31 protein-coding genes and 1 pseudogene are annotated in these 56,229 nt (G+C 68.4%); 8 read left to right on the top strand and 24 right to left on the bottom strand.

The window, feature by feature from the left end; genetic code table 11:
• Positions 1–160 precede the first annotated feature (160 nt).
• From rpoH to ACO6VK_RS05210, 4 genes are all read right to left on the bottom strand, one after another.
• Positions 161–1,036 (bottom strand): RNA polymerase sigma factor RpoH, encoded by an 876-nt coding sequence (rpoH, locus tag ACO6VK_RS05225; RefSeq protein ID WP_017354635.1) that lies wholly within the window; start codon positions 1,034–1,036, stop codon positions 161–163.
• Positions 1,037–1,592: 556 nt separating this feature from the next.
• On the bottom strand, positions 1,593–5,231 hold the full coding sequence (locus ACO6VK_RS05220; protein ID WP_422505875.1) for a hypothetical protein: 3,639 nt from the start codon (positions 5,229–5,231) through the stop codon (positions 1,593–1,595).
• 4 nt (positions 5,232–5,235) lie between these two features.
• Positions 5,236–19,179 (bottom strand): Ig-like domain-containing protein, encoded by a 13,944-nt coding sequence (locus ACO6VK_RS05215; protein ID WP_422505874.1) that lies wholly within the window; start codon positions 19,177–19,179, stop codon positions 5,236–5,238.
• Between the two features lie 144 nt (positions 19,180–19,323).
• A complete protein-coding gene (locus tag ACO6VK_RS05210; protein WP_422505873.1) occupies positions 19,324–21,462 on the bottom strand; it encodes a hypothetical protein in 2,139 nt (712 codons plus the stop codon).
• Between the two features lie 334 nt (positions 21,463–21,796).
• Here ACO6VK_RS05210 and ACO6VK_RS05205 point away from each other — a divergent pair, with 334 nt between their 5' ends.
• Entirely contained in the window at positions 21,797–22,162 is a 366-nt protein-coding gene (locus ACO6VK_RS05205) for a helix-turn-helix domain-containing protein (protein WP_422505872.1), read from the top strand.
• 1 nt (position 22,163) lies between these two features.
• Here the strand turns inward: ACO6VK_RS05205 and ung are convergent, their stop codons facing one another.
• From ung to rhlB, 5 genes are all read right to left on the bottom strand, one after another.
• Positions 22,164–22,880 carry a uracil-DNA glycosylase gene (gene ung / locus ACO6VK_RS05200; RefSeq protein WP_422505871.1) on the bottom strand — a complete coding sequence of 239 codons (717 nt, stop codon included), beginning with the start codon at positions 22,878–22,880 and terminating at the stop codon, positions 22,164–22,166.
• Complete coding sequence (locus ACO6VK_RS05195; protein WP_422505870.1) at positions 22,877–23,719, bottom strand: response regulator; 843 nt, start codon at positions 23,717–23,719, stop codon at positions 22,877–22,879. The genes ung and ACO6VK_RS05195 overlap by 4 nt, the downstream gene beginning before the upstream one ends.
• Positions 23,720–23,726: 7 nt before the next feature.
• Positions 23,727–24,677, bottom strand: coding sequence for a permease-like cell division protein FtsX (ftsX, locus tag ACO6VK_RS05190; RefSeq protein WP_422505869.1), 951 nt, complete (start codon positions 24,675–24,677; stop codon positions 23,727–23,729).
• Positions 24,674–25,360 (bottom strand): cell division ATP-binding protein FtsE, encoded by a 687-nt coding sequence (gene ftsE, locus ACO6VK_RS05185; RefSeq protein WP_422505868.1) that lies wholly within the window; start codon positions 25,358–25,360, stop codon positions 24,674–24,676. Before ftsE ends, ftsX begins: the two co-directional genes overlap by 4 nt.
• 136 nt (positions 25,361–25,496) lie before the next feature.
• Positions 25,497–27,212, bottom strand: coding sequence for an ATP-dependent RNA helicase RhlB (gene rhlB / locus ACO6VK_RS05180; protein ID WP_422505867.1), 1,716 nt, complete (start codon positions 27,210–27,212; stop codon positions 25,497–25,499).
• Between the two features lie 525 nt (positions 27,213–27,737).
• Here rhlB and trxA point away from each other — a divergent pair.
• On the top strand, positions 27,738–28,067 hold the full coding sequence (gene trxA, locus ACO6VK_RS05175) for a thioredoxin TrxA (RefSeq protein WP_136004572.1): 330 nt from the start codon (positions 27,738–27,740) through the stop codon (positions 28,065–28,067).
• Between the two features lie 219 nt (positions 28,068–28,286).
• Entirely contained in the window at positions 28,287–30,068 is a 1,782-nt protein-coding gene (gene rho / locus ACO6VK_RS05170; protein WP_411852383.1) for a transcription termination factor Rho, read from the top strand.
• 201 nt (positions 30,069–30,269) lie between these two features.
• Here the strand turns inward: rho and ACO6VK_RS05165 are convergent, their stop codons facing one another.
• Positions 30,270–30,566 (bottom strand): hypothetical protein, encoded by a 297-nt coding sequence (locus tag ACO6VK_RS05165; protein ID WP_422505866.1) that lies wholly within the window; start codon positions 30,564–30,566, stop codon positions 30,270–30,272.
• Positions 30,567–30,886: 320 nt separating this feature from the next.
• Here ACO6VK_RS05165 and ACO6VK_RS05160 point away from each other — a divergent pair, with 320 nt between their 5' ends.
• The gene (locus ACO6VK_RS05160; protein WP_422505865.1) at positions 30,887–32,566 is read left to right on the top strand and encodes an MASE1 domain-containing protein; all 1,680 of its coding nucleotides are present in this window, start codon (positions 30,887–30,889) and stop codon (positions 32,564–32,566) included.
• A gap of 86 nt (positions 32,567–32,652) precedes the next feature.
• Here the strand turns inward: ACO6VK_RS05160 and ACO6VK_RS05155 are convergent, their stop codons facing one another.
• Both ACO6VK_RS05155 and ACO6VK_RS05150 read right to left on the bottom strand, forming a co-directional pair.
• Entirely contained in the window at positions 32,653–33,720 is a 1,068-nt protein-coding gene (locus ACO6VK_RS05155) for a hypothetical protein (RefSeq protein ID WP_422505864.1), read from the bottom strand.
• Positions 33,721–33,812: 92 nt separating this feature from the next.
• Positions 33,813–36,344 carry a glycoside hydrolase family 3 N-terminal domain-containing protein gene (locus ACO6VK_RS05150; RefSeq protein ID WP_422505863.1) on the bottom strand — a complete coding sequence of 844 codons (2,532 nt, stop codon included), beginning with the start codon at positions 36,342–36,344 and terminating at the stop codon, positions 33,813–33,815.
• A 382-nt stretch (positions 36,345–36,726) separates the two neighbouring features.
• On the opposite strand from ACO6VK_RS05150, the gene ACO6VK_RS05145 reads away from it, so the two are divergent.
• The gene (locus ACO6VK_RS05145; RefSeq protein ID WP_422505862.1) at positions 36,727–37,734 is read left to right on the top strand and encodes a LacI family DNA-binding transcriptional regulator; all 1,008 of its coding nucleotides are present in this window, start codon (positions 36,727–36,729) and stop codon (positions 37,732–37,734) included.
• A gap of 6 nt (positions 37,735–37,740) precedes the next feature.
• On the opposite strand, the gene ACO6VK_RS05140 is transcribed toward ACO6VK_RS05145, so the two are convergent.
• Positions 37,741–39,012 (bottom strand): sugar MFS transporter, encoded by a 1,272-nt coding sequence (locus ACO6VK_RS05140; RefSeq protein ID WP_422505861.1) that lies wholly within the window; start codon positions 39,010–39,012, stop codon positions 37,741–37,743.
• Between the two features lie 422 nt (positions 39,013–39,434).
• On the opposite strand from ACO6VK_RS05140, the gene ACO6VK_RS05135 reads away from it, so the two are divergent.
• The 3 genes from ACO6VK_RS05135 (at position 39,435) to ACO6VK_RS05125 (ending at position 45,224) form a co-directional block, all read left to right on the top strand.
• Positions 39,435–42,440, top strand: a complete 3,006-nt coding sequence (locus ACO6VK_RS05135; protein ID WP_422505860.1) for a TonB-dependent receptor — start codon at positions 39,435–39,437, stop codon at positions 42,438–42,440.
• A gap of 19 nt (positions 42,441–42,459) precedes the next feature.
• Positions 42,460–43,476, top strand: a complete 1,017-nt coding sequence (locus ACO6VK_RS05130; RefSeq protein WP_422505859.1) for a cupin-like domain-containing protein — start codon at positions 42,460–42,462, stop codon at positions 43,474–43,476.
• Positions 43,477–43,646: 170 nt separating this feature from the next.
• On the top strand, positions 43,647–45,224 hold the full coding sequence (locus ACO6VK_RS05125) for a sensor domain-containing diguanylate cyclase (RefSeq protein ID WP_422505858.1): 1,578 nt from the start codon (positions 43,647–43,649) through the stop codon (positions 45,222–45,224).
• Between the two features lie 15 nt (positions 45,225–45,239).
• On the opposite strand, the gene ACO6VK_RS05120 is transcribed toward ACO6VK_RS05125, so the two are convergent.
• From ACO6VK_RS05120 to ACO6VK_RS05070, 11 genes and pseudogenes are all read right to left on the bottom strand, one after another.
• Positions 45,240–46,133, bottom strand: a complete 894-nt coding sequence (locus tag ACO6VK_RS05120; RefSeq protein WP_422505857.1) for a protein tonB — start codon at positions 46,131–46,133, stop codon at positions 45,240–45,242.
• Between the two features lie 100 nt (positions 46,134–46,233).
• On the bottom strand, positions 46,234–47,127 hold the full coding sequence (locus ACO6VK_RS05115; RefSeq protein ID WP_422505856.1) for a hypothetical protein: 894 nt from the start codon (positions 47,125–47,127) through the stop codon (positions 46,234–46,236).
• Between the two features lie 142 nt (positions 47,128–47,269).
• The gene (gene aceK, locus ACO6VK_RS05110) at positions 47,270–48,982 is read right to left on the bottom strand and encodes a bifunctional isocitrate dehydrogenase kinase/phosphatase (protein ID WP_422505855.1); all 1,713 of its coding nucleotides are present in this window, start codon (positions 48,980–48,982) and stop codon (positions 47,270–47,272) included.
• Positions 48,983–49,163: 181 nt separating this feature from the next.
• A complete protein-coding gene (locus ACO6VK_RS05105; RefSeq protein WP_017354579.1) occupies positions 49,164–49,523 on the bottom strand; it encodes a hypothetical protein in 360 nt (119 codons plus the stop codon).
• Between the two features lie 50 nt (positions 49,524–49,573).
• A pseudogene (locus ACO6VK_RS05100) lies at positions 49,574–49,987 on the bottom strand (roadblock/LC7 domain-containing protein); the annotation flags it as partial.
• Complete coding sequence (locus ACO6VK_RS05095; protein WP_422505854.1) at positions 49,980–50,528, bottom strand: GTP-binding protein; 549 nt, start codon at positions 50,526–50,528, stop codon at positions 49,980–49,982. The pseudogene ACO6VK_RS05100 and the gene ACO6VK_RS05095, both read right to left, overlap by 8 nt.
• 2 nt (positions 50,529–50,530) lie before the next feature.
• The gene (locus ACO6VK_RS05090; RefSeq protein ID WP_422505853.1) at positions 50,531–51,481 is read right to left on the bottom strand and encodes a hypothetical protein; all 951 of its coding nucleotides are present in this window, start codon (positions 51,479–51,481) and stop codon (positions 50,531–50,533) included.
• 326 nt (positions 51,482–51,807) lie between these two features.
• Positions 51,808–54,033, bottom strand: a complete 2,226-nt coding sequence (locus ACO6VK_RS05085) for an NADP-dependent isocitrate dehydrogenase (protein ID WP_422505852.1) — start codon at positions 54,031–54,033, stop codon at positions 51,808–51,810.
• 476 nt (positions 54,034–54,509) lie between these two features.
• Positions 54,510–55,070, bottom strand: coding sequence for a hypothetical protein (locus ACO6VK_RS05080; protein WP_422505851.1), 561 nt, complete (start codon positions 55,068–55,070; stop codon positions 54,510–54,512).
• Positions 55,071–55,216: 146 nt separating this feature from the next.
• On the bottom strand, positions 55,217–55,711 hold the full coding sequence (locus ACO6VK_RS05075; protein WP_422505850.1) for a hypothetical protein: 495 nt from the start codon (positions 55,709–55,711) through the stop codon (positions 55,217–55,219).
• Between the two features lie 36 nt (positions 55,712–55,747).
• Positions 55,748–56,041: a LysM peptidoglycan-binding domain-containing protein gene (locus ACO6VK_RS05070; RefSeq protein WP_017354572.1), complete on the bottom strand. Its 294-nt coding sequence runs from the start codon at positions 56,039–56,041 to the stop codon at positions 55,748–55,750.
• Positions 56,042–56,229: the final 188 nt, after the last annotated feature.

Here is a 56,229-nt window from a genome sequence, read left to right as displayed (position 1 = left end):
CCGTAGGCAACATGGATGTTGCCTACGAGCCCCCAAGGATGGGTTCACGGCGTGTCCCGGACAGGGCTGCCCCGCCCCTGCCCTCCAGAACACATAACGCGCCAGCACAAAAAAGCCCGGCATTCGCCGGGCTTTTCAATGCAACGCCAACCATCCCGCGTTAGGCGGTAAACAGCGCTTTCATCTTCTTCAGCGCGTTTGCTTCGACCTGGCGGATACGTTCGGCGGAAACGCCGTACTCGTCGGCCAGCTCCTGCAGCGTCACCTTGCTGTCCGCGTCCAGCCAGCGACGGCGGATGATGTCGCGCGAACGCGCATCCAGCTCGGCCAGGCCTTCGCGCAGCAGCTGCAGCTGGTTGTCTTCGCTGTCGGCGCGCTCGTAGGCCATCGACGGGTCTTCGTCATTGGCCATCAGGTAGGCGGCCGGCGACGGCGGTGCATGATCGTCGTCGTCATCGCTGGACGCGTCGAAACCGATATCGCGACCGGACAGACGCGATTCCATTTCCAGCACTTCGCGCTCGGACACGTTCAGGTCCTTGGCGACGGCGCTGACTTCGGCCGCGTTCATCCAGCCCAGGCGCGTCTTGGACTTGCGCAGGTTGAAGAACAGCTTGCGCTGCGCCTTGGTCGTGGCGACCTTCACGATGCGCCAGTTCTTCAGAATGAACTCGTGCATTTCCGCACGGATCCAGTGCACCGCGAAGGACACCAGGCGAACGCCCATGTCCGGATCGAAGCGCTTCACCGCCTTCATCAGGCCGATGTTGCCTTCCTGGATCAGGTCGCCCAGGGCCAGGCCGTAGCCGTTGTAGCCGCGGGCCACGTGCACCACGAAGCGCAGATGGGAATGGACCAGCTCGCGCGCGGCGTCCAGGTCCTGCTCGTCGCGGAAGCGGCGGGCCAGGTCCTGCTCGTCATCGACCGACAGCACCGGGATCTGGTGCACGGCACCGATGTAGGCGTCCAGCGAACCGAGCGCACTGGGAATCGGGAGATTGTTTGCCACAAGGGCAGTAGACATGTTCTGGCTCATAAGGGGCATCTTAGCAGTCGGAAACTTGGACTGCTAAAGGGGAAAGAAGTTCCAGCGTTCTGTTCATGCAACGATGGCACCGATAACCCGGATAACGTACCGCGAAATGATGACAGTGGCGAGCGGCGCCGGAAATCACGAATATTCCTTTTATTTCAATATCTTGAATTGATGAATAAGGGTGATCGGCGTCGTTTTTGCCTGAACGACCTGACGAACCGTGCCCATTCAGCCGAAAAATGTTGTCCATCGTTCAGCCAACCGCCGACGGCGGCGGCCAGGCAGATCCAGCGAGCGACCAGAGTGGGTCGGTGGCCCAGCCGGGCAGAGCCCGGCATTGCGAAAAGCCGACCCAAGGCGTCACCCACGCTGGCCGGACGACGGGAAGGTTGGCCGGTGGCCCCAGCCGGGCAGAGCCCGGCTCTACGAACCCAACGACGCCGCATCCACGGCCGAAGCCGACAACCGAAGCCGCGATGTCCGGTAGTGCCGAGCTCTGCTCGGCAGGCCAGACAATGACGAAGCCGGATGCTCGGCAGGCCAGACAATGACGAAGCTAGTAGTACCCCGCCATGTTCAGGAAGAACCCCTTCTGGTCGTACTTCAGCTCGGTCATGTCATCGCTGAACTCGGTGAAGTTGTAGCCCACGCCGACCTTGAAGTTCTCGCCCACGCGGCGGTCCACGCCCAGCAGCCAGCCCTTGCGCACGCCGCCGTCGCGCACCTTCAGCCAGCGGTGCTCGGCCAGCCCTTCCCACTGTGCCCACAGCCGGTAGCGCAGCTGCAGGGCGGCGAAGTCGGCGCGGCTGTCCAGCCAGGCGCCTTCGCCACGGCCGGTGCGGTAATCGCCCCAGCGTGACGCCAGTTTCGCCGCCAGTTCCCAACGCACGCCGAGCTGGCGGATGCCTTCCAGCGACAGCACCTGCGACCGCTGGTCGTACAGATTGCCGCCTTCCTGCCCGAGCGAGGCCACGTCGTAGAGATAGGTGAACTTGCTGAAACCGGCCCAGCGCGTGTTGTCGTGCGGGCGCCAGGCCAGCCCCACGTTCGCCTCCACCAGCTTGGCGTCGGCCAGCGCATCGATGCGGTCATCGGTGTCGGCGTAGTTGGCACGCAGCGCAAAGCGCCAGTCCTCGTTGAGCTTGTACAGCAGGCGGTTGGTGGTGACCCACTGTTCGCGCTGCTCGGCGCCACTGTCGCGACGGTACTCCAGCTTGCTGCTCCACTGCGCAACCGCGTCCGTGCGACCGCCGCTGACGCTGTACGCGCGGCGGTCGATGCGGCCCACGGTGGAATCCAGCTCGCCGTCCATGACCGTGAAGCCCAGGTTCCAGCCCTGCGCCGGGTAGAAATCCATGCCGAAGGTATGCACCAGCCCGGCGTTGTCCTGGCGGCGGTCCTTCAGGTACTGGCTCTCGTTGTAGACGTTGACCTGGTTGCTCAGCCGCCAGCGCTGGCCCAGCGTCCAGCCACTCTGCAGACCGGTGTCGAACAGCGGGTCGGTACCGGTGCGGTCGGTGCTGTAACTGTAGCTGCCGTACAGACTGTGGTCGGGCGCCATGCGGTACTCGCCATCCACCTTCGCACCGTGGCCACGGCTGCCACCGCTGACCTCCGCGCCGAGGCTGCTGCGGTCGCCGAACAGGTAGCGCGCGCCGAGCGTGAGCAGGTCGTTCTTCTCGTATGCCCCGCCGTCGTCGTCCAGCGTCACCTGGCCGGTGCCGTACAGCTCCCACGACGAGCCGAAGCGCTGGCGGTAGCCGATCGCGGCGAGCAACGCCGAGACGTCCTGCAGTTCCTGCTCTTCGCGCACGCGGCGCAGTTCGCCGGTGAGCTGGCCGTCGTTGCCCAGCCGCCATTCGGCGGTCAGCTGGCTCTGCTCCAGCGCCAGATCGCCCTGTTCGGTGCGGGTGTGCCGGCCGTACAGGCTGAGATCGTCGGTCAGGTAGCCGAGGAACTCGGCGCCGTATTCCTCGATCGGCTGGCCGGTATCCTGCCGCGCCACCGAGAAGCCGGCGTCCACGTCGCGCCACCACGCGCCCAGGCTCCAGTCCTGGGTGGTCCAGCCCAGCTCGCGCAGGTTGGCGCGTGCCTCCACCGCCGTGGCGGTGCCCGAGCGCCGGCCCTCGTAAGGATTGCGGCGGATGAAGCTCAAGCCACCGTTGTCCGAATAGAACACCGGTGCGGCCGTCGCCTCGGTGCGGGTCTGCTCCACTTTCAGGTAGGTGCCGCGACCGGCCTGCAAGGTGAGGTCGGCGCCCTTGAGGGAGTAGTTCTCGCCGCTGCGGTTCTCGTCCACCCAGGTGCCGCCGATCGCCACGTGGTCGCCGATCCACTGCCGGCCACGTGCGCCGTAGGTGACGTCGTCGCTGCTGAAGCCCAGCGGCACGTACTCGTAGTCCACCAGCAGCAGCTGGTCGTAGCCATCCAGCGGCATGTCGCGGGTGATGCTGCGGACATTCTCGCGGGTGAGCTGCGCCAGCGGCCGGGTCAGGATCAGGCGGCCCTGCAGATTGTCGATCTCGTAGTCCACGCCTTCCTGCAGGGTGGCGCGGGTCTCGGTGCGGCCGGTGGTGCGGTCGCGCACTTCCAGCACCACCTGTTCCGAGCCGGGCAGCACATCGGTGTGGCGCAGGTAGTAGAGGCTGCCGCCGGTGCCGAGGAATTCGCTGTGACCCGGCGCGGACTGCGCCTCGGAGCCGAACAGCTTCAGCTGCGAACGCGCCTCGCCCAGCGGGGTAGCGGCCAGCGAACGCCAGTTCAACGCGCCGCCGTACAGCGAGCGCACGTACTGGCCGTACTCGGTGCCGGTGATGCCGGTGGCGTAGTTGCCCCACAGTGCCTGGCTCTGGTCCCAGTCCATGCGCAGGTACAGCCGGCCCTGGGTATCCACATCGCGGTAGGTGGTGGAGTCGTCGCCGTACACCGGGTAGTACAGGTCCGGATCGAGGCGGCGGAACACGTCCTGCGCATCGGCCTCGCTGAAGTTGCGGAACAGATGCTTCAGTTCACGGTCCTGGGTATCGGCCTGTGCGGTCACCAGGTACTTGCCGCGCAGCTTGCCCTTCAGATAGAACGCCAGGCGCCCTTCGCTGAGGAAACCATCGGTGTCGCGGTCGTCGGCGGCCAGCGGCTGCACGTTGCCGCTGGCGGTGTTGCGCGACAGGGTGACATCGGCGATGGCCACCAGGAACAGGTAGCGGCCGGTGACATCCACGTCGAGCTGGCGCTGCGCGGCGGGCGCATCGCGCGATTCCACGCTGACGTCGTAGCGGTGCTCGCCGACCGGTTCCAGGAACTCGGCCGCGAACTTCTGCTCCAGGTCCACCGGGAAATCCTGGCCGTTGATGCGCACCCGGCTGTTGGGTTCCAGCCCGCGGCCATACAGGCGCACGCGCGAGCCGTGGATCGGGATGTTCTGCAGGCGCAGGGTGCTCTGCCCGTAGATGCTGTTGCTGACCTGCAGATCCTGCGCGCTGTCACCATCCAGGGCCTGGCCCAGGGTCTTCTGCACGTTCTCGCGGGTGAGCTGCAGGCCACGGTCGAAGTCGGCCGGGGTGACCAGCTGGATGCGCTGGACGCGGGTTTCATCGAAGGCACCGCCGGCCCCATAGGCGCGCGCGACATAGATCAGGTCGTCGCCGGTGCGCAGCTTGATCTGCGCCGGCAGCTCACCGTTCCACTCGGCGTCCCCCACGTAGTCGGCCGGCAGTGCGATGCGGGCCAGCGGCGTGACCAGATCGGTATCGGTGCCGCGGTACAGGGTCACTTCCAGCTTCTGGATGAAGGAGGCGTAGTTGTTGTAGCTGTGGAAGCGCAGCGGGCGGGTCACCCGGCCATTCTCGAACGGCACGGTGGCGGCGGCCTGCACGCTCAGGCTGGGCGGCACCATCGTCGGATCTTCGGTGGCCCACACCACGCCGCCGTTGGGCAGCTCGGCCATGAACTGTCCACCGGATGCGGCGACGTCGGGCGTGGTCGCCGGTGTGGCCGGCGCGGCGGCATCATCATCGCGGATACGCAGCAGCAGGTCGTCGCCGTTGCGGCACCCGTCGGCGTCACAGCGGATCGGCGCGACCGGGGGCACCGGCGGCCCCTGCTGGGCCAGCACCGGCAGCGGCGTCAGCAGCGCCACGGCGAGGAAGCGCACCGCGATGCGGCGGGAGATCGGGCTCTGGATCAGGGTCATGTCCATGTGGTCAGCGCCCCTCCCCGGTCGGGCGACCGGCACTGGCTGGGGCTTCGGGGGGATCGTCCAGTCGCAGGTGGTGCAGCACGGCGCCCTCCCCGGTCAGAACCTCCAGCGTGGTGGCGGCCGCCACGCCGGCAGGCAGGCGGGGTGTCAGCGCGGCAGCGAGGGCCTGGGCGCGTTGCCGTGCCAGGCCGTCCTGCCCGCTGGCTGCGGTGAGCTGCACGCGGCCACCGCCGCGCGCCACCAGCGCCTCTGCCGTCGTGTCCAGCAGCGGCGCACGATCGGCCTCCAGGCGGGCGCTGCCGGGTGCGAACACCGCGTCGCCCAGTTCGATGCGCACCGGCCGTGGCGGGGCCGCCGCCGCGCCGGGACCCGCACCGCGCAGCGCACCGTCGGGCATGCGCACGCCGAAATCGAAGCGCACCGGCAACCCGGGCGTGATCCGGCGGACCAGCGGGTTCGGCGTGGTGAAGCGCGCACCGGCCGGCAGCGTGGACGGATCGACCTTGAGGATGAAGTTGCGGCCGCGCGCCTGGCCACCGGGGATGCCGACCAGGTGGTAGCGCCCGAACGCGTCGGTTTCCATCAGCAGGCCTTCCACCGCCGCGATGCGCACGCCGGGAATGCCGCGCTCGCCCGCATCCTGGATGCCATTGCCGTTGCGGTCGTCGAACACGCTGCCGACGATCAGGCTTTCATCCAGCAGTGGATCGCTGGTGACGTCCACGTCGGCCGAGGCGACATTGCCGATCGTGCGGTTCTCCCCGTCGATGGCGGTGATGCGGTTGGTGTGCACGCCCGTGCCGGTACCGGCACCGACGCGCAGGTAGTACACCACCGTGGCACGTTCGCCCGCCGCCACGTCGATGCCGTCGATGCGCAGCGGCTGCACGCCGCTGGTGCGTGCATCGTTGTCGGCGTCGCGCACCGCGAACCCGCCGCGCACGAAGGTGAAGCCCGGCGGCAGCGTATCGAGCAGGGTGGCGCCGTTGGCATCCACCTCACCCACGTTGTCGATGGTGACGGTGTAGCGGACCAGGTCGCCGACCTGCGCGCTGCGCTTGGCCGCGACCTTGGTCAGCCGCAGCACGGCCTGCTGGCCGGCCACGGTGACCGCCACGTTCGCCTCGGCACACTGCGGGGTGGGAATGGACACATCGCAGACCCGGTAGCGGAAGCTGTCGGTGCCGGCGAAGGCCGCAGCCGGGGTGTAGGTGCAACGACCGGCGGCGCACTGTGCGGTGCCGTGCGCGGGCGCGCCCACCACCTGCAGCGAGGCCGGATCGAGCGCGGCGGCGCGGGCGCTGTCATTGGCCAGCACGTCGATGGCGAGCGGGCCGGCGGTGTCGGCGATGACGGCATCGTCGACCAGCGTCAGCACGTTCGGATCGACCGTGACGGTGACCGTGGCCGACGCGCATTCGGTCGGATCGGCCACGTCGCAGACCTGGTAACCGAAGGCCTGCACGCCGGCGAAGTTGGCCTGCGCGGCGAAGCGGATGCGGGCCCGCGGCAGCACCGTGGCCGTGCCATACGGCGGCGGCGCGGTGATGCTGACCGTGACGGTGTCCGGATTGATCGGGGTACCGTTGACGCGATCGTTGCCGAGCACGTCGATCTCGATCACGCCGTCCTGCGGGATCTCCACGCGGTCGTCCTCGGCATCCACACCCGGCTCGCCGGCGATGACGGTGACGGTCACGCTGCCGGTGTCGCACACGGTGGGCTGGTTGCGCAGGCACAGCGTGTAGGACGTGCTGTAGCTGCCCGGGGCGAGCCCCGCCGCCACATCCACCCAGCCATCGGCACTGAAGGTCAGCGCGGTGGTGGCGACCGGCGCGAAGGTGACCTGGGCCGGATCCAGCGATGCGGTGTTGAAGGTGTCGTTGGCGAACACGTTCAACAGGCGCGTGCGGCCGGCCGGGCCGACCGGACCGCCGCTGTCGTCCACCGCGAGCAGCACGCCGACCGGCCCCTGCACCAGCACCGTGGCGATGGCGGTGGTGCAGTTGGTCGGCACGCCGTTCTCGCACAGCTGGTAGGCGAGCTGCACCTGGCCCGGCTGGACGCCGGCGGCCACCATGATCTGGCCCTGGTTGTTCAGCGTGTAGCCCGGCGTACTGCCGGTCAGCGTGGCGATCACGCTGCCCAGCGGCGGCGGGGACACGTTGTTGAAGCTGTCGTTGTCCAGCACCGAGCGGGCGATGGTGCCGCCCACCGACGGATCGACCGGCGTGCCGGTGAAGTCGTCATTGACGGCGAGCACGATGTTGGCTGCGGCGCCAACGATGAAGGTGACGCTGGCGCTGGCGCACAGCGCGCTGTCCGGCGCAGGCAGGCAGGCCTGGTAGGTGAAGGTGACCGGGCCGCTGGTGCCGGCCGGCGCGGTGTAGGTGAAGCTGCCGTCGGCAGCGAACACCAGGCCAGGCGGCGTGGCGCCCTGCACGCTGTAGAGCGTGCCGGCCGGCAGGTTGTCGTTGGTGGCCACGCTGTTGCTCAGCGTCTGCCCGGCCTGCACCGGGAACGCGTCGTTCTGCGGTGCCGGGCTGATCACCAGGATGACGCTGGCGGTATCGCAGTTGCTCGGCGCCGCCGCTTCGCAGATCTGGTAGGTGAGCGTGGTGCGGCCGGACCCCACGCCGCTGGCGACGCTGATCGTGCCATCGGCGTTGAGGGTGATGCCGGCGGGCGCGCCCACCAGCGTCACCACCACATCGGCGGCCGCCGGTGGCGAGACACCGTTGAGGCTGTCGTTGGCCAGCACGCTGGTGGACGAGGTGCCGCCAGGCGCCACGCCGCTGAGCGTGTCGTCGCCGGCCACCAGGGTGCCGGTATTGACGTTGAGGGTGACGGTCGCGGTGCCGCACAGCGTGGCGTTGGGCGCCGGCAGGCAGACCTGGTAGGTGAAGCTCACCGGACCCACCGTGCCAAGCGGCGGCGCATAGGTGAACGTACCGTCGGCGTTGAATGTCAGACCCGCCGGCGGCGTGCCCTGCACCGTCCACACAGAGCCGGCGGGCATGCCGTCGTTGCCGGCCACGGTGCCGCTCAGCGTCTGGCCGGCCTGTACCGCGAAGGCATCGGCCTGCGGTGCGGGCGTGACGACCACGGTGAGGCTGGCGGTATCGCAGTTGGTCGGCGCCGCCGCTTCGCAGATCTGGTACGTGATCGTGGTCGGGCCGGAGACGACGCCGGCGCCAACACCGATCGTGCCGTCGGGGTTGATGGTGTAGCCGGCGGGCGCACCGACCAGGGTCAGCACCACGTTGGCCGGCGCCGGCGGGGTGACACCGTTGAGCGCGTCGTTGGCCAGCACACTGGTGGACGACGTGGTGCCGGGGGCGACCGCGCCCAGCGTGTCATCGCCGGCCACCAGCGTGCCGTTGTTGATGTTGATCGTGGCCGTGGCGGTGGCGCAGCTGGCGGCGTTGGGCGCGGGCAGGCAGACCTGGTAGGTGAGGCTCACCGGGCTGGGCGTGCCGGTGGGCGGGGTGTAGCCCAGCGTGCCATCCGAGGCCAGCGTGAGGCCGGTGGGCGGGGTGCCCTGCACCGTCCACACCGAGCCGGCCGGCATGTTGTCGTTGCTGGCCACACTGGCGGTGAGCGTCTGCCCCACCTGCACCGAGAACGCGTCGTTCTGCGGCGCCGGTGCGACCACCACGGTGGCACTGGCGGTGGCGCAGTTGGACGGGACCGCCGCTTCGCAGACCTGGTAAGTCAGCGTGATCGGGCCCGATACCACGCCGGCGCCAACACCGATCGTGCCGTCGGGGTGGATGGTGTAGCCGGCCGGCGCGCCGACCAGCGACAACACCACATCGGCAGCGGCCGGCGGCGACACACCGTTGAGGCTGTCGTTGGCCAGCACGCTCACGGTGGAGGCGCCGCCCGGGGCGATGCTGCCCACCGCATCGTCCACGGCGCTGAGCACGCCGCCGGCAATGGCCACCGTGACGGTGGCGGTGCCGCAGGTCGCGGCATCCGGCGCCGGCAGGCAGGCCTGGTAGGTGAAGGTCACCGGCCCGGTGGTCCCGGCCGGCGGGGTGTAGGAGAGCGCGCCGTCGGCGGCCAGGACCAGGCCGGCAGGCACCGCGCCCTGCACCGTCCAGGTCGAACCGGCGGGCATGTTGTCGTTGCTGGCCACACTGGCGGTGAGCGTCTGCCCCACGCGTGCGCTCAGGGTGTCGTTCTGCGGCACCGGGGCGACCACGATCGCCACGCGGGCGGTATCGCAGTTGCTGGGCGCAGCGGCTTCGCAGATCTGGTAGGTCAGCGTCGCCGCGCCGGCGATCACGCCGGTGGCCACGCTGATCACCCCATCGGCGCCGAGGGTGAAGCCGGCCGGCGCGCCAACCAGACTGAGCACGACCGACGCCGGTGCGGGCGGACTGACCCCGTTGAGGCGGTCGTTGACCAGCACGCTGGTGCCCGCCGCACTGCCCGGCGCCACGGTGCCGAGCACGTCGTCGCCGGCGGCGACGGTGCCGTTGTTGATGTTGATCGTGACCGTGGCGGTGCCGCACGCCGTGGCGTTCGGCGCCGGCAGGCAGACCTGGTAGGTGAAGGTCACCGGGCTGGGCGTGCCGCCCGGCGGGGTGTAGCTGAGGCCGCCGTTGCTGGCCAGGGTCAGGCCTGCGGGCGCTGCGCCCTGCAGCGTCCACAGCGAGCCGGCCGGCATGTTGTCGTTGCCGGCGACACTGGTGCTCAGGGTCTGCCCCACCGGAACAGAGAAGGCATCCGCCTGCGGTGCCGGCGCGATCACCACGGCCACGCTGGCGGTGTCGCAGTTGGTCGGCGCGGCGGCTTCGCAGATCTGGTAGGTGAGCGTGGTCGGGCCGGACACCGCCCCGGTGGGCACCACGAGCGTGCCATCGGCATTGATCGCATAGCCGGTCGGCGCACCGACCAGGCTGAGCACCACGTCCGCGGCGGCGGGCGGGGTGACGCCGTTGAGCGCATCGTTGGCCAGCACGCTGGTCGACGACGTGCCGCCCGGTGCCACGCTGGCGAGCGTGTCGTCGGCCGCCACCAGTTGACCATTGTTGACGTTGAGGGTGACGGTGGCGGTGCCGCACAGCGCGGTGTACGGCGCAGGCAGGCACACCTGGTAGGTGAAGCCCACCGGGCTCAGGGTGCCGATCGGCGGCGTATAGGTGAACGTTCCGTCGGCGTTGAAGACCAGGCCGGTGGGCGCGGTGCCCTGCACCGTCCAGCTCGCGCCGGCCGGCATGCCGTCATTGCCGGCCACGCTGCCGGTGAGGGTCTGCCCCACCCGCACCGCGAACGCATCGTTCTGCGGTGCCGGGCTGACCACCACCGTGACAGTGGCGGTATCGCAGTTGGTCGGCGCGGCCACTTCGCAGATCTGGTAGGTGATCGTGGTCGGCCCGGCGATCACCCCGGCGGCGACGTTGATCGTGCCATCGGCATTGATCGCGAAACCGCCCGGTGCGCCAACCAGGCTCAGCACCACATCCGCGGCCGCCGGTGGCGTGGCGCCATTGAGCGCATCGTTGGCCAGCACGCTGGCGGCGGAGGTGCTGCCCGGGGCAACGCCGGTCAGCGTGTCGTCGCCGGCAGCGAGGGTGCCGTTGTTGATGTTGAGCGTCACGATGGCGGTGCCGCACAGGCCCGCGTTCGGTGCCGGCAGACAGGCCTGGTAGGTGAAGGTCACCGGGCTCGCCGTGCCGACCGGCGCGGTGTAGGTGAAGGTGCCATCGGCGTTGAAGGACAGGCCGGCCGGCGGCGTGCCCTGCACGGCATACGCCGCGCCGGGCGGCAGGCCGTCGTTGGCTGCCACGCTGTTGCTCAGCGTCTGCCCGGCCTGCAGCGAGAACGCGTCGTTCTGCGGTGCCGGCGACACGATCACGGTGACGGTGGCGGTGTCGCAGTTCGTCGGCGCGGCGGCTTCGCAGATCCGGTAGGTCAGCGGGGTCGACCCGGCCGTGGTGCCCACCGCGACGGCGATGGTGCCGGCCGGGGTGATGGTGAAGCCGGACGGTGCGCCGACCAGGCTCAGCACCACATCGGCGGCCGCCGGCGGCGTGACGCCGTTGAGGCTGTCGTTGGCCAGCACACTGGTGGACGAGCTGCCGCCGGGCGCGACGCCGCTGAAGGTGTCGTCGCCGGCCGTCAGGGTGCCGGTGTTGATGGCGATCGTCGCGGTCGCAGTGCCGCACAGCGCGGCGTACGGCGCCGGCAGGCAGGCCTGGTAGGTGACGCTCACCGGCCCGGTGGCACCGATCGGCGGGGTGTAGGTGAAGGTGCCATTGGCGTTGAAGGTCAGCCCGGCGGGCGCGGTGCCCTGCAGCGCCCAGGTCGACCCGGCGGGCAGGTTGTCGTTGCCGCCCACGCTGCCGCCGAGCGTCTGCCCGGCCTGCACCGCGAAGCTGTCGTTCTGCGGCGCCGGCGACACCACCACGGTGATGCTGGCGGTGTCGCAGTTGATCGGCGTGATGGCATCGCAGAGCTGGTAGGTCAGCACGGTGGTGCCGGCGGTCGTTCCGAGCGCCACGCTCACTTCACCGGCGGCATTGAGACCGAACCCGGCCGGTGCGCCCACCAGGCTCAGCACCACGCTGGCGCTTGCCGGCGGGCTGACGCCGTTGAGACTGTCGTTGTTGAGCACGCTGCCGGGCGCGGTGCTGCCCGGTGCAACGCCGATGAAGGTGTCGTCGCTGGCGACCAGATTGCCCACGCTGATGTTGAGCGTGACCGTGGCGGTGCTGCACAGCGCCGCGTTCGGGGCCGGCAGGCACAGCTGGTAGGTGAACGTGACCGGGCCGATCGTGCCGAGCGGCGGGGTGTAGGTAAAGGTGCCGTTGGCGTTGAAGACCAGGCCGGCCGGCGTGGCGCCCTGTACGGTCCAGGTCGCGCCGGCGGGCGCGTTGTCGTTGGCGGCCACATTGCCATTGCTGATGGTGCCGCCGCTCTGCACCGCATAGGCATCGTTCTGCGCCACCGGGCGGATCACCAGCGCAATCGTGGCGGTATCGCAGTTGGTGGGCGCCGCCGCTTCGCAGATCTGGTACGTCAGCGTGGTCGTGCCGGCGGTGGCACCGGACGGCACGGTGACCGTGCCATCGGCGGCGATGCTGTAGCCAGCCGGCGCACCGACCAGGCTCAGCTGCACGCTGGCGGCCGCGGGCGGGGTTGCCCCATTGAGTGCATCGTTGGCCAGCACGCTCGGCGTGGCGCTGCCCGGGGCAATGCCGACAAAGCTGTCATCGGCGGCGACCAGCGTGCCGAGGTTGACGTTCACGGTCACGGTTGCAGTGCCGCACACGCCGGCATTCGGTGCGGGCAGGCAGGTCTGGTAGGTGAAGGTGACCGCACCGGTGGTGCCCACCGGCGGCGTGTAGGTGAACGTGCCATCCGCGTTGAAGGTCAGCCCCGGCGGCGGCGTGCCCTGCACCGCCCAGGTCGAGCCGGCCGGCATGCGGTCGTTGCCACCGGCATCGGCGTTGGTGAGGGTGCCGCCGGCCTGCACGGCAAAGGCATCGCTCTGCGGTGCCGGGGTGATCACCAGGCGGATCACGGCGGTGGCGCAGTTGGTCGGCGACGCGGCTTCGCACAGCTGGTAGGTGAGCGTGGTGGCACCGGCAATGGCGGTGGCCGGCACCTGCACGGTGCCGTCGTTGTTGATGACGAACCCGGGCTGCGCGCCCACCAGCAGCAGCTGCACGGTGGCCGGCGCCGGCGGAGTGACGCCGTTGAGCGCGTCATTGGCCAGCACGCTCGGCGTCACCGCGCCACCGGTCAGCGGCGCAGCGAAGGTGTCGTCGTTGGCGACCACCGCGTTCACCGCGAGCGTGAGCGTCACCGTGGCCGTGCTGCACACCGCCGTATCGGGCGCGGGCAGGCAGGCCTGGTAGGTGAAGGTGACCGCCCCGACCGTGCCGGCCGGCGGCGTGTAGGTGAAGCTGCCATTGCTGTTGAAGGCCAGCCCCTGCGGCGGCACCGCCACGTTCCAGGTCGAGCCGGCCGGCAGGCCGTCGTTGCCCGCGACATTGCCGGCGTTGGCCTGTCCGGCCTGCACGACGAAAGCATCGTCCACGGCGGTGGGACGCACCACCAGCGCGATGGTGGCGGTGTCGCAGTTGTTGGCGGCGGCGGCTTCGCACAGCTGGTAGGTCAGCACGGTGGCACCGGCAGCCGCGTTGGCGGCCACCGATACGGTGCCGTCGGAATTGAGGGTGAAGCCGGCCGGCGCACCGACCAGCGACAGCGACACGCTCGCCGGCGCCGGCGGCGTCACGCCGTTGAGCGCGTCGTTGCCGAGCACGCTGGGCGTGACGGCCCCCGGTGCGATCGGGCCAACGCTGTCGTCGGCGGCCACCAGCGTGCCGTTGTTGATGTTCAGCACAACGGTGGCGGTGCCGCACACCGCCGCATTCGGCGCAGGCAGGCAGGTCTGGTAGACGAAACTGACGGGGCTGGCGGTGCCGGCCGGCGGCGCATAGGTCAAGCTGCCGTCCGCCGAGAAGGCAAGGCCGGCCGGCGGCGCGCCCTGCAGCGCCCACGTCGAGCCGGCCGGCATGCTGTCGTTGCCCGCCACACTGGCGGTGAGCGTCTGCCCCGCCTGTACCGAGAACGCATCATTGGCCGGCGCCGGGGCGACCACCAGCGCGACGGTGGCGGTATCGCAGTTGCTCACGGCGAGTGCTTCGCAGACCTGGTAGGTCAGCGTGGTGGCGCCGGCCAGGGTGCCGGCCGCCACGGCAACCGTGCCATCGGCGGCGATGCTGAAGCCGGCCGGTGCGCCGACCAGCGACAGCACCACGTCGGCCGGCAACGGCGTGGCGCCGTTGAGCGTGTCGTTGGCGAGCACGCTTGGCGTCGATCCGCCCGGTGCGACCGGCGGGGTGACACTGTCATCGACGGCCACCAGCGTGCCGCTGTTGACGTTGAGCGTGACCGTGGCGGTGGCGCACACGCCCGCATCCGGTGCGGGCAGGCAGACCTGGTAGGTGAACGACTCGGTGCCGGTGAAGCCGACCGGCGGGGTATACGTCACTGCCCCGTTGCCGCCGAACACCAGCCCGGTCGGCGCCGGACCGACCACGCTGAACACTGCGCCTGCCGGCACGTTGTCATTGCCCGCCACCGAGCCGGTGATGCCCTGCCCGACCGGCGTGGAGAACGCATCATCCACCGCCGACGGCGCCACCACCACGCGTGCGCTGGCGGTGGCGCAGTTGGCCGGCGCGGCTGCTTCGCAGACCTGGTAGGTCAGGGTTCTGGCACCGGCGGGGGTACCGGCGGCAACGATCACCGCGCCTTCGCCGGTGATGCTCAGCCCGGCCGGCGCGCCGACCAGCGACAGCACGACCGCGGCCGACACCGGCGGGGTGACGCCATTGAGCGAATCGTTGGCCAGCACCGAGGTGGTGCTGCCGCCGCTGACCGGATTGATCGGGGTGCTGCTGAAATCGTCGTTGACCGCCGCCAGCGTGCCGGCGTTGACCGTGATGGTTGCCGTGGCGCTCGCGCACAGTGCGCCATTCGGCGCCGGCAGGCACACCTGGTAGGTGAAGGCGACCGGCCCGGTGGTGCCCACCGGCGGGGTGTAGGTGAAGCTGCCGTTGCTGCTGAACGTCAGCCCGCCCGGCGTTGGGCCGGTCACGCTGAACAGTGCGCCCGGCGGCACGTTGTCGTTGCCGGCCACGGTGTCGTTGAGCACCTGCCCGGCCGGCGTCGAGAAGGCATCGTTGCCTGCCGACGGGGTGACCACCACGCGGATCGTCGCGCTCGCGCAGTTGGCCGGCACAGCGGCTTCGCAGACCTGGTAGGTCAGCACCGTGGCGCCGCCCGCCGCGCTGGCCGGAACCTGGAGCACGCCGTTGGCATCGAGTGCATAGCCGGCCGGCGCACCGACCAGACTCAGGGTGACGCTGCCGGCAGCCGGCGGGGTGACACCATTGAGGGCATCGTTGGCCAGCACACTGGCCGGCGCGCTGCTGCCCGGGGCCAGCGGGGTGCCGCTGAAGTCGTCGTCCACCGCCACCAGCGTGCCGGCGTTGACGAAGATGGTCGCCGTGGCGGGACTGCACTGCGCACTGTCGGGCGCCGGCAGGCACACCTGGTAGCTGAAGGTCACCGGCCCGGTGAAGCCGGTCGGCGGGGTATACAGCACACTTCCGTCCGGGCCGAACTGCAGGCCGGCCGGCGCTGCGGCGGTCAGGCTGAACACCGCACCGGTCGGGGCGTTGTCGTTGCTGCCCACATTGCCGGCCAGCAGCTGCCCGGCGGGCGTGGAGAACGCATCGTCCGCGGCCGACGGTGTCACCACCACGCGGATCTGCGCCGAATCGCAGTTGCTCTGCAGCGCGGCCTCGCAGACCTGGTAGGTGAGCGTCGTCGCGCCGGCACGTGCGCCACCGGCAACCGTGAGCGTGCCGTCGGTCGCCAGGCTGACGCCCGACGGTGCGCCCATCAGGCTCACCACCACGTCGCTGGACGCCGGCGGCACGGTGCCGTTGAGCGAATCGTTGCCCAGCACCGACAGCGTGGTGCCGCCCGTACCCGGATTGATCGGCGCGGCGCTGAAATCGTCGTCGTTGGCCACCAGCGTGCCGGCGTTGACGTTGATGGTGGCCGTGGCACCGGCGCACACCGCGGCGTTGGGCGCGGGCAGGCAGGCCTGGTAGGCGAACGTGATCGCGCCCTGCGTCCCCACCGGCGGGGTGTACACGAAGCCACCGCTGGCGGTGAACGCCAGGCCGGCCGGCACCGTGCCGCTGATGCTGAAGGTGGCGTTCGCCGGCACGTTGTCGTTGCCCGCCACGCTGGCGGTCAACGGCACACCCACGGGGGTGCTGAAGTTGTCGTTGACCGCCACCGGCGCCAGCAGCAGCTGGACGCCCGCGGTCGCGCAGTTGGTCGGCAGTGCCGCTTCGCACATCTGGTAGGAGAACGCGACGGCGCCGGCCGCGGCGCCGCCGGGGACCGAAACGGTGCCGTTGCTGTTGAGCACGTAGCCGGCGGGCGCGCCGACCAGGCTCAGGATCACGTCGGCGGGCGCAGGCGGAACCGCCCCGTTGATGGTGTCGTTGGCCAGCACGCTGGTGGTGGTGCCGCCCACGGCGGGATTGAGCACGGCCGCGCGGAAGTCGTCGTCGTTGGCGACCAGGGTGCCGGCGTTGACGTTGAGCGTGACCGTGGCGGTATCACAGACCGTCGCCAGCGGCGCGGCCAGGCACGCCCGGTAGTCGAAGGTGACGGTGCCGGTGAACTGCGCCGGCGGCGTGTACGTGAAGCTGCCGTCCGCAGTGAACACCAGGCCGGCCGGGGTGGCGCCGGCCACGGTGAAGGTCGTGCCCGCAGCCACGTTGTCGTTCACCGCCACGTTGCCGCTCACCGGCCGCCCGACCCGCGTGGTGAAGGCATCAGCCACCGCATCGGGCGCGATCACCACCGCGATGGTGGCGGTATCGCAGTTGCCCGTGCCGGCCTGGCACAGCTGGTAGGTCAGCGTCACCGGGCCGGCCGGTGCACCCGCCGGCACCTGCAGCTGGCCGTTGGGTTCCAGCGTGTAGCCGGCCGGCGGCGCGTTGATCAGCGACAGTGCGGCCTGCGCGGGCGCGATTGCGGCGCCATTGAAGGTGTCGTTGCCCAGCACGCTGGCGGTGAGACCGCCGGCACCTGTCAGCGGCGTGGCGCTGAAATCGTCGTCGTTGGCCGCGATCACGCCGGCAGCCACATTGATCGTCACCGTCGCGGTATCGCATACCCCGCCATTGGGCGCAGGCAGGCAGAGCTGGTAGCTGAAGCTGTCCGGACCGGTGTACGTGGACTGGGCCAGGTACGTGAAACTGCCATCGGCATTGACCGTCACGCTGCCGTGTGCGGCCACGCCGAGCAGGCTGAACTGCGCGCCGGCCGGCGCGTTGTCATTGCCGGACACGGTCGCCGCAAACGGCACGCCCGCCGTCGCCACGAAGGTGTCGTTGACGGCATCGGGCGCGACCACCAGCTGCACGGTCGCGGTGGCGCAGTTGGCCGGCGCGGCCTGTTCGCACAGCTGGTAACCGAAGGCCACCGCACCGGCGGCGGCGCCGGCCGGTACCAGCACCTGCCCGCCCGCATTGACGGCATAGCCGGCCGGCGCACCGGTGAGGGTCAGGGTGACCGTGCCCGGCACGACGGCGGCACCGTTGAAGGTGTCATTGGCCAGCAGGCTTGCAGACGTGGCGGTACCCGGCTGGACCGGCGTGACGAACAGATCGTTCGCGGCCAGCAGCTGGTTGGCCAGCACATTCACGCTGACGGTGGCGGTATCACAGACCCCGACGTTCGGCGTAGGCAGACACACCCGGTAGGTGAAGCTGTCCGGCCCGGTGTTGCCGCCGGTGGGCGTGTAGCTGAAGGTGCCATCGGCGTTGACCACCACGGCGCCGCGGGTCGGCGCGGTGGCCAGCGTGTAGGTGGACCCGCTGGCGATGTTGTCGTTGGTGGCCAGGCTGCCGGCCACCGGCTGCCCGCCGCCCGGCGTGGACACGCTGTCGTTGACCGCATCCGGGCTGACGATCAGGGAGGCCGTGGCGGTGGCGCAGTTGCCGGGCAGCGCGTTTTCGCAGAAGCGGTAGGTCAGCGACAGCGGCCCGGCGGCGGCCGTGGCCGGCACCTGGATCGTGCCATTGCCATTGATCGCGAAGCCGGTCGGTGCGCCGACCAGCGACAGCGTCACCTGCGCCTGCGGCACCGCACCGCCGTTGAAGGTGTCGTTGGTCAACACCGTCGGGGTCAGGCCGCCAGCGCCGGCAGGAAGGGGCGTGGCGAAACTGTCGTCGACCGCGACCAGCGCATTGGCATTGACCACGATCGTGGCCGTGCCGATGGCGCACACGGTGCCATTCGGCGCCGGCAGGCACACCTGGTACTGGAACGTGGTTCCCGCGCTGATCCCGCCGGCAGGTGCATACGTGAAGAGGCCGGCGGTGGTGACGGTCAACCCGGCCGGCGGTGTACCGATGGCGCTGAAGACCGCGCCGGCCGGCGCATTGTCGTTGCCGGCGACGCTGCCGCTGAGCGACGCGGCGCCACCGACGGCGTTGAAGCTGTCGTTCACGGCCGTGGGGCCAATCACCAGGCTCGCGGTCGCGCTCGCGCAGTTGGTCGGCGAGGTGTTCTCGCAGATCTGGTAGGTGAGCGTGGTGGCGCCCGCCGCCGCACCAGCAGGCACGGCGATCACGCCGGCGCTGTTGATGGTGAAGCCGGCCGGTGCGTTCTGCAGCGAGATGATCAGCGCCGCACCGTTGACCGGCGCGCCGTTGAGCGTGTCGTTGGCGAGCACGGTGGGCGTGGTGCCGCCGGTGGCCGACGAAATGGCCGTGGCGAACGCATCGTTGTTGGCGACCAGCGCATTGGGCTGCACCGGCACGGCCGGTGTAGTGGCGGTGTTGTCCCCCGGGGTGGGATCGGTGGTGCCCGGCGGCAGCACCAGCGACACGCTGTTGGCCGGAACCGTGGCCGGCGTGGACGTCGGCGCGGTGGCATTGACCAGCAGCACCACGCTGTCGCCCACGGCGACATTGACCTGTACGTTGATCGCATTGCCGCTGCCGCTGGGCTGCGCGCACGACGATGCCGCCGTGGTGCCCTGGCAGGTCCAGGTGACAGCGGTGAGCAGCGACGACACGCTGTCGACCACGCCCACCCCGGCCGCCGCCGATGGGCCGGCATTGCTGACCTGGATGCGGTACTGCACCGCGCCACCGGCCGCCACCGGGCTGGCGCTGAGCAGCGCCTTGGTCACGCTCAGCTGTGCCTGCACGGCCAGCGCGTTGGCGTCGCTGGCGGTGTTGTTGCCCAGCGCCGGGTCGCCGACGTCGGCCGGCGCGGTGACGGTGGCGGTATTGGTCAGCGGATTGGGGTAGCTCTGTGCCAGCAGGGGCGGCGGCAGCAGCAACGCCAACAGGGCCATCGCGCGCGCGATGCTGGCCGAAGCCATGCGTGCCCTGCTGTGCGTGCCGGTTGCTGCCATGCGCTCATCCTCGAAAGCGGCCGAAGGCCCGGTAGGGGCGCATCGACGGTGGTGGTTGCTGCATTCCCCGGCGCAGGGACGTCCCGCGCCACTGCGGTGCCGCACCGGGCGCTAGTACGCGCCCGGGTTGTTGCTGAAGCTGACCGGTACCGTGATCGTTGCCTGGCCCCCGTTGACCAGGTTCACCCCGACGTTGACCGCGTTGCCGCCAACCGCACCGCCACTGGCCGCCGCACAGGTGCTGCCGGTGGTGGCGCTGCAGGTCCATGCGGCGCGCAGCGTGGCGCCGTTGGGCAGGCTGTCGGTGACCACGGCGTTGGTGACCGCATCGGGCCCCCCGTTGCTGACCAGCAGCGTGTATGTCGCGGTACCGCCGGGTGTGTAGCTGCCACTGCCGTCGCTCTTGGTGATCGACAGGTCGGCCTGGCGCGTTCGATTGGTGATGCGGCAGACCAGGGTCACCGCCGTCGCCGTCATCGCCGGCGCCTGCAGGGTGAAGCTGCCACCGCTCCCGGACGACACCACCGTGCTGTTCTGGTCAACGCACTGCCAGGTGCTGGCATAGCGCCCCAGCGTGGTGCCGGCAGCCGCCGCCTCGGCCAGCGCATAGCTGCCGCCCGGTACGGTGATCACCGCTGCGGTGGCGCCGTTGTTGCCCACGTTGCTGGCCGAGCCGACGGTGCTGCCGTTGTAGGTGATGGAGAGATTGAAGCGGCCGGTGTCGCTGGTCGGCTGCAGGTCCTTGACCAGCTGCAGCGTGGCCGCGCAGGCCTGCGTCACGCCTTCGACGGTGAACACCGCCTGGCCGATGCGGATGCCGAGCAGGCCCAGCACGTTGTCCACCACCCCGCCCAGCACTGCGGTCAGCACCGGTGTGACCAGCGTGTTGACCTGCGCCCGGATCGGGGTCAGCAGCGTGTTGACGATCCCGTTGACCAGGTCGGCCACCGCCAGCGGCAACGGGATGCCACCGAGCAGCGTGACCGTGGGGTTGCCGCTGGTGACCTGGATGCTCAGCGAGTTGACCAGGGTGGAGACCATCGTCGCCGCGCTGACCGTGCCGGCAGACAAGGTGCGCGTCTGTGGATAGGGGCCGGTGAAACTGGCGCTCTGCAGTGCGGGGGTGGCGGTGGCGAAGCTGCGGATGCTCACCGTCAACGGAATGGTGATGTCGGCGATCGGCGTCATCAGGCCCAGCACATTGGCCGACACCCGCACCCGCACGCTGAGCGAGGTGAGCGTGGCTGCCGTCAGCGCGGTGTCGGTCAGCACCGTGGTGCGGTTGAAGAAGGTCGCATCGCTGATCTGGCCCACGTAGAGGTTCACCAGGCCCGGACGCGCCTGCAGGGTGACCGCGTTGCCGACCAGGTTGACCGCCGAGATCGAGCCTTCGGCGCGCGCCACATCGGCATACACCTGCAGGTGCAGCACATCGGCGCTGATGCTGGTGTTGGACAGCGATACGCCCAGCAGGTTGAGACCGCTGAGCGCGGCACTGAGCGTGCCGGTGTTCAGGCCCTGCACCAGATCCATATCAAGCTTGATGCGGATTGCCGCGCTGTGGAACGAGGTACCCACCGCACCGCAGCTGTACACCGGCGGTTCCACCACCTGCAGCCACAGCCGTACGTTGGCCACACCGTTGAGGCCGAGCGCGGCGGTATTGACCGTGATCGGGGTGGGCGTGGTCAGCACGTTGCGGAAGTTGTAGAGCTGCACCCCGCCGGTAATCAGGTCCAGTACGTTCAGGCGCACCGTCGCCAGCGATCCGGTCGGCAGCGCGATCTGCAGGATGTCGGCCAGGCGGATGCTGCCGGAGGTGCCCGCCACGCCCAGCGGCAGCGCGTTGAGCACGTTGGCCGCGGCGGTCTGGCCGTCGGCCTGCAGCACCTGCACCATCGCCGCGCGCAGCTGGCCCAGGGTGATGCTGGTGTTGAGCACCTGGCTGGGGTCGCTGACCACCACGCCGCCGTTGAGCTGGGTCAGCAGCGCATTGAGGTTGATGTTGGCGCCGGCCAGGTTGTTCCAGTCGGCCACACTGAGATTGAGGCTGGTGCCCGGCAGCAGCGCACCGAACAGCAGGTTGAGCAGCGGGCTCTGGGTGGAGTCGATCGACGCCAGCCGTGGGCCCGCGCTGACGCAGGCGCCGGAAGAACAGGCCGATTGCGCCTGCACCCGGCCAAGGCAGGAAAGCACCGTCAGCAGGGCGAGCAGCAGCAGCGCGCGCCAGCGCAATGACGAAACGTTCACGCCTTTCACATTAACCATGCATGCGTCTCCGCCGTTTCGGGGCAGAAACCGACCGCGGCGGTGGATTAACTCCGCCGCCCTACCGATCGAACCCTGCCGGTGTCCGCTTTCCGTTGTGGAATGCGTTTATGTCCGGTTCGGGCCGATTAATGCGGGGACCACAAAATTCCGTCAAACAAGACGGCGTGAAAGTCGGGGGCAGTACCGCTTGCTGGCGGGCAGGCGATCGGCGGTTTTCCCTCGCGCAGCAGGGCAGGAAAGCAGTTCTGTACAGACAGGAAAAGAATCGCTTACACGGAAGCAACGCTTACCTAAACCGGGGAAGGGGGCAAAAATGCAGGCCATGTGCGACAGAATCCGCCGGGCACGATTAACTGCCGGGCTATCGCAATCGCAGTTGGCGTTGGAAACCGGCGTGCGCCGCAGCGCGGTGACGCAGTGGGAACGGGAAGGGGGCACCTTTCCCAGCGTGCAACACCTTGCCCGCGTCGCAATTGTGACGCAAGTCTATTTTGAATGGTTGGCGACCGGCCGTGGGCCGGGGCGACCGGAGGACGGCACCGACCTGCCGCTGGCGGGATCGCCTCCCGCCGATCCCGCACGCTGCGCACAGGAAACCGAGATTCTGTCGTTGTGGCGGCGCATGCCCGCGCGCAAACGCCAGGTGGCGCGCGCGATCATCGAAATGCTGAACGACTGAGTCAGTCCAGCCCGAGCTGCGCGCGCGGCGGCAGCGACCAGTCGATGGCACTGTGCCCGCGCCGGCGCAGGTACTCGTTGGCGGCCGAGAAATGCCGGCAGCCGAGGAAGCCACGGTGGGCCGACAGCGGCGAGGGGTGCGGGGCCTTGAGCACGCGGTGGCGACCGGTGTCGATCACCTTGCCCTTCTGCTGCGCGTAGGCGCCCCACAGCACGAACACCAGGCCCTCGCGCTCGCGGTTGAGCGTGTCCACCACATGGTCGGTAAAGCCTTCCCACCCGCGCCGCTGGTGCGCGCCGGCCTTGCCCTCCTCCACCGTCAGCACGGCGTTGAGCAGCAGCACGCCACGCTGCGCCCACGGCAGCAGGCAGCCGTGGTCCGGGCGCGGCAGGCCGAGGTCGGCCTCGATTTCCTTGTAGATGTTCAGCAGCGACGGCGGCACCGGCACGCCCGGCATCACCGAGAAGCTCAGGCCATGCGCCTGCCCGGCGCCGTGGTACGGGTCCTGCCCGAGGATGACCACCTTGACCTGCTCGAACGGCGTGGCGTCGAACGCCGCGAAGATCTGCGGGCCCGGCGGGAACACCCGCGCACCGGCGGCCTTGCGCTGGCGCAGGAAGCCGGACAGCTCGCGCATGTCCGGTCGCAGCAGCCACTCCCCGACCCGTGCCTTCCAGCTCGGCTCGAGCTGGATGCTCGGTTGTACGTCGTCGTTCATCGCACCACGGGTTTTTCGTTGAGTCGGGCCAGCCGCAGCTGGAACAGCACCTTGGTGATCAGCAGCCGCTCTTCGATCGGCTTCTGCACCAGGTCGTTGGCACCGGCCTGGAGCAGGCCGGACTGGTTGAGCGGGTTGCCGTCGCCGGTCATCACCAGCACCGGCAGGCGGCGCTTGCCGTAGCCGAAGTCCACGCGCACGCGCTGCACGACATCGCGCCCGCTCAGCTCGCCCTTGAGGGTCACGTCGGTCAGCACCAGGTCGATGCGGTGGCTGCTGCGGCCCAGCGATTCGGCGGTGAGCAGCGCGAAGGCGTCCTCGGCGGTCAGCACGTGCAGCACGTTCAGGCCCTGCCGCTCCAGCATTCGCTTGGTAGCCTCTGCCACCACCCGGCTGTCTTCCACATACAGGATCGTCGCGCCGGGAATCGTCTCCGGCTGCACGTAGCCACGGATGAAGGTGGCCAAGGCCTCATGGCCCAGCGCCTTGTCGAAATAGTCGGTGACGTACTCGGTGAAGCGGCGCTGCTCCAGGTGCTGCTGCGCGTCGCCGGACACCACGATCACCGGCACGTAGGCCTGGCCCGCGGTTTCACGCACCAGCCGCGCCAGCGCCAGCCCATCGCCGTCGCTGAGCGTCAGCGAGGTGGTGACCAGGCTGACCGGGCCGGCCGCCAGTGCCGCGCGCGCCTCTTCGATGCTGGCGCAGCCCACCACGTCCACCGCCGGCAGCTCGCGCTGCAGCACGTCGGCGATGAGTTTGCGGACCAGCTTGGAGCCGTCGACGACCATCACGCGCGGTGCGTCGTCCACCAGGTGCTTCAGGGCTTGCGGGCGCATGCGGGCCTCAGGTTTCGGTCGGACGGGTCTGGCGCAGGAAATGCCCCGTCACCAGCCACGCGCCCAGCCAGCCCAGCACCACGGTGCCGGCCAGCACGAGCGAAGAATGCAACAGGTCCAGCCCATGCAGCACGAACGGGCTGCCGTAACTCTGCGACAGCGCGCTCAGCGGCGGGCGCAGTGCCAGCCCCGCCACGCCGATCAGGCCCAGTGCGATCGCACCGGCGCCCAGGCCGTACCACGCGCCCAGATACAGGAACGGGCGGCGGATGAAGCCATCGCTGGCGCCCAGCAGCTGCAGCACGCCGATTTCATCGCGGCGCGCCTGGATGTCCAGGCGCACGGTGTTGCCCACCACCAGCGCGGCCCCCACCCCCAGCAGCACCGACAGCACCTGCACCAGGCGCGTGCCGAACTCCAGCCACGCATCCAGACGCTTGCGCCACAGCGCATCGTGCTGCACCAGGTCGGCCTGCGGCAGCCCTTCCAGCGACTGCGCCAGGCGCGCATCGTCGGTGCCCTGGGTCGGCGTGACGATCAACAGGGTCGGCAGCGGATTGTCGTTCAGCGCGTCGATCGCCTCGCCCAGCCCGGCGCTGTCGCGCAGCTCGGCCAGGCCGTCGGCCGGCGTGCGCAGCACCACGGCGGACACATCGGCGCGCCCACGCAGCGTCTCGGCCACCTGGCCGGCACCGGCGGCATCCACCGAGGTCTTCAGGAACAGATTGATATCGCGCGACTGCTGCACGCTGCCGGCGAAGTGCTTGAGGTTGTCCAGCGCGATCGACAGGCCCAGCGGCAGGGCCAGGGCGAGCGCCATCACCATCACCGTGAGCAGCGTCGCCCACGGCTTGCGCCACGCTCGGCCCAGGCTGAACACCACGCTGTGGCCGTGGTGGTGCAGCCACACGCCCAGGCGCGAAGGTGCCGCGGCTTCTTTGTTGGTCGGTGCGCTCATTCGGCCAGGTCCTGCGGCGAGATGTCGTCGATCAGGCGACCGTGGTCCAGGATCAGCACGCGCTTGCGCATGTGCCGGAGCAGGGCCAGGTCGTGGCTGACCACCAGCACGCTGGTGCCGCGCTCGGGCAGCTCGGCGAACAACGCCATGATCTCTGCGGCGAGGGTGGGATCGAGGTTGCCGGTCGGTTCGTCGGCGACCAGCAGCTTGGGCTCGCCAACGATCGCCCGGGCGATGCCGACGCGCTGCTGCTCACCGGCCGACAGCTGGGACGGCAGCGCCTTCTCGCGATGGCCCAGGCCCATGCGTTCGAGCACCGAGCGCACCCGCTTGCCGATCTCGGCACGGCGTGTGCCGCGCAGGATCAACGGCAGGGCGACGTTCTCGGCGATGCTGCGGTCCATCAGCAGGCGGTGGTCCTGGTAGACCGCACCCACCTCGCGACGGTGCCGCGGGATGCTGCCGCCGCGCACCTTGAGCAGGTTGCGTTCGTCGAACAGCACCGCGCCGCGGCTGGGCCGCTCGTCGAGGTGGATCAACTTCAGCAGCGTGCTCTTGCCCGCACCGGAGTGACCGGTAACGAACAGCATCTCGCCGGGGGCGACGTCGAAGCTGACGTCCACCAGTGCCTGGTGGCCGCCGGCATATTGTTTGCTGACATTGTCAAAACGCAGGACGCTCATCCCCTGATTATGCAGGACGAGGATGGCGGCGTGCAGGTGGGGGGTAGACGGCTCGCGTCTACAACAGGTGCCGACCGTTGGTCGGCACCCCCGGCATGCCACCCGACCGTTGGTCGGGTGCTGCCCGTGTCAGGGCTTATGAGCCCGACAGCATCCGGCGGATCTTGCGGCCGATGCGGGTCAGGAACGATGCGCCCGCATCGGCGGCCGGTGCGGCGGTGCGCATCGGCTTGGCGGCCACCTGCACCGGGGTCACCGGCTGGGCGGCGCTGCCTTCGGCGGCACCTTCAACCGGACGGCCATGACGGCGACGACGGCGCTTGCGCGGTGCGCGCTCGCCTTCGACAGCCGGGCTGGTCGCGGCCGACGGCGCATCGGCCTGGGCCGGCGCCGGTGCCGGGCGCGGCGCGTCGGCCACGGCCTCGGCGGCCGGCTGCTCGCCTTCCACACGCGGCTTGCGTTCGCGGCGCGGCTTGCCATCGGCGCTGCGCTCGCCCGGGCCACGGCGTTCGCCACGGCCACCGGACGGCTTGCCGCCGCGGCTGCTGCCACCGCCACGGCGCTGCTCTTCGGCGGCACGCGCTTCGCGCGCCTCGCGGAAGATCTGGCCCACGCTTTCATTTTCGTCGCCGTCCGCTTCGCCCTCGGGCAGCGGTGCGCGTTCCGGACGCGGCAGGGAGGTCAGGATCTCGCTGGTGACCGCTTCGACCGGAATCTTCTGCTCGATATAGGCCTCGATATCCGGCAGGCCCATCGCGTAGCGTTCGCACGCGAAGCTGATCGCATCGCCTTCCTCGCCCAGGCGGGCGGTACGGCCGATGCGGTGCACGTAGTCTTCCGCGTCGAACGGCAGATCGTAGTTGTAGACGTACTTGATGCCGTCGATGTGCAGGCCGCGCGCGGCCACATCGGTGGCCACCAGGATTTCCAGCTGGCCCTTCTGGAAGCGGTTGAGCAGGCTCTCGCGCTTCTTCTGCGGCACGTCGCCGGACAGCACGCCGACACGGTAGCCGGCACGCTCCAGCGAACGGGCCACGCGCTCGACGAACACCTTGGTGTTGACGAAGACCATCGTGCGCGCGCCTTCGCTGCGCGACAGCAGGCCCAGCAGCAGCGGAATCTTCTCTTCGTCGGCCGGGAAGTAGATGCGCTGGCGCACGCGCGCCGCGGTGATCGACTCGCTTTCCACCACCAGCTTCTGCGGCTCGTTCATGTGCTCGTAGGCCAGCTCCAGCACGCGGTGGCTGAGCGTGGCGCTGAACAGCAGGGTCTGGCGCGTGGTGCGCTCGGGCATGCGGCGCAGCAGGAAGCGGATGTCCTTGATGAAGCCCAGGTCGAACATGCGGTCGGCTTCGTCGAGCACGCAGATTTCGCAGGCGTGCAGCGAGACCACCTTGTGCTGCTTGACGTAGTCGATCAGGCGGCCGGGGGTGGCGATGATCACGTCCACGCCCTGCTGCAGGATCTCGCGCTGCTTGTCGTAGTCCACGCCGCCATAGACCAGCGCGAAGCGCAGGCCCAGGTCCGAGCCGAACTTGACCGCATCCTTGTGGATCTGGATGGCCAGCTCACGGGTAGGGGCCAGGATCAGCGCGCGGGGGTCTTCCGGCTTGCGGTCGGCCAGCGCCGGGCGGGTCAGCAGGCGGTTGACCACCGCGACCAGGAACGCCAGGGTCTTGCCGGTACCGGTCTGGGCCTGGCCGGCAACGTCGCCACCGGGCAGAGCCACCGGCAGGGTCAGTGCCTGGATCGGGGTGCAGCGGGTGAAACCAGCGCCTTCAAGGCCAGCCTGCAGGGCCGGATGCAGCTCGAAGGAGGAGAAGGTCAAATCGGTCAGCGGTTTGTCGCTCATGAGTCCGTCTTGGTAAGGCCAGCCGGCAGAGGTGCGGCTGGCTTGCAGCATTCTTGGAGGGCACCGTCGCCATTGCGGCCCCTGCGCCGGGTGTTGGCGGGGCCGGACCGGGGGTCCAGGGGCGCCGCACAATGGCGCAGTTTAGCGCAATGTCGGCGCCAAACCGGGCTCACCCGTCGCAGCCACCTGCGAGACGCCATAAAGGACACCGCCTTCATCGCCCCTGACGCCAGTTGAACGAGGCGCCCGGCGGGGCTGGAAGGCGTCGTGCCCGGCCCGCATATCAGACAGGCCAGCCCCGGCAGAGTGAGGCAACAGCTACGGGACGCTTCTTTCCAACCCGCATCTGTCCGCCCGCGACGATAGGGGTACACTGCCCGCCGTGCGCGTCCAGGCAACCGGCCTGACGCACCGCTGGCCGCCCACGCGGCCACGAGGCAGCAGACGGGGAAGGCGCCCACCAGGCGTCGTCCAGGTTCAACCTCCTCCGGCCTGGCCGGGTGCATTTCCAGACGAGAAACCAAGATGAGCGACAAGGTTGTACATGTCGGCGATGCCGACTTCGATAGCACCGTGCTGAATTCCAAGGAGCCGGTCCTGGTCGATTTCTGGGCCGAGTGGTGTGGTCCCTGCAAGATGATCGCCCCCGCCCTGGACGAACTGGCCGACGCCTACAACGGCCGCGCCAAGATCGCCAAGGTCAACGTGGACCAGAACCGTGCGCTGGCCGCCAAGTACCACGTGCGCTCGATTCCGATGCTGCTGGTGTTCAAGGACGGCGAAGTCCAGGCCCAGCAGATCGGCGCGGTCGGCAAGGCCCAGCTGGCCGGCATGCTCGACAAGGCCCTGGCCTGATCGCAGCAGGCAGCCGGTTGATCCGGCTGCCCGCGGGCCCGTCGCCCGCATGAATGACCCTGCCCCACCCGGCTTGCGCGCCGCCGCGAGCCGGTGTTAGTGTCGGCATATCCGGCCGCATTCGCGCGCCGCATCTTCTGGACGCAGTTTCTTCCAGATCCTTTCCCAACGTTCGCCGCCCTGCCGGGCGCTCGCACCTTCTAGCGAGGAATCCAGCACTTGTCCGATATCACTACTTCCGAACCCGGGAGCGCTGACGCGCCCGCCGAGAAGCGCGTGCGCAAGCCGCGTGTTGCCAAGGCCGCCACCGCGACCGACGCCGGTTCCCCCCCCGCACAACCTGCCCTGCCCCTGGCTGCCGCGCCTGACGCGCCGGCGCCGGCCGCTGCCGCTCCGGCAGCCCCGCAGGCATCGGCCCCGGCAGCCTCTGCCGGTGGCGACGCATCGCCCGCCCAGGGCGGTGGTCAGCAGGACACCGGCGACGGTGGCCAGCGCAACCAGAATGGCCGGCACCAGAACCAGCAGGGCGGGCAGAACCCGTACCAGCAGGGCCAGGGTCAGAACCAGGGCCAAGGCCAGGGTCAGGGCCAAGGCAACCGCCGCGACCGTTTCCGCAATCGCCGCGACCGCAACCGCGGTGGCGATCGCTACAACGATGACGGCATGCCGCAGGACAACAACGAACCGCAGCAGCCGTTCGTGCGCAGCCAGCAGGCCAACGTGCCCGAAGGCTTCCCGGTCTATTCGCTGAGCGACCTCAAGCGCATGCCGGCGCAGAAGCTGCTGGAGATTGCCGAGCAGCTGCAGATCTCCGAAGGCGTGGCGCGTGCCCGCAAGCAGGACGTGATCTTCGCCCTGCTGAAGGTGCTGACCCGCCACGGCGACGGCGTTGCCGCCGACGGCGTGCTGGAAATCCTGCCGGACGGCTTCGGTTTCCTGCGTGCCGCCGAAGCCAGCTACCTGGCCGGCCCGGACGACACCTACATCTCGCCCAGCCAGATCCGCCGCTTCAACCTGCGCACCGGCGACCACCTGTCCGGCCGCATCCGCTTCCCGAAGGACGGCGAGCGCTACTTCGCGCTGTCGATCGTGGACACCATCAACGGTGAGCCGCTGGAAGCGTCCAAGAACAAGGTGCTGTTCGAGAACCTGACCCCCCTGTTCCCGCGCAAGCGCTTCACCCTGGAACGCGGCAACGGGTCGTCCGAAGACATCACCGGCCGCATCCTGGATCTGATGGCACCGCAGGGCAAGGGTCAGCGCGCGCTGATCGTCTCCCCGCCCAAGGCCGGCAAGACCATGCTGATGCAGCAGGTGGCGACGGCGATCACCACCAACCATCCGGACGTGCACATGATCGTGCTGCTCATCGACGAGCGTCCGGAAGAAGTGACCGAAATGCAGCGCACCGTGCGCGGCGAAGTCATCAGCTCCACCTTCGACGAACCGGCTGCCCGCCACGTGCAGGTTGCCGAGATGGTGATCGAACGGGCCAAGCGCCTGGTCGAGCACAAGAAGGACGTGGTGATCCTGCTCGACTCGATCACCCGCCTGGCACGTGCCTACAACAACGTGGTGCCCAGCTCCGGCAAGGTGCTCACCGGTGGTGTGGACGCCAACGCCCTGCATCGCCCGAAGCGCTTCTTCGGTGCCGCGCGCAATGTTGAAGAAGGCGGCAGCCTGACCATCATCGCCACCGCGCTGGTCGACACCGGCAGCAAGATGGACGAAGTGATCTACGAAGAGTTCAAGGGCACCGGCAACAGCGAAGTGCACCTGAACCGTCGCATCGCCGAAAAGCGCGTGTACCCGGCCATCGACATCAACCGTTCGGGCACCCGCCGCGAAGACCTGCTCATCGAGCCGGAGCTGCTGCAGAAGATCTGGATCCTGCGCAAGCTGCTGCACCCGATGGACGAAATCGCCGCGATGGAGTTCCTGCTCGACAAGATGAAGAACACCAAGTCCAACGACGAGTTCTTCGGGTCGATGAAGCGCTGATCCGCGTTTCAGACGAACAGAGAAGGCCCCGCATTGCGGGGCCTTTTTTGTTGGCGCGCCTGAGCATCCACGTAGCGAAGTCGCAATCCACACCCGGTAGTGCCGGCCGCTGGCCGGCTCCAGGCATCCCCTTGCGCTTCAGTCAGATCATGGATGACCACCAGCGCGGCGCGCTGGAGCAGCATCCAGCGGCATTTCAGCTTATCGGACCTCGCCCGGGACTTCGATCGACCACACGGCATCGCCACTGGCCTCATAGCGCAGAATCGAGAACTCCGGCTGGCGCAGAACGACCGCGCCCGTCGCACCATCCGGCAAGCTCACCCGACGCGAAGGCAGGGAGGCGCGGAAAGGTACATCGCCAGCGGGCAACGCCCAGAACGTATCGCCCGCGCGGCCCACGACGACGTGAACGCGCCCGGCCAGATCGTTCACCTGATAATAGGAAATGCCATCTCGTTCGAACCCGTACACCACCCAGTTCGGATCGTGACTCATGCTCACTGCTGAGGGATGCGCCTGTCCCAGTCCCTGCGCCGCCAGTTTTATTCCATGATCATCGCTGAGCTGTGCTCTCCCCGGCATCGGCACCGCCGACAATGCAAGTATCGACATCGCGCAGTAGATGTTAATAGACCTCACCTCGACCTCCAGATCCGAACGGCGACAGCGCCGCTAAACATCGTATGCGTGCGTATCCCGCAAGACAGTAGGAATGCTACGAAACGCCCGATCGATCGAACGATCACCACGCGGCAGGTTCGAAACCGCAGCAATCCTCAAGCGCGCACTTTCGTCAAATTCCGATAACCCACCTCATGCATTGCGCATACCGTGTGGAGCAGACACCGCCCGGCCTCGCGCTGGACCAGCGGCAGTCCGACCGCAATGACACGGAGGAGTGGATGCGAATGGAGCGGTGGAAGGATGCACGGCAACTCAGCTTTCGCATTTACCCCTACGGATTGGCCATCGCGCTGATATACGCACTCGCCTACTGGGCCGCGCGCGAGGCATCAGTGGATCAGTTCTTTCTTCCTGCAGGCATTCGCATAGCGGCACTGTTGATCTGCCCGTACAGGTACTGGCTCTACCTGCTTTTCGGCGAATACTGCTACTTCGCCTACGCGCGCTATCCGATGGTCGAGAAGTACGGGATGGAGTGGGTCGTACTTGGGTCTGCCTTGCTGATGCCAGCCGTGATGTTGATTGTCCACCTGCATCGCAAGCTGATGAGCTCAGAGACCGACATATGGTTGATCTCGGTCGCAGCCGCCTCGACAGCGGCTGTCACATCACTCAACCTCGGCCTCTCCCACGTCCTTTGGTCTACCCCACCCGTCACGGCATTGGACGCCAAGTTGACGCGCTTCCTCGTCGGTGACTTCATCGGAATTCTGACGATCGCCCCACTTGCCCTGCTGTGGAGCAAACGACATACCGACTCAGCGGTGACGAAGGGGCATGTCTTGCCGACCTCCGCCTGCCTCATCCTGATGATCATGCTCGGTGTTCTTGCGCATCTCATCCCCGCCGATTCGCCGGCTACGAAGACCGACCTGCTGCTGTTGATGGCGCTTCCTGCCGTCGCATTGACCTGCATGCATGGCTGGCGGGGTGCAGCCATCAGCGTGCCGCTATGGAGCCTGATCGTGCGTTTGACGATGCCATCCACAGGCGTAGCAGAATCATTTGATCCAGCAGCATTCTCCGTACAACAGAATCTGGCAGTAGTGGGCATCGCGCTTCTGGCCGTCGGATCATGCCTTTCGTACTACTATCGTCGGTATCGATCCACGGATCAGGATGGCAGAAACGCCATCTCACTCGCACGAAATACGCACATCGCCGCCGAGATGGATCTGCGCACGCGTGCGCTCGATATCAGGAAGCTGGGTGACGGCCTGGAGCATTCGCTGGACGACCTTTCAGACTGGCTCGACGCGCAGGGCCATCAGGATCTCGCCAGCAGTCTTCGCCGCGTTTCGGCGGTGCATTCACGGAAGTTCCGCGAACAAGTCACGATGGTGTATCCCACATCGCTGGAGCATGTCGGCCTGTATCTGGCGCTGCAGACCGGCGGGATCCACGAGGCGTGGAAAGACACCGACCGGCTGATGCTGCACCGGCTTGGCGGCGATCCGTGCCAGTTGAGCATCGGCCTTCAGCTGGCAACCTACCGCACCATCGCCGAGGCCGTCTCGCTGCTGCTCCAGCACGAGCCCGGTCAGATCCACATCAGCGCGCGATGCGGCAGATTCCGGCGCGACCGGGGAATCCTGGTGGCGGTGGCGTTGCTGGATACGCGGCGTCATCTGTCCGATGGCACCATGACCCTCGCGCTTGAGCGCCTGACCGGTCGCACGCTGGCCTACGGGGGTACCGTGCAATGTCGGCGCAACCGCATCCGGATACTGCTCCTGGAGCCGCGGCCCGACGCGGAGACGGCGCAGCATTTCAGATTCCCCGTGCACTGCGCCGCGACCCACACCCGGTAGTGCCGGCCGCTGGCCGGCTCCAGGCGAGGCCCGCCACAACCGCAGCCCCGGCCTGCCCGGCCACCACAGCGAGGGAGCTCGCTGGCTTACGCGCAGATGGCGCGGGGGTCCAGGCCCAGATCACGGCAGACGGCATCGTGTACACGTCGCATGCCGCGCGTGCGGGAGGCGAACGGATACCACCATAGCGGCGTCGGGGCGATGAAGTTTTCCCACTCCCCTGCCTGCAGGCGGCCCCGGAGTGCGGTGAGCAGCAGGCGCGCCTCTTCTCTGGCACCGGCGAAGTAGGCGGCCAGCGCGAAACGTTCCAGGCAGAGGCTGTGAAAACTCTCGTCGTATGCGGGCATGACATCGTGCACCCGCTGGCGCAGCGTATCGGGCGTCGCATCCAGCCACTTCAGCAGCGCGCGGCGCAGCCATTCCGCGTCTTCGGCATTGCCGGTGCAGCGGGCAAGAAGGCGGATGTCCTCAACTTCTCCGCTGGCCATGAATGCATCGTCGAACAGGGTGTCGGCAACCACCACATGCGCGCAGCTGCCGGCAGGTGCATTCTCGACGATCCAGTTGGCGAAGCTGTACCGCTCGTTATCCTCGCCACCCCAGCGCTCAAGCGTGCCCTGAGCGAAACGGATCAATGCCGGGCAGTGGAAAGGCGACGCGTCCATCGCCTGATTGAGCCAGCGCAGACGGCTTTCCTCGCCTGCACCGATCACGATGCTGCAGTGGATCAGGCCGGCCAGCGCCAGAGCGTTGCCGGGATCGTTCTCGATGATCTTCAGCAGGCGCTGCTGGCCGCGCAGCATGACCTCGGCGAACTTCTTCCGTCGCAGCGGGGGAATGTCCCGCACATAGCCCTCACCCCGCAGCACCCAGGCTTCCCAGATGTGGACATGGGCAGCAAGCACCTCGGCGTGGCGCGAATGCGGCGCCGCCTGCGCCCACCGGTCAGCCAGCGCGGCCGCTCCCCGCTCCCTGGCCAGCGCCTCGATCAGGGGCTCCAGGCTTTCCGGTAGCAGGGCCGCCATCTGCATGTCCGCTGCGGCGTACTGGCCAGCGCGCAGCTGTGCCCGTACCCGGTCCAGCTGCGGCGTGATGAAGTGCGGACGCATCGTGGCGCACGGAAGAAGGCGTAGCGTCTGCAGAAAACGGCGCATGCGGAGGGCTCATTGCAAAGCCGGCCAGTGTTCCTGCGCAAAGAAGCACATTCCATGCAAAAAGTTGCACGCGCACGCAGCCTCCCCCTCCCTTACGGGCAGCGCACCGCCCCAGCCGCCTTGCCTGCATCCACCGACACCCGCACCTGGGTGAACGCGGCGGCGAAGGGTTTATCCGCGCTCACCACGAACGGCGCTTCCACCGCGCCCAGGTCCACGCCCTGCCTGGCGAAGCAGGCCAGCGGTACGGTGACGGTCTGCTTCTGCCCCGGTGACAACCGGGCCAGCACCGGCGCGATATCCACCCCGCCTTCGCAGCCGGTGCCGCACTGCATGGTCACCTTCACCGGCGACGTCGGGCGCTGCACCAGCTGCACGTCGAACTGCAGCGCGCCGTCGTTGCGGGCCAGCGCGCCGAGATTGCGGCGCGAACTGCTGCGCGCGACCAGCTGCGCGGGGGCAATCCAGGTCACCTCTTTGGCATCCTGCTGGGTGTTCACCTGCACGGTGCGCACCTGTACCACCGGCGCGGCGGTGGGCCAGCGCAGGGTGGCGTTGAGGTCGTTGCCCAGCGGCTGGGTGGCGCCGGCCGCAGCCACGTGCAGCGCGAACGGCGGGGTGTCGGCGCGGTTGAAGATCGGCAGCGTGGTGACCGCGCCGCAGTTGTCCGGGTTGGCTTCGGGCAGGCGGGCCACGTTGCCCGGTGCCGCATAGCGCAGGCCATAGCCGAGCGCGAACAGCGGCGGCCGCGTCGGATCGGGCTGGTCGATCGGTGCAGGACACGGAACGCCCGGCCACGGGAAGCTCAGGCGGCCGCGGAAATCGTGCGCGGGCCTGCCGTCCTTGCCGGCCACCAGCACGTCGGTGACGCCCTTGCCCTCGGTGCCCGGCAGCCACGCTGCCACGAACGCCTGCGACAGGTTGAGCAGGTCGTTGGTGTACATCGGCCGCCCGGAGAAATACACCGTCACCACCGGCTTGCCGGTCGCCTGTGCGGCGCGCAGCACCGCCAGGTCCTGCGGGTAGGTACGGCTGTGGCTGACGCTGTCCGAATGCAGGATGTCGCCGTTGGTTTCGGCGTACGGCGTTTCGCCGACCACCGCCACCACCACGTCGAACTGCTTTGCATCCAGCCCGGCGCCGTCGGCGCTGTAGGTGACCTGGCGATCGCCCAGCTCGGCGCGCAGCGCCCCCAGCACCGAGTCGGCGTGCGGGAAATCGGCATTGGTGTTGTCGGTGCCCTGCCACGTCAGCGACCAGCCACCGGCCTGGTCGGACAGGCTGTCGGCGCTCTTGCCAACCACCAGCACCCGCGCATCGCGCCGCAGCGGCAGCACGTGGCTGTCGTTCTTCAACAGCACCAGCGACTCGCGCACGGCGCGGCGGGCCAGGTCGCGGTGCAGCACCGCGTTGCTGTCGCCGGCGTAGCGGCTGTCGGAAGGTGTGTGGTTGAACAGGCCGGCGCGCAGCTTGACCCGCAGGATGCGGGTGACCGCATCATCGATGCGCGCCATCGGAATCTCGCCGTTCTCCACCTGCGCAATGGTATTGGCGATGAAGGCCTTCCAGTCGTCGGGGACCATCACCATGTCGATGCCGGCATTGATCGCCTGCGCGCAGCTGTCATTGCGGCAGCCGGGTACCTGGGCGATGCCGTTCCAGTCGGACACCACAAAGCCGTCGAAGCCCATTTTGTCCTTCAGCGCATCGGTCAGCAGCGCCTTGCTGCCGTGCATCTTGCCGTAGTCCATGCCGGCGGCGCGGTCGTTCCAGCTGTTGAACGAGGCCATCACTGTCTGCACACCCTCGCCCAGCGCACCGTAGTAGCCCTGGCCGTGCACGTTGATCATCGCGGCCTTGCCGACCAGCGCCTCGCCCTGGTCGCGGCCGTGGTCGGTGGCGCCATCGCCGATGTAGTGCTTGGCAGTGGCCACCACGTTGCCGTCATCGGCAAAGCGTCCCTGCGCGCCCTTGACGTAGGCGTGTGCGTACTCACGCACGCGCGCCGGATCGGACGAGAAGCTTTCGTAGGTGCGGCCCCAGCGCGGGTCGTGGGCCACGGCCAGGGTCGGCGCGAACACCCAGTCGATGCCGGTGGCGCGGGTGGCGCGCGCGGTCGCCTCGCCGATGCGCTCGATCAGCTCGGCATCGCCGGCGGCACCGAGGCCGATGTTGTGCGGGAACAGCGTGGCGCCGTAGACGTTGTTGTGCCCATGCACCGCGTCGGTGCCCCAGATCACCGGAATGGGCGTCTTCGCATCGGTCGCCAGCGACGCGGCGCGGTAGGCATCGGCGAGCGCCAGCCAGGCCGCCACCGACGCGTGCTTGTCCATGCCCGGCCACGAGCCGCCGCCGTTGAGGACCGAACCGATGTAGTACTGCCGCACCTGCGCGGGGCTGATCGTCTTGATCTCCGGTTGGGTCATCTGCCCCACCTTCTGCGCCAGCGTCATCTGCGCGAGGATCTGCTGGACCCGTGCTTCAAGGACCGGGTCCGGTGCGATCGCACTGGTCACCCGCGGCCAGTCCGTCAACGTTTCACCGCTGACAGGGGCGGCCAGTGCCGGGCTGGCCAGGGCCAGCAGCAGGCAGGTGCCGAGCAGGGTCTTGGTGGGGCTGTTCACGACATCTACCTCCGGTGGGAATGGCTCGCGATCGGTGTGGGCGCCGCCGTGACCGACGACCACGCGCGGTGCGCGTTGCGGTCGTTGCGGCGAAATCGTGCGGGTCAGCGCCCCTGTCTGACAGCGCTGTCATACAAAGCCGCGGCAACGCTGTCAACCGCCGCCGACCCGTTGCGCAGGGCTACGCCAGCAGTGACGGGGATCGCGGCCGAGCGCGCATGTCCTTCCCCGGTCCGGGGTGCTGCATCGCCGCACGGATTGGCGGGGGCGCCAAACACCGCCGCGTCATGGCAACATCCGCCTGCATCGGCAACACGGTGGTCGCCCCGGCGCACTACCATCGGCATCCGTCGACCCGCCCTCCAACAGGATCTTCCACCCCATGCGTAGTCGTATCGAGGATGTCGCCGCAGTTGCGGGCGTTTCGATCAAGACCGTGTCCCGCGTGCTCAACAACGAGCCGAACGTGCGCGTGGAAACACGCGATCGCGTGCAGGCGGCGGTCGCGCGGTTGGGCTACAAGCCCAATCTGTCCGCGCGCAGCCTGGCCGGGCAACGCTCGTATGCGCTGGCGCTGGTCTACAACAATCCGTCGCGCAACTACCTGATGGAAATCCAGAACGGAATGCTGGAGGCCTGCCATGCCCATCACTACAACCTGATCCTGGGGCCGGTCGGCACCGGCCGGACCACCCTGCCCGACCTCGCCGCGCTGTTCGAGAACTCGCGCCCGGATGGGGTGGTGCTGATCCCGCCGCTGACCGACGACGCGGTGGTGCTGTCCTATCTGGAAGAGCACGAGATTCCCTTCACCAGCATCGCCCCGCGCCATCCGGACGGCCGCATCGGCGTGCGCATGGACGAAACCACCGCCGTGGTCGAGCTGATCGGCCACCTGGTCGCACAGGGCCATCGGCGCATCGCGCACATCAAGGGGCCGCGCGCGCATGGCGCCTGCCAGTGGCGGCATGCCGGCTATCGCAAGGCACTCAAGGACGCCGGCATCGACTACGACCCCACGCTGGTGGTGAGCGGCGAGTTCTCGTTCGAGTCCGGCGTGGTGGCGGCCAATGCACTGCTGGATCTGGACCAGCCGCCCACCGCGATCTTCGCCGCCAACGACGACATGGCCGCCGCGGTGTTCCGTGTGGCCGGCCAGCGCGGCCTGCGCATCCCGCGCGACCTGTCGGTCTGCGGCTTCGACGACACGCCCATCGCCGGGCACATCTACCCGGCCTTGACCACCGTGCGGCAGCCGACTTCGGCGATGGGCCAGCTCGCCACCGAGCAGCTCATCGAACGCATCCGCTCGCCCGAGGGCGGCCGCATGGTCACGGTGGACCATGCGGTACTGATCCGCGAATCGACCCGCGCGCCGCGACGGCGCTGAGCGGCGTTACGCGGTGTGCCGCGCGCCGCGCCAGGCGTAGAACAGGATGTACAGGTAGCACAGCAGCGGCAGCAGGAACGACACCTGCAGCCCGTGGTGATCGGCCACCCAGCCCACTGCGAGAGGCACCACCGCACCGCCGACGATCGCCATCACCAGCAGGCTGGAGCCCTGCCCGGTCAACGCGCCCAGGCGTGCGATGGCCAGCGCGAAGATGGTCGGGAACATGATCGAGTTGAACAGACCGATGCTGACCACCGCCCACTTGGCCAGCCCGCCACCGGCCAGCATGGTGACCCCCAGCAGCCCCATCACCACCAGCGCGAACAGGCCGAGCAGACGGCGCGGATCGATCTGCGCCAGCAGCACCGTGCCGATCAGGCGTCCGACCAGCGCACCGCCCCAGTACAGCGACACGTAGCGGGTGGCTTCCTGCTCGGTCAGCCCTTCGCCGATGCCGGGCATGGACAGGAAGTTGACCAGCACGCTGCCGATGGAGACTTCGGCGCCCACGTAGAAGAAGATCGCCAGCACGCCGTAGCGCAGGTGCGGATGGCGCAGCGCGTCGCGCAGCCGGCCCTGGCCCGCGCCCTCCTCCACACCGGGAATGGTGGGCAGGCGGAACATCCAGATGGCGGCGGCCAGCACGAACAGCGCCACCGCCAGCCCGAAGTACGGCACCTGCACCGATTGCGCCTCGGCAACCCGGTAGGCCAGCGCCTCGGCCTGCGGGAGCAGGGCCAGCTGCGCGTCGGTGCGCGGCTCGGCCGACAGGATCAACAGCCCACCAAACAGAGGCGCCAGCGTGGTGCCCAGCGCGTTCATCGATTGCGCCAGGGTCAGGCGGCTGGAACTGGTGCGTTCCGGCCCCAGCAGCGCCACGTACGGATTGGCCGCTACCTGCAGCACGGTGATGCCGGTTGCCAGGACGAACAGGGCGCCCAGGAACAGGCCGTAGACGTGGGCATGCGCCGCCGGCCAGAACAGCAGGGCACCGAGCCCGGCGATGGCCAGGCCGGCCACGATCCCGCGCTTGTAGCCGACGGCGGCCACCAGCCGGCCCGCCGGCAGCGACATCAGGAAGTACGCGCCGAAGAAGGTGAACTGCACCAGCATCGCCTGCACCCAGGTGAGCGCGAAGGCGGCCTTGAGGTGCGGGATCAGGATGTCGTTGAGGCAGGTGAGGAAGCCCCACATGAAGAAAATGGCGGTCACGACCGCCAGCGCAACGCCATTGCGTTGCACATGTTGCCCACGAACGGCAGCAGAAGTGTCCATTGCATGTCCTTCCAGGTTGGGAAAGCCGGCCAGGCGGCGGCCACACATGGAACATGCTCCGGTCACGGTTGTCCAGCGCTGTCAGACAACCGGTCAATGGCTGCGCCGCGCTTGGGATGCGCAGCACCGACGCGCTTCGCGCAGTTTCGTTCTGCACTGCACCACAACCTGCTCCGACTGAATCCGATGCGACACGTCCCGGGAAATATGCATGGATTGCCCTGCATTGCCGTGTTTTACGCGTCTGCGTAACGCTGGACGCAGCGATCCCGGATGCGACGGCAGCGCACCGGCGGACAGGCCGCATGCCGTGGTTTGTTGACAACGCTGTCAACCGTGGCTCCAATCCGGCCGGGTGTGCCGTTGAACCGTGCAAGACGCCGTCAGACCGCCATTACCGATTCCCTGGGGAGGGAGCTTCCATGAAGATGTACAAGGCCGTACCCCGCAAAGCGATGCTCACGTCCGCGCTGCTTGCTGTCCTGGCCGGCCCGGCCTGGGCGCAGGACCCGCCCGCCCGCCAGGCCGCGCCGGCAGACGGCGTGGATCCGACCACGCTGGACACGGTGCAGGTCACCGGCATCCGCGGCAGCCTCACCTCGTCGATGAACCTCAAGCGCGACAGCCAGGGTGTGGTCGATGGCATCGTCGCCGAGGACATCGGCAAGTTCCCGGATACCAACCTGGCCGAGTCGCTGCAGCGCATCAGCGGCGTGTCGATCGACCGCACCTCCAGCGGCGAAGGCTCCAAGGTGACCGTGCGCGGCATCGGGCCGGACTTCAACCTGGTGCTGCTCAACGGCCGCCAGATGCCGTCTTCCAACCTTGGCAACGGCGGCGGCGGTCTGTCCGGGTCGCGGTCCTTCGATTTCGCCAACATCGCCTCCGAGTCGATCTCGGCGGTGGAGGTGTACAAGACCACCCGCGCCGACACCCCGACCGGTGGCATCGGTGCCACCATCAACATCAAGACGATGCGCCCGCTCGAGTCCGAGCCGGTGATCAGCCTGGGCCTGAAGGCGGTCAACGACAGCTCCAACGACAACCTGCCGCGCACCCTGCAGGGTGCCAACGTCACCGGCGAGCTGTCGGGCATCTTCAGCCAGACCTACGCCGATGGGCGCTTCGGTGTGGCACTGAGCGCCAGCCACCAGGAGCGCGATTCGGGCTTCAACCAGGCCACCGTGGCCGAGGGCTGGGCCACGTTCTACGGCAACGAAAGCACCGACTGGCGCGCACTGCCGCAGCCGGGCCAGGGCTATTCGGACCGCATCCAGAACCGGCCGGGCCCGACCGACGTGTACGCGCGCCCGCAGAACACCGCGTACAACGTCAACGGCGTGCAGCGCCAGCGCACCAATGGGCAGGCCACCTTCCAGTGGAAACCGGCCGACAACATCACCACCACGCTGGACTACACCTATGTCGAGAACAAGGTGCAGCAGCAGCGCAGCGAACTGTCGGTGTGGTTCAACTACGGCCCCGGCGACAGCACCTGGACCAACGGCCCGGTGTCGGCACCGATCATCTACAGCGAGGACATGGTCAATTCGGACGTGTCGATGGGCGGCATGAAGCTGGCCACGAAGAACGCGATGGATTCGCTCGGCTTCAACGTGGACTGGGCGGTCAACGACGCGCTGGACCTGTCCTTCGATTTCCACAACTCCACCGCAGAGTCCAAGCCCGACAGCCCGTACGGCTCGGCCGGCGTGCTCGGCGTGGCCGCCTTCGTGCGCGGCAAGACCACGGTGGACTACAGCGGCGACCTGCCGATCATCAACATCGCGCTGCCGCCGGGCGGCGTACAGGCATCCGACGCACTGGTCACCGGCTCGGTGTTCCAGAACAGCTACAACAAGTCCAAGGTGCAGCAGTACCAGGGCCGCGGCACGTTCACGTTCGCCGACTATTCCGCACTGGACTTCGGCGTGGGCCACACCAAGGTGGAGAACCGCTCGGCCTCGGCGATCATGCAGCGCGACACCTGGGGTGGCCTGGGCAGCCCGGCCGACTACGATGACAGCATCTGGTATGCCGATGACATGGCCAGGTACTTCAATGCGTTCTCCGGCCACAGCGACCCGCGCCTGACCGGCCAGTTCCTGGTGTTCGACTTCGATCGCCTGCGCGAGCGCGCCGGCCAGGTCGCGGCCAACGGCGAGCCGCCCTGCCCCACCTGCTACCTGGCGCCCACCGAATACACCGAAGACATCCGCACCACCGAAACCTCCAAGAGCGCCTACCTGCAGTACCGCACCACCTTCGAGTGGTCGATGCCGCTGCATGTGGCGGCCGGTGTGCGTTACGAGCAGACCGATGTGGAATCGACCGCGCTGGTGCGCGTGCCGACCAGCATCAACTGGGGCTCGGCCAACGAGTTCAACCTGGGCTATGCCGCCGAAGGCACCTTCATCGGCGGCAAGGGCAAGTACGACTACGTGCTGCCCAATGTGGACCTCAAACTGGACATGAGTGACACGCTGGCGCTGCGCGGCAGCTACAGCCGCAGCATCGGTCGCCCGGGCTGGACCCAGATCGACAGCGGCCGCCGCTTCGACAACATCGTGCGCACCCAGGGCGGCACCGGGTCGCGCGGCAATCCAGGCCTGGAACCGCTGCTGTCGGACAACTTCGACCTGTCGCTGGAGTGGTACTACGGCGAGTCCAGCTACGCCTCGCTCGGCTTCTTCCGCAAGAACATCAAGAACTTCATCAGCAACACGATCGTGCGCGACAACAGCGCCGGGCTGCACACGCCGGTCGGCGGCACCTACTGGAACGAGGCGCTGGCCTCGGGCTGCGGAGTCACCGACATGCCCTGCATCCGCGATTACATCTTCACCCACCACAACGGCGATCCGGGGGTGACCGCCACCGGCACCAACTCCGCCGGCCAGCTCACCGGTACCATCGTCGGCCAGCCGGGCGATCCGGTTGCCGGGTTCGACATCACCCTGCCGGCCAACCAGCGCTCGGATCATCTCGATGGCTGGGAACTGAGCGTGCAGCAGCTGTTCGGGCAGACCGGCTTCGGCCTGGCCGCCAACTACACCAAGGTCAAATCCGGGCTGACCTTCAACAACCTGAGCCTGGGCGACCAGTACCCGATGATCGGCCTGAGCGACTCGGCCAACCTGGTGCTGTTCTACGAGAAGTACGACTGGCAGGTGCGTGCGGCCTACAACTGGCGCGACAAGTTCCTCAACGGCATCGGTGGTCAGGGCCCGAACCCGAACTACACCGACGCCTATGGGCAGCTCGATCTCAACATCAGTTACGCGGTCAGCGACCAGCTCACGCTGAGCCTGGAGGCGATCAACCTGACCGACGAAACGATGCGCACCTACTCGCGCCACACCAACATGCTGCGCTACGCCACCCAGACCGGCCCGCGCTACATGTTCGGGGTACGCTACAAGTTCTGACCCCGGACCTTCACCGCGCATGCCCGTCGCCCACGGCCTGATCGAGGAACTGCACGATGTCGCGCCGGACCAGCTGCCGGCGCGGCTGGCCGGCTGGACCACGCCGAAGGTGCTGCGCGGGCTGGTCGCGCACTGGCCGATGGTCACCGCCGCACGTCATTCAGCGACCGCGGCGGTGGCCTACCTCAAGCGGTTCGACCACGGCCGGCTGCCGGTGACGGCCACGACCGCGGCACCCACCGAAGGGGGCCGCATCTTCTACAACGCGGACATGAGCGGCTTCAATTTCCGCCGCGAACAGATTCCGCTGCGCGTGGTGCTCGACACCCTGCTCAAGTACCAGCCCGACCCCGCGCCGCCGTCGATCTACGTCGCATCGACCACGCTGGACACATTCCTGCCCGGCTTTGCCGCCGACAACCCGCTGGCGCTGGGCGTGGACGATCCCCTGGCCAGCATCTGGATCGGCAACCGCTCGCGCATCGCCGCCCACCAGGACGTGCCCGACAACCTGGCCTGCGTGGCCGCCGGGCGTCGCCGCGTCACCCTGTTCCCACCCGACCAGGTGGGCAATCTCTACATCGGCCCGCTGGACTTCACCCCCGCCGGCCAGGCCGTGAGTCTGGTGGATTTCGCCGCACCGGACCTGACCCGCTTTCCACGCTTCGCCGATGCGATGGCGCATGCGCAGGTCGCCGAACTGGCACCGGGCGATGCGGTGTACATCCCCTCGCTGTGGTGGCACCACATGGAAGGACTGGACGCGTTCAACGTGCTGGTCAACAGCTGGTGGCGGCCGGTACCGGCGTGGACCGATGCACCGATGAACGCGCTGATGCTGGCGCTGCTGGCCGTGCGTCCGCTGCCACCGGCGCAGCGCGCGCACTGGCGGGCGCTGTTCGACCACTACGTATTCGATGCCGATGAAGCAACGACCGCACACATCCCGGCAGCGGTGCGCGGTGTGCTCGGCGAGCTCGATCCGGCCACCGCCGAGGCGGTGCGCAAGGTGCTTCGCCTTCGCCTGGAGCGCTGACCCGGTACGGCCGGCTGTACCGATTCACCCACAGCGGTGGGGAATCCGTAATAATCCGCGCCGTGATCTGTTTGCCGCCCGGGGGCAGAGGTGCGCTCCTGACCGCTCCATCGTTGCCGTTCCTTCCGTATTCCGGGTAGGTGCAGCACCTGCCGGTTTCCATCGAACGTATGCGCCCGCTGTCTACCCGCCTGAACCTGGGCAAGCTGATCCTCGCCCTGGCCCTGCTCAGCGCGCTGATCGCGCTGGCCAACACCCTGCACGCCAGCTACCGCGTGCAGCGCGACCAGCTGATCGGCAATACCCTGGAGGCCAACCGGGTGTATGCCAGCAAGCTGGCCGAAACCACCCAGAACTTCATCCAGTCCGCGCAGCAGCAGCTGGCCTACAGCGCCACCACGCTGGGCCAGCATGCGCACGATCGCAGCGGGCTGGAAGCCGAAGCCGCACGGCTGCAGCTGCAGACCAATTCCTTCAACTCCGTGCTGATCGTGGATGCCGCCGGCACCGTGCTGGCCACGTCGCCGCAGAGTCTGGCACTGCAGGGCGTGGTGCTGCGCAGTCCGGGCAACAAGGAGGCGCTGGCACGCCGCGAGCCGTACATCAGCGACCCCTACCAGTCCGCCACCGGACGCCTGCTGGTCGCCATTTCCCATCCGATCTTCAGCGCGCAGGGCCAGTACCAGGGCTATGTCAGCGGCACCATCTACCTGCGCCAGCGCAGCATCCTGCAGACCCTGCTGGGCAAGCACTACTACCGCGACGGCTCCTACCTCTACGTGGTCGATCGCAACGGCCGCATCCTGTACCACATCGAACCCGGCCGGGTCGGCCAGTTCGCGCTGGAGAACCCGGCGGTGCAGGCGGTGAGCAAGGGCCACTCGGGGGCGCAGCAGGTGCGCAACAGCCACGGCGTGGCGATGCTGGCCGGCTACGCGCCGGTCCCCATCGTGGGCTGGGGCGTGGTCGCGCAGCGCCCGACCGAGGCCACGCTGGCACCGCTGTCGCGCCTGATGACCTCGGTGATCTGGAATGCGATCCCGCTGGGCGTGCTGTCGCTGCTGATCACCTGGTGGTTCGCACGGCGCATCTCGCTGCCGCTGTGGCAGCTCGCACGCAACGTACAGAACCGCGACACCGGCATCGCCATCCGCCACGTCACCGGCATCCGCGCCTGGTACTACGAAGTGGCACAGCTCAAGACCGCGCTGCTGTCCAGCTTCAACCTGCTGCAGGACCGCATCGGCAAGCTCAGCCGCGCCAGCATGACCGACCCCCTCACCGGCCTGCAGAACCGCCGTGGGCTGCAGCAGGGGCTGGAGGACTGGCAGCTGCGCGGGCAGTCGTTCGCGATCATCGCGATGGACATCGACCGCTTCAAGACGATCAACGACCGGTTCGGCCACGCGGCAGGCGATGCGGTGATCCTGCGCATCGCCCAGCTCATGCGCACCGATTCGCGCGAGACCGACCTGCTGTGCCGCAACGGCGGCGAGGAGTTCCTGATCCTGCTGCCCGGTATCGACACGGCCGCCGCCACGCAGTTCGCCGAGCGGCTGCGCCGCCGGATCGCCGCCGAGGTGTTCGAGCATGTCGGTTCGGTCACCGTCTCGCTCGGGGTGGCCCACTACCCGACCTTCCACGAAGACCCGCTGCAGGCCCTGCGCCTGGCCGACAAGGCGCTGTACATGGCCAAGGAACAGGGCCGCGACCGCACCGTGGTGCACCCCGAAGGCAGGGGCGCTTGACGCCCTGCGGCGGCCTCAGCCGCCGCCCAGCGGCGTACGCAGCACCGGTCCGCGCTGGCCGGCCTGGTACAGGCCGCCATCGGCAGGCAGCGCATCCGGGGCGTCGGCGGCCAGCAGCAGTGTGGCCGGATCGGTCCACGTGGGGCGCTGGCGCGGGCCCGGCAGGTAGGGATACCAGCGTGCGAACTGCTCGCCCTCGCCGTTGACGTCGTAGCGCACGCCCACCCGCACCAGCCAGAACGGCGCGTCCCGGGACTCGCCCGCGGTGGGTACCCGGAACGACCAGGTGCGCGCGGCCACCAGCGCGTTGCGCGAGAACTGCTTGCGGTAGGCGGCCAGGCGACGCGGCGAGGCCCGCACGCGCATATTGACCTGCTCCACGATCGCGTCCTGGACCCGGCCGTCGCGCCCCACCCGCATCAGCACATAGGCATCGCCGTTGACGCCAAACATGCCGGCACCGCCGGGATACAGCGGTGGGGCGGCGTTCTGCCACGTCAGCCGGGTCGCATCGTGGGGGTCGTAGTTCTGGAAGCTGGCACTGCGCAGCGCGATCTGCAGGTTGCCGTCGTCCAGCGGCGTGCCGACCACGCGCAGGGTCAGCGGTATCCGGATCGCGCGGGGCTGGCCATCCTGCAGATAGGGATCGAACCGCCAGCCGGCGACCGCGCGGCGGACGAAATCGGCCACCACCGGCGGCACCTGGCGCTCATCGCCCAGCTGCAGCGTTTCCACCGCGCCGCTGGCACTGACATCCAACGCGCCGCGCAGCAGCATGCTGACTTCCAGCTGTTCGCCCGCCGGTGTCGTCGACGGCGCGGCGAGCGCGGCGCCGGTGTACACCCCTCCGACCAGCAGCACCAGCCACAGCAGGCGCTGGCAGCGCCCTCCACGATGCGGATTCCACATGTGCGCGACTCCCTGTCCCAGGCATGGGCCGAAGCCTACCGCACTGCGCGGACGGGTGCGCGCCGGGGCCGGACGGGCCCCGCACGGCATGACGCCGCGCTCAGCTCTCCAGTGGTGTACGCAGACGCGGGGTATCGGCGGCGTCGGCGACGGAGATGCTGCCTTCGGGCAGCAGATCGGGCGCGGAATCGACCGTGGACGCCGTGCGATACCAGGGAATGGACGTAGTCGGTCCGGGCGAATAGGCCATCCATTTGCCCAGATCATCCGTGGGGGAACCCATGATCGAGAACCCTACGGGGATGCGCACAATGCGCTGGGACGCCTTCGTGCGCAGTTCTTCTTCGTTCGGCGGGATCTTCCAGCGCCGCGTGGCGGAAAGGGCCGCCCTGGCGAATTTCTCGCGCACCTCGCGCATCGCCTGCTCGCTCCCGACCTGCCGCAGATTGACCTGCTCGACCATCGCGTCGCGCACCTTGCCATCCGGCTCAAGCAGCAAAGCGAGGTAGACGGTCGCTTCATTTCCACGCGCACCGGGTTCCTTGGGGTACTCGGGTGGCGGGAGACGGGTATTGCGCGACCGTGTGCGGGTTTCCGACGTACCCAACGGCCGGAAGTTGGCACTGCGCACACGCGCGGCGTACTGCCCGTCCTCACCGGGCACGGCAACCAGCCGCAGCGTCATCGCGGCGCGCTCGGCCACGGGCGAACCGTCGACGTTGATCGGCTCGAACTGCCAGGTTTCCACGGTCGTACGCACCATGCCCAGCACGGTCGGCGACAATCCCTTCTCGTTGTCGATCCGCAGTGCGGTGATGCGCCCATCGACGGCGATATCGACCTCGCCGTTGATGCGCATGCTCAGTTCCACCGGCGCGCTCCACTGGGTCGCGGTCGGCGACGCCTTCGGCGTCGCGGCAGCCGCCTCGCCGATCCATCCCGGCGATGCCGCCAGGGCCGACACTACGATGATCGTCAGGAGATTCTTGCCCATTCCAACGCGTCCTTGGTTGATCTTGCCGCGGCACAGGCCACAGACAGGGAGGCTTCGGCAGTCCGCATGACGTCCTGTCGCGAAGAGGCCAGAGCATAGCGCACGATGCCGGATGCGCAAAAAATCGCTGGGACGCCGCCGATCACGCCAGCCGCAGCGCGGCCGCGTAAGGCGGTGTATCCGGATAGTCGTCCTGCGCGAAGCGCTGCTGCAGGCCCTGCCACCACGCCGGGTCGAACAGGTGCGCATGGTGCTCGCGCACTGCCGCGAGCTCCGGGGCGGCCAGGCCCATGAACATCCAGAAGCGCTCGGGGAACACGTCGTTGGGCGCGATGTGGAACCACGGTTCGTCGGCCATCGCCTCCTCGGCGTTGCGCGGCGTGGGCCAGGGACGGAAGTGGCAGTCGCTGACCAGGCAGACTTCGTCGTAGTCGTAGAACACGGCACGGCCATGCCGGGAGACGCCGAAGTTCTTCGGCAGCATGTCGCCGGGGAAGATGTTGTTGCGGGCCATGTCGGTGATGGCCTGCGCATAGTCCAGCGCGGCCGCGCGACGCGCCTCGGCCGGCTGTTCGCGCAGGTACAGATTGAGCGGGCGGAAGCGCCGCTGCACGTAGCACAGCGCGATCACCAGCGCATCGCCGTCCTCGTGCACGCTGCCGGCGCACTGTGTGAGCAGCTCCTCGCGCAGTGCCGGGGAGAACCGCGCGCGCGGGAAGCGCAGGTGGCGGTAGGGCTGCGCGTCGAGCAGGCGGCCCACCCGGTCCAGGTTGAACACCAGGGCGTACTTCTCCTCCACCTGGTGCCGGGTGAGTGTTTTGGGCCAGGCGAAGCGGTCGCGGATCAGTTTGAACACCAGCGGGTAGCTGGGCAGGGTGAACACCGCCATCACCATGCCGGGCGTGCCATCGGCATGCACGAGGTATTCGTCCGGGTGGTCCTGGAAGTGTCGCTGGAAGGTCCGGTAGCGCTCGGTCTTGCCCTGCTTGGCACGCCCGAGCACGGTGTAGATCTCGTCGATCGGCTTGGCCGGCAGCAGGCTGCGCAGGAATACCACCGCATCGCCGACGGTGGCGAGGTCGGCCTGGAAGTAGCTGCGCGAGACCCCGAACAGGTGGGCAACATCGCGCCGGCGGGTGAGCACCGCTTCGGCACGCAGCCCCTGGTCATCGTTGACCAGTGCGATCACGCAGGGGGAAAACCGGTGCTCGCCGAACACGCGGCCGACCAGATACGCACGGCGCTCTCGGTAGAACACGGTGTCGAGCAGTTCGATGCTGCGTACCGGGTAGTCGCCCCAGTGGGCCAGGTCGTCCTGCAGGCGCACCGCGATGGCCGCCGCGCAGCGCAGCTGGTGCGCATAGGGCACCTGGAAGGGGTAGTCGCCGAGCACGCGCAGGATCGCCTCGGCCGGGCGCGTGGGCGACAGCGTGTAGCTGTGGCGCGCGACCGGATGGGTGATCGCATCGGACGGCTCCACGTCCATCGCCATGAACTCGATCGCTGCGTCCACCCCCTCGGTGGCGAACAGGCGCCGGGCCAGGGTGTTGTAGAAGGTTTTGTACAGCTCGGCGTCGATCAGCCCATCCACCAGCAGCGCATAGGCCTGCCGCACCTCCAGCCACACGGCCCGGGCCCCGACAGTCTCTCCGGCGGCACGTCGCAGAGCATCCATCGTCTCGGCGATGCAGATGTCGTACAGGCCGATGCGTTCAACGGCGTCCTGGCGTGCACCGGTCCAGTCGCGCTGCTCGAAGCGGGCGCGCGCGCGCCGGGTGATCGCCGCAAAGCGCGCGTGATAGGCCTCGAAGCCGTCGCGGATGAGGACAGCCAAGGGCGATGCCAGCACGTTCATCGCGACGCGGCAAGGCAGGGACGGACAGCGTTGCGCATGCAGGCACACCCCGGTGGTCTGCCCTCTACCTTACGGCAGGCCTGCGCGGAATGCATGGCGGGCGGCGAGGCGGCACAACGCGGGGCGGTGAACGAAAAGCGCCGCCGGCCGCTGTACTGCCGCGGCCGACGGCGGAGGGAACTCAGAGCGCCAACTGGCTTTCCACGTCCTGCACTTTGCGCCGGGCCAGGGCCAGATTGGATTTGCCGCGATCGAGCACCAGGTAGATGAACAACCCCTGCTGCTTCGCGACCGGACGCAGGATGTGATACGCGCGGCCCAGCGAAATCAGGATGTCCTCGATCGTGTCGTTGAGGTTGAGCGAGGCGGCGGTCTTCATCTTGGCGCGGATCACTTCGGTATTGCCGGCCGCTGCCACCTCCATGTCCACACCGGTGCCGGCCTCGCCCAGCAGCATGCCGCTTTCGTAGTCCACCAGTGCCACCGCCTGCGCGCCATCGATGGTCATCAGCGCGCTCAAGGTTTGATCGAGTCCTGCCATGTTGCACCCCGTTGGTTGTCGAGCCCCATGTGCCCCTGCGGATCGGCTCGTGATCCGCTGAGTTCGGCCACGATGTTGCGGCCACATTCCTTGGCGCGCCAAAGCACCTTGCCGACCACGCACCGCTGGTCGCACGCGGTCATCAGCAACAGCGGCGCTGGCTGGCTGGGCAGGGCCAGCATCAACACCTTGCCGCCGCCGGCTTCGAGCATCAGGACTTCCAGTTCGCCCAACGCCAGTTCGCGGCCGACCGCGGCGGCCAGCGCCAGCATCGCGCTGGTCATGGCGGCCAGCCGTTCGCCGTTGCCGTGGGTGCCGGCGCCGGGGATCACCGCGAAGCCATCCACGCTGGCCAGCACCACGCTGCGCACGCCGTCGATGTCGTCGCAGAAGGCCTGCAGGTGGCGGCCGAGCGCCTCGCGCTGGCGGGCATCCACGGGGCGGGCGTCGCGACCGTCAGGCATGCGTGGCCACCAGTTCGCAGGCTTCCATTTCGCTCATCAGCACATCCATCAGGCGCAGGCCTTCCTCGCGGTCGCGTGCGTCCACCGGCACCACCGGCAAAAGGCGTCCGCCGCGGCCGGCCTGCAGCGCGCAGGTATCCAGCTCCCACGCCGGCGCCAGGTCCAGGCGGGTCAGCCCGACCACCGCCGGCACCTGCGCGGCATGCTGCTGCAGCACATCCAGGTAGGCGCCCAGCGCCGTCGCGGCGGCCGCGTCGGTGGCGTCGAGCAGCAGCACCACGCCGCTGGCACCCTGCAGCAGGATCGGCCACAGAAAGTCGAACCGCTGCTGCCCCGGGGTGCCGTAGAGACGCAGGCGATCGCCGTTGGGCAGGTCGATGTCGGCATAGTCCATTGCCACCGTGGTGGATGCCTTGTCGGCACCGGCGCGGTCGCTGTTATGCACGTCGGTGTCCACCACGGCGCCGGCGGCGATGGCACGCACCAGGGTGGACTTGCCGCTGCCCATCGCGCCGAGGACCACGATCTTGTGTTCGCGCACCGTCAGCCTCCACCACGCTGGCGCACGCTGCGCCACATCCGCGCCAGCAGCGAGCCGCCGGCCGTGCCGGGCGCCCGCGTCGCGACGGCCTCGGCGGGGGCTGCCTCCAGCGCGGCATAACCACACAGATAGGCCGGATGCACGAAGGCGCGCACCGCGTCGGCCGGCATGTCCAGCAGGTGGCTGCACTCGTCCACGCTGCAGGCGCGCTTGAGCAGCAGCGAGCACAGCCGGAAGCTGTCGTGCTGGTGGCCGAGCACACGGAAATCGGGCCAGCGCAGCAGCTTGACCCGCGCGTGCCGCTGCAGGCGTGCGTCCAGGTCCTGCCAGTGCGCCGGCTGCTGCCCCCACTGCCACAACAGCGGCCGCAGCGGCTGCCGCGGCAGGTCGCCGGCCAGCTGCTGGTAGCGCCGGGACGCGATGCCGTGCAGGGCAAGGCGCTCGAAGTTGTCCGACAGCCGCTGCGCCACGCTGGCGCCGCCGTCGGGCAGGACCATCTGATCCTGCTCGAAATCCAGCAGCAGCCAGGGCAGCCCATCTGCCACCAGCACCGCATGACCCTGCCGGGATTGCAGCCGCTCGCGCAGTGCACGGGTGATCGCCTTGGCGCCACGCGCCGCACAGGGTTCGTCGATCGGCGCCGGCCCGGCCGGCATGTGGCGCAGCGCGCGTTCGATCGCCTGGTCGTCCAGCACCGCGTGATCGTGGCCCTGGCCGTGGCGCAGATGCCCCTGTTGATCTTCGATCCAGAACTGGATGCGTGGCCGCTCGCGCACCATCCGCAGCGCGGCGTTGCGCAGCGCGGGGGTGTCCTTGATCACCAGCAGGTCGCACTCGTCCAGATCGCGGCAACTGCGCACAGTCTCGGCCGGCAACGCGGCCGCCGAGCGCAGCCGCTGCAGCAGGGCGTGCTCTCCCTGGATATCCGATCCCACTACCAGCACCCGGGCCATCGCCTTCCCCTGCGTTCTGAAGGACCACCACTGCTGCGGATACGACCGTGGCTAGGCTATGCCATCGATACCGGACCAATCGTGATGGATCGCACAGATTGAGCGGGGAAAACCGACCCGCGTGCTACGCATGCCAGAGGCAAGTTTCATGCCGTCTTGACGTGATCGGATGCACGCACGGGATGAAAACGGCCGCCGACAGACGTCACAGTTCCACCGACACGTGGCGACGTGGGGCATCGCCTTGAAGCGGGACGCCCCACAACGAAAAAACCCGCGCCGAAGCGCGGGTTTTCCGTTGCAGCGGTGGAGATGGCGAGCGCGGTTTACAGCGCGGCCAGCGCACCGTTGAAGGTGGCGCTCGGGCGCATCGCCTTGCTCGCCTTGGCCACATCCGGACGGTAGTAGCCGCCGATGTCGACCGGCTTGCCCTGTGCGGCGATCAGCTCATCGACGATGGTCTGCTCGTTGTCGGCCAGTGCCTTGGCCAGCGGGGCGAAGCGGGCCTTCAGCGCGGCATCGTCGTTCTGCGCAGCCAGGGCCTGGGCCCAGTACAGCGCGATGTAGAAGTGGCTGCCGCGGTTGTCGATGCCACCGAGCTTGCGCGACGGCGACTTGTCGTTGTCCAGGAACTGGCCGTTGGCCTGGTCCAGGGTCCTGGCCAGCACGGCGGCGCCCGCGTTGTCGTAGCGGTTGCCCAGGTGCTCCAGCGACGCGGCCAGGGCCAGGAACTCGCCGAGCGAATCCCAGCGCAGGTAGTCCTCTTCCACGAACTGCTGCACGTGCTTGGGCGCCGAGCCGCCGGCACCGGTTTCAAACAGGCCGCCACCGGCCATCAGCGGCACGATGGAGAGCATCTTGGCGCTGGTGCCCAGTTCCATGATCGGGAACAGGTCGGTGAGGTAGTCGCGCAGCACATTGCCGGTCACCGAGATGGTGTCCTCACCCTTGCGGATGCGGTCCAGCGAGAAGGTGGTGGCCTCCACCGGCGCCAGGATGCGGATGTCCAGGCCGCTGGTGTCGTGGTCCTTGAGGTAGGTCTCGACCTTGGCGATCACCTGCGCGTCGTGCGCACGCGCGGCATCCAGCCAGAACACGGCCGGGGTGCTGCTGAGGCGGGCGCGGTTGACGGCCAGCTTCACCCAGTCCTGGATCGGGGCGTCCTTGGTCTGGCACATGCGCCAGATGTCGCCGGTCTGCACGGCGTGCTCGAAGATCACCGCGCCAGCATCGTCGGTGACGCGCACGGTGCCGTCGGCCGGGATCTGGAAGGTCTTGTCGTGCGAACCGTATTCCTCGGCCTTCTGCGCCATCAGGCCGACGTTGGGCACCGAGCCCATCGTGGCCGGATCGAACGCGCCGTGGGTGCGGCAGTCGTCGATGACGGCCTGGTACACGCCGGCGTAGCAGCGGTCCGGGATGACGGCCTTGGTGTCCTGCAGCTTGCCCTCGGCGTTCCACATGCCGCCCGAGTCGCGGATCATCGCCGGCATCGAAGCGTCCACGATCACGTCGCTGGGCACGTGCAGGTTGGTGATGCCCTTGTCCGAGTTGACCATCGCCAGGCCAGGGCGCTTGCCGTACTCGGCGGCCAGGTCGGCCTTGATCGCTTCCTGGGTGGCTTCCGGCAGCTGCGGCAGGCGTGCGTACAGATCGCCGATGCCGTTGTTGGGATCGAAGCCGGCCTGCTTGAGCACGTCGGCGTACTTGGCCAGCACGTCCTTGTAGAACTCTTCAACGACCACGCCGAACATGATCGGGTCGGAGACCTTCATCATGGTCGCCTTCAGGTGCAGCGAGAACAGCACGCCCTTGGCCTTGGCATCGGCGATCTGCGCCTGCACGAACGCGGCCAGCGCGTTGCGGCTCATCACCGCGGCGTCGACGATCTCACCGGCCTTGACTGCGGTCTTTTCCTTCAGCACCACGGTGGTGCCGTCGGCCTGCTGCAGTTCAATCTTCAGGCTGCCGGCGGTGGCCAGCGTGGCCGACTTCTCGCTGCCGTAGAAATCGCCGCCGTCCATGTGCGCCACGTGCGACTTGGACTCGGTGGACCACTTGCCCATGCGGTGCGGGTGCTTGCGCGCGTAGTTCTTCACCGACAGCGGCGCGCGGCGGTCCGAGTTGCCTTCGCGCAGCACCGGGTTCACCGCGCTGCCCTTGACCTTGTCGTAGCGCGCCTTGATGTCGCGCGAGACGTCGTCGGTCGGCACGTCCGGGTAGTTCGGCAGCGCGTAGCCCTGGTCCTGCAGCTCCTTGATGGCCGCTTTCAGCTGCGGCACCGAGGCGCTGATGTTGGGCAGCTTGATGATGTTGGCATCCGGGGTGGTGGCCAGCTGGCCCAGTTCGGCCAGGTGGTCGGCTTCCTTCTGCTCGTCCTTCAGGTAATCCGGGAACAGCGCCAGGATGCGGCCGGACAGCGAGATGTCGCGCGTTTCGACCGCGATGCCGGCGGTGGCGGTGTACGCCTCGACGATCGGCAGCAGCGACTGGGTGGCCAGGAACGGAGCTTCATCGGTGAGCGTGTAGAGAATCTTGGGCGTATTCGACATGGGGGACTGATGCTCTCTTGCGTATCTGAGGAGTGATGGCCGTCGGCAATGCGGGGCCGCGTGCAACCGTGTCGCGTGCAGGCCGCGCCGGGCGGGGTCCGCACTTTTCCCGTGGATCGCGCCGCGTGGCGCGCGCTGCGGGAAACCCCCGCATTGTCGCGTTTTCAGCCCCCCGGAGCAAAGCGGCGCCATACGCAAAAGTACTGAATCGCGGCGGCCCGCCTGTGGGTTGATCGGTAACGTCTGAAACTCAGCCAGGCCTGCCGGCCCCTGCGCCCGTCAGGACAGCGCGGATGGACGGGTGCTTTCCTGCGACGACGTGGCGACGTCCCCGTCCTGCCGCTCCCCGCTTGGCATGTCAGGACAAGCATCGACTGCCCTCTGGCGCCCTTGGAAGAGACCGCTACGCATCGCGGGACCGCCAGACCTGAATGGACACGACAGGGGCATGCCACGGACAGTCCACGGAGAGTCAGTCACTCTGCCAGTGGCTTCTCTACGACCTCATCTGCGACCCAGGCGGAGAGTGCTTGCCCCCACGCGCTGCGCCTGGGGCAAACAAGCCGCTGGGCGGTGCGGCTACGTTTGAAACTGCATATGCGGAATCCGCCAAGCACCGCCGCAAGCGCGGCCTGCTCCGCGGCATTGGTCGTTTGCCCAGTCAGATGCAAGGACATCGCGTCGGACACCGACGATGACACATGCAGATCGTAGCGGACGCCACCTGCCTCGCGCACTTTGAAAGCGTGAAGAAGATGACCGGGCATGCCCAGCGTCACATCGGGAACCCCCGCCGGCGGCCGACTGGGCGCATCGCCCTCGTACACCATCACCACCTCTCTCCCGTCGCTGTGCACCCTGTGGAGCCCAAAATCAGCCGGGGCCTCATAGCTCACCGACATCCCGTGGGGAATCCGCAGACAGGAACCATGAAGAAAGTGGTCGCAACTGTAAGACCAGAGATTTGACTCCTGGGCCAACGACGGCAATGGAATGAGAGCAGCGGCAAAGCAGAAGTAGCGGCGCAAATCCTTCATGCCTATCTCTCCCGTCGCTGAATGTTTGAACTGGCGTCAATCATTTTTCTACCATAGAGTCAACGCTAGCTGGCGGATATAAAAAAGACGCAGCCTCGCGGCTGCGTCCATCGTGAGCCTGTTGCCGGGAGAGAGTCGGCGTAGGCCTACTTGACCTCGAACTCCTGCGGCGTTCCAGCCGCCTTACCATCTACCGTGACTTCCGCGCGGTACTTGCCCGCCGGCCAGCCATTGGCATTCGTGAATTTCAGGTTGGAGGTTTCCGCGCCCGTGGTGTTGAGCGTATGGGTCTGCTCACCGGCCACCTGCCCGTCCTGGTAGGTCAGCTTGGCGGCCACGTTGACGTTGTTGGCGGTGCCGTCGGTGCGCACCGACACCAGAATCTCATCCTTCGGCGCGAACAGCGCCGCCGGGGCGACCGTCTTGTCGGCGGCGGCGGTCTTGCCCACCGTGACGCTGGAGACGTTCACTGCTGCCGCAGCAGCCATCGGCTCGGGAGCCGGGGCCGGGGTCGGCGCAGGGGTCATCGCCGCCGGCTGGGCGTTGTTGTCGGCGGTTTCTTCTTTCTTCTTGCAGCCAGCCAGGGCCACGGTGGCCAGCAGGCCGGCGAGTACAGCAGTACTGATGGACGACTTCTTCATGGAATTCCTCCCTTGGAATGGTAGTGACGGAGCGACTCAGCCTTTGGGCGGCAACTTGAGGACCTGCCCCGGGAAGATCTTGTCCGGGTCGTCCAGCACGTCGCGATTGGCGTCGAAAATCTTCTTCCAGGCGTTGGCATCGCCCAGTTCCTGCTTGGCGATCTTCGACAGCGAGTCGCCCTTCTGCACGGTGTAGCTGCCCCCCACCACCTCGGCGGTGGTATCGATCGACGTGGACACGCCGGAGAAGTCGGCTTTCTCGACCTTCTCGGCAGTGGTGTCGATGCTGGTTTTCACACCGGAGAAATCGGCTTTCTTATCGGTACTCATCCACACACTCCCGTCTTCATTGACGACATGGGAGGCACGGTGTCACAGCCCTTGTTAATGGGGCATGGCGTGGATGTGAAGACCGCTCCGGGGCCACAGGGGGCCGGCCCACGGTCGGCACCCCCGGCAGGGGGGGGGAAGCAGCAAGGGGAGTTAGTGGCGAAGGTCGTAAAAGGTGCGGGAGGGTT

It is taken from the genome of Stenotrophomonas sp. GZD-301, from assembly GCF_049310345.1.
Lineage (GTDB): Bacteria > Pseudomonadota > Gammaproteobacteria > Xanthomonadales > Xanthomonadaceae > Stenotrophomonas.
The sequence above is the reverse complement of the archived record's forward strand: the minus strand, read 5'-3'. Positions and strand labels throughout refer to the sequence as shown.

Bases quoted from the DNA above. Each gene is read 5' to 3' on its own strand.
- ACO6VK_RS05220 (WP_422505875.1), bottom strand. From the start codon at position 5,231: ATGGACATGACCCTGATCCAGAGCCCGATCTCCCGCCGCATCGCGGTG.
- ACO6VK_RS05085 (WP_422505852.1), bottom strand. From the start codon at position 54,033: ATGTCGAATACGCCCAAGATTCTCTACACGCTCACCGATGAAGCTCCG.
- ACO6VK_RS05135 (WP_422505860.1), top strand. From the start codon at position 39,435: ATGAAGATGTACAAGGCCGTACCCCGCAAAGCGATGCTCACGTCCGCG.
- ACO6VK_RS05070 (WP_017354572.1), bottom strand. From the start codon at position 56,041: ATGAGTACCGATAAGAAAGCCGATTTCTCCGGTGTGAAAACCAGCATC.
- ACO6VK_RS05160 (WP_422505865.1), top strand. From the start codon at position 30,887: ATGCATTGCGCATACCGTGTGGAGCAGACACCGCCCGGCCTCGCGCTG.
- ung (WP_422505871.1), bottom strand. From the start codon at position 22,880: ATGAACGACGACGTACAACCGAGCATCCAGCTCGAGCCGAGCTGGAAG.
- ACO6VK_RS05075 (WP_422505850.1), bottom strand. From the start codon at position 55,711: ATGAAGAAGTCGTCCATCAGTACTGCTGTACTCGCCGGCCTGCTGGCC.
- ftsX (WP_422505869.1), bottom strand. From the start codon at position 24,677: ATGAGCGCACCGACCAACAAAGAAGCCGCGGCACCTTCGCGCCTGGGC.
- ACO6VK_RS05120 (WP_422505857.1), bottom strand. From the start codon at position 46,133: ATGTGGAATCCGCATCGTGGAGGGCGCTGCCAGCGCCTGCTGTGGCTG.
- rhlB (WP_422505867.1), bottom strand. From the start codon at position 27,212: ATGAGCGACAAACCGCTGACCGATTTGACCTTCTCCTCCTTCGAGCTG.
- ACO6VK_RS05125 (WP_422505858.1), top strand. From the start codon at position 43,647: ATGCGCCCGCTGTCTACCCGCCTGAACCTGGGCAAGCTGATCCTCGCC.
- aceK (WP_422505855.1), bottom strand. From the start codon at position 48,982: ATGAACGTGCTGGCATCGCCCTTGGCTGTCCTCATCCGCGACGGCTTC.
- ACO6VK_RS05145 (WP_422505862.1), top strand. From the start codon at position 36,727: ATGCGTAGTCGTATCGAGGATGTCGCCGCAGTTGCGGGCGTTTCGATC.
- ACO6VK_RS05205 (WP_422505872.1), top strand. From the start codon at position 21,797: ATGCAGGCCATGTGCGACAGAATCCGCCGGGCACGATTAACTGCCGGG.
- ACO6VK_RS05115 (WP_422505856.1), bottom strand. From the start codon at position 47,127: ATGGGCAAGAATCTCCTGACGATCATCGTAGTGTCGGCCCTGGCGGCA.
- ACO6VK_RS05080 (WP_422505851.1), bottom strand. From the start codon at position 55,070: ATGAAGGATTTGCGCCGCTACTTCTGCTTTGCCGCTGCTCTCATTCCA.
- trxA (WP_136004572.1), top strand. From the start codon at position 27,738: ATGAGCGACAAGGTTGTACATGTCGGCGATGCCGACTTCGATAGCACC.
- ACO6VK_RS05155 (WP_422505864.1), bottom strand. From the start codon at position 33,720: ATGCGCCGTTTTCTGCAGACGCTACGCCTTCTTCCGTGCGCCACGATG.
- ftsE (WP_422505868.1), bottom strand. From the start codon at position 25,360: ATGAGCGTCCTGCGTTTTGACAATGTCAGCAAACAATATGCCGGCGGC.
- ACO6VK_RS05165 (WP_422505866.1), bottom strand. From the start codon at position 30,566: ATGAGTCACGATCCGAACTGGGTGGTGTACGGGTTCGAACGAGATGGC.
- ACO6VK_RS05195 (WP_422505870.1), bottom strand. From the start codon at position 23,719: ATGCGCCCGCAAGCCCTGAAGCACCTGGTGGACGACGCACCGCGCGTG.
- ACO6VK_RS05215 (WP_422505874.1), bottom strand. From the start codon at position 19,179: ATGGCTTCGGCCAGCATCGCGCGCGCGATGGCCCTGTTGGCGTTGCTG.
- ACO6VK_RS05140 (WP_422505861.1), bottom strand. From the start codon at position 39,012: ATGGACACTTCTGCTGCCGTTCGTGGGCAACATGTGCAACGCAATGGC.
- ACO6VK_RS05105 (WP_017354579.1), bottom strand. From the start codon at position 49,523: ATGGCAGGACTCGATCAAACCTTGAGCGCGCTGATGACCATCGATGGC.
- ACO6VK_RS05130 (WP_422505859.1), top strand. From the start codon at position 42,460: ATGCCCGTCGCCCACGGCCTGATCGAGGAACTGCACGATGTCGCGCCG.
- ACO6VK_RS05090 (WP_422505853.1), bottom strand. From the start codon at position 51,481: ATGGCCCGGGTGCTGGTAGTGGGATCGGATATCCAGGGAGAGCACGCC.
- rpoH (WP_017354635.1), bottom strand. From the start codon at position 1,036: ATGAGCCAGAACATGTCTACTGCCCTTGTGGCAAACAATCTCCCGATT.